Origin of the sequence: Flavobacterium sp. (assembly GCF_046296355.1) — a bacterium.
GTDB lineage: Bacteria > Bacteroidota > Bacteroidia > Flavobacteriales > Flavobacteriaceae > Flavobacterium.
Map to the genome: position 1 here is coordinate 1 of NZ_JBKBLM010000008.1, position 57,671 is coordinate 57,671.

Here is a 57,671-nt window from a genome sequence, read left to right on the forward strand (position 1 = left end):
ACGTGTCTTCGGGATTGCTAATCCAATCACGAATCGCTTCGTTTGTAGCGTCTTTCAAGGTTTTTGAGCCTGAAGTTGCCGGACGAACTTCGGCACCGAGCATTTTCATTCGCGCCACATTGGGCTCTTGGCGTTCGATATCCACTTCACCCATATACACAATACACTGCAAACCCATTAAGGCACAAACGGTTGCGGTCGCTACACCATGCTGACCTGCGCCTGTTTCGGCTATGATTCTGGTTTTGCCTAATCGTTTGGCCAAAAGGATTTGTCCGATGGTATTATTAATTTTATGTGCGCCGGTATGACACAAGTCTTCGCGTTTGAGGTAGATTTTAGCGCCAAATTGCTCTGATAAACGCTTGGCGAAGTATAGAGGCGTCGGGCGCCCGACATAATCCTTTAAAAGCGCTTTAAATTCGTCTTGAAAAGAAGGTTCGGTACTGATGGACAAATACTGTTGGCGTAAAGCTTCTACATTCGGGTATAGCATTTCGGGGATGAATGCTCCGCCAAAGTCGCCGTAGAAGCCGTTTTCGTTGATGTTGTAGGTTGGATTCATAACGTATGTTTTAAATTTTGTATAAATGTTTTTAGGGTTTCCGGGTTTTTTAATCCGGGTTCAATTTCAAATTGGCTGTTGCCGTCAATAGCGATGCATTTCTTTGCATAGTCTTTTTGGAAGAATGATTTCAAATCGGTTAAGTTTTCTAAGCCAATGCCACCACTGAGGAAGTAAGGCTTGTTGAGGTAATACCGTTCTAAAATGCGCCAATCGAAAGCGATTCCGTTACCACCGTAATTAGCGCCTTTGGTGTCAAAAAGAAAGTAGTCGCAATTATAAAAATATTTACTTAAACTATTAAAATTAAATGCATTATCAATACTAAACGATTTGATTACTTTAAGCTTATTTTGTTGAAGTGAAAGACACAACTCAGGTGATTCGTCACCGTGTAGTTGCACCAAATCTAATTTGTGTGTAGTTGCTTTTTCCTGAATCTCTTCAAAAGTAGCATTGACAAAAACACCAACTTTTTGAATCGATTTGGCTAATTGAGGAATGATGTCCTCAAAGTTTCTTGGTGATTTATCATAGAAAATAAAGCCCAAATAATCCGGCTGCAAAGCCGCTATTTCCATGATGTTTTCCGGATGTTTCATGCCGCAGATTTTGATTTTCGTTTCCATTACACTTTCAATTGATTGATGTATTGTTCCAATGCTACTCCGGGATTATCCGTTTTCATAAAGTTTTCTCCGATTAGAAAGCCTTGAAATCCGTGACTTTTTAGTAATTTCAAATCGTCTACAGTACTTAATCCACTTTCAGATATTTTGACAAAGTCATTCGGAATTTGGGTAACCAAATCCATACTGTATTGCAAACTCACTTCAAAAGTCTTGAGATTTCTATTGTTCACACCAATGATATCAAGGCTTGGCATGATGCTTTTCTCTAATTCTTCTAAATTATGCACTTCTAATAAGACTTCCAAAGCTATAGAATGGGCAAATTCTGAAAGCGATTTGATTTCGGCTCGGGTTAAAACCGCTGCTATCAAGAGTATGGCGTCGGCTCCGTTGGCTTTGGCTTCCAAAATTTGATATTCATCAATGATGAATTCTTTGCGTAACAAGGGCGTGTTTACTGCCGCTTTCGCCAAAAGCAAATCGTCTAACGAACCCCCAAAATACTGACTGTCCGTTAAAACAGATATTCCGCTCGCACCGACGTTTTCGTAGCCGCTAACGACTTCTTCCACGGACAGACTGTGATTGATAGTGCCTTTGGAAGGCGAACGGCGTTTGTGTTCGGCAATGATTCCGAAAGGGGAATTGATAATGGATTTGCTTAACGAATTGGTTTTGGCGTTGAATAAAGCAGTATTCTCCAATTGGCTAATGGAAATCACGCGTTTCTTCAAAGTAACTTCTCGTTTTTTACTCGCTATAATTTGATCTAAAATAGTCATGACAATTGGCTGATTTGTTGGAGTTTCTGTAATTTTTCTAACGCTTTTCCGGATTGCAGGCTTTCTTTGGCTTTGGCGAAAGCGTTGAGAATACTTGAGCTTTCCACGGTGGCTATCGCCATAGCAGCATTGGCACAAACTACATTTTGCTGCGCTTCGGTACCATTTCCGGAGATGATTTGCATAAAAATATGGGCCGATTCTTCGATGGTCGTGCCGCCTTTGATGTCTTCGAATGCTAGTTTGGTTAAGTTGAAATCAGTAGCATTCACCATACTTTCCGAAGATTTGGTAATAATCTTGACATCAGCGGTTAGCGAAATCTCATCATAGCCGTCTAAAGCGTGAAGAATCGAATAGTTAACCGTGGTGTTTTGGTACAAATAAGCATACATCCGCGACAATTCCAAACTAAAAACGCCCACTAATTGGTTCTTGGGAAACGATGGATTAACTATGGGTCCAAGCATGTTGAAGAAGGTTTTGACGCCTAATTCTTTTCGAATCGGCCCAACGTTTTTCATTGCGGGATGGAATAATGGAGCGTGTAGTATGGCGATATTGGCTTCTTCGAGGCATTTGGTCAAAAACCCTTTGTCATTGCTGAATTTTACCCCCAAAGTTTCCATCACATTACTCGAGCCTGAAATAGAAGAAACGCCGTAGTTTCCGTGTTTGGCGACCTGAATTCCCGCACCGGCTGTTACAAATGAGGCTAAAGTTGAAATATTGAACGTGTCTTTGCCATCGCCACCGGTTCCGCACAAATCGATGGTGTTATAGGCAGAAAAATCTATGGCAATGCAAAGTTCTAAAAGTGCTTCGCGAAAGCCCGAAAGTTCTTCGATAGTGATGTTTCGCATCATATAAACCGTGAGGAATGAGGCAATTTGACTCGGATTGTATTGCCCTGAAGAGATATTGACCAAAACCGCTTTGGCTTCTTCTTTGGTTAGGGTTTCGTGATTGATTAATCGATTTAAAATAGTTTTCATGATACTTAGTTTTAGTGAACTGCCGAGAATCGACAGCTTAAAGGTTTACCGTCGACATGTGGCAGACAGTAAACTAAGCGTTAAGCCAGTTTTTTAAAATGGTTTTTCCGTGAGGCGTGAGCACGCTTTCAGGGTGGAATTGAACGCCTTTGACATCGAAGGTTTTGTGTCGGAGTGACATGATTTCGCCGTTTTCGTCGGTAGAAGTGACTTCTAAGGTTTCGGGAAAATCATTGGCATTGACTACCCAAGAATGGTAGCGCCCGACTTCAAATTCGGCAGGCAAATCATTGAAAAGAGATTCGTCAGTAACGGTTTGATTTACTTTGGTAGCCACGCCGTGGTAAACTTTGTCTAAGTTAGTCAGGCTTCCGCCAAAAACTTCTCCGATGGCTTGTTGGCCTAAGCAAACGCCCAAGATGCTTTTGGTTGCGGCATATTTGGCAATGATTAATTTCAACAAACCGGCTTCGTCGGGAATTCCCGGACCTGGCGACAGAAGAATTTTATCGAAAGATTCAAGTTCTTCTAATTCCAATTCGTCGTTGCGAAAAACAGTCACCTTTCCGTCCAAATCTTCGAGATAATGAACGAGATTATAAGTAAAACTGTCGTAGTTGTCGATAACGGCTATCTTCATGATGGTGTAAAGTTAAATGGTTTCTGCTAATTCTAATGCATTATTCAATGCTCTTAGTTTGTTGTACACTTCCTGCATTTCGTTTTCTTCGCTCGAACTTTCTACAATTCCGGCGCCGGCTTGGTAATGCAGTTGGTGGTTTTTGCTTAAAAATGTCCGAATCATAATGGCGTGATTAAAGTTGCCTTCAAAGTCCATAAAACCTATCGCACCGCCATAGAACGTTCGGTTAGTGTTCTCAATACTTTCAATTAATTGCATCGCTTTGTGTTTTGGAGCACCGCTTAAAGTACCGGCAGGAAACGTATTCGCTACCAATTGCATCGCGCTTCCGGTTAACTTTCCGGTGACTTTGGAAACGAGGTGAATTACGTGTGAAAAGAATTGAACTTCTTTGTATTTCTCGACTTTCACTTCGGTACAATTCCGGCTTAAATCATTTCGGGCTAAATCGACCAACATCACGTGCTCGCTGTTTTCTTTAGCGTCTTCGGATAGTTTTTTGGCCAAATCGGCATCTTGTTCGTCGTTCCCGGTTCGTTTAAAAGTTCCGGCAATAGGATGGATTTCGGCGTGGTTGTTATTAATAACGAGTTGTGCTTCGGGCGAAGACCCAAAAATTTTAAAATTCCCGTAGTCAAAAAAGAACAAATAGGGTGAAGGATTGATGTTGCGTAACGCTCGGTAAACATTGAACTCATCGCCTTTAAACGCTTGCGAAAATCTTCGGGACAACACCAATTGGAATACATCGCCGCGATGACAGTGTTTTTTAGCTAAAGTCACATTGGCTTTAAATTCTTCGTCGGTTAAGTTGGAAATGGCTTCGCCTTCTTTGGTAAAACTATAACTGGCGAAGGTTTTGGTTTGCAATAATTGCTCAATTTCCTTGATGTTATTGGTATTGTCGATACTGTGGCAAAAAATATACGCTTCATTTTTGAAATGATTGATGGCAATGATATTTTGGTAAACGGCATAGAATAGTTCGGGAATCGCTAAATCATTTTCCTTTTTGGCAATTTCAATTTTCTCGAAATATTGTACGGCATCGTAACTGATATAACCAATCAAACCATTATTGATGAATTTGAAATGGTTCTTTTCAGGTTGGAATTGCGCAGCGAATGTTTCGATTGCTTTGGGCACATTCGTATCAATTGAAATAGCTATTGTCTCTGAAGTTCCATCGGGAAACGACTTTACAATGCAATTGTTTTCCAGTTTGATGGAAGCAATGGGATTACAACAGATATACGAAAAACTGTTGTCAGCCGTGTGATAGTCGCTGCTTTCGAGCAAAATACTGTTTGGGAATTTGTCTCTGATTTTCAAATAAACACTCACAGGCGTTATGGTATCGGCCAGGATTTGTTTGAAGTTGGTATGGAGTTGATAGGTTTTCATAGTTCAATTTTTAGCACAAAAAAAAGGCTTGTCGTGAATGACAAGCCTTTTCGGATATTTAGATTTTAAAATATACTTATAGCAGACTATTTCACGACGTTTGACGTAAACTATTCCACCACCAGGTATTGTTTAAAATGTTGTTCATTTTCTTTTTGTATAAAGCAAATGTAAGTAAGTGTTTTTAAATTTCAAGCAAAAAAATAAAAAAACCTCGAAAAAATTTTTCGAGGTTTTAATTTCATAACAATAATTCCCTTCTTAGAACTGTAAGTTTACAGTCAATTCGAAATCATCATAGATAGCTTTGTCTCCAATGCTTTCAAAGAAGCTTTTAGAGTTGTATTTGATGCCATATTTGGTTCTGTCTACTTTGAAAGCGGTAGTAGCAGTGTTTCCTTTTACAGTCAAATCAAAAGATACAGGATTAGTGATTCCTTTGATGGTTAAATCAGCAGTTACTCCAAAAACACCATTTCCTTTATCGGCAATTTTTGTGAATTTTAAAGTAGCGGTTTTGAATTTTTCAGTACCAAAGAAGTCATCTGCTTTTAAGTGACCGTCTAATTTTTGTTTCCATTCTCCAGTCAAATCTGTAGCAGTTAATGAAGTCATATCTACGGTAAAGTTACCACCGGTTACTTTTTTTCCTTTGAATACTAAAGCACCATCTTTAAAGTTTACAGTTCCGCTGTGTTCTCCGGTTACTTTTTTACCAACCCAATTGATACCGCTTTTTGAAGCGTCAATTTTTTTGGTTTGAGCAGTAGCTACGGTTGTTCCTAGCGCTACGAATAAGGCAATTGCAATTGTTTTTAAATTTTTCATTGTAAATTAATTTTAGTTATAGATTATAAATTGATAAATAATTCTTCGTTTGATTTACGCACTTTAGCGTAGTTTTGAGTGTCATCTTCAGCATGACGGTAGCCAATGGTAGCAACTAATGAAGCGTTTAATCCTAGGGCTTCCAATCCTAAAATTTCATTGAACTTATCGGCCTCGAACCCTTCCATGGGTGTAACATCGATACCTAATTCAGCTGCGGCATTCAATAAGTTTGTTAAAGCAATGTAAGTTTGTTTAGAAGTCCACACATCTCTTTTTTCTGCAGGAAGTGATGAAATTTTTGATTTCATAAAATCGCTGTAGCCTTTTAAAGCATCGGTAGGCAAACCTCTTGTAACAGCAATATTGTTGATGTGTGCGTCAATTTGGGCATCGCCAAAATCAGTAATGTTAGCAAAAACCAATAAATGGGAAGCGTCTACAATTTGAGATTGTCCCCAAGCCACTGGCTGTAATTGTGCTCTTACTTCAGGGTTTTCTACAAAAATTACTTTGTAGGGTTGCAATCCGTATGATGAAGCGCTCAAACGAACGGCTTCTTTCAGGATTTCTAAATCTTCGTTTGATACTTTCTTGGTAGCATCAAATTTTTTGGTGGCGTAACGCCAATTGGCATTTTTTATAAAGTTACTCATAGCAGTTATTTAATTTATTTTTCTGTATTTTTCTAGTAAAGCATTCAATTGTTCTAATTCGTTTTGGCTCAAATTGGCTGCAAAAATTTGCTCGTGTTCTTTGACTTTCGGATCTAACTCTGTTAACACGTCTAATCCTTTTTGGGTAATCAAAACTTCTATTTTTCTGCGATTGTCAGGACAAACTTCACGAGTAACAAAGTCTTTAAGTAATAGTTTGTCAATCAATCGGGTAGTGTTGCTGTTTTTGGCGATCATGCGCTCTTGTATAATACACATGTTGGCAGGATTGCCTTTTTGTCCACGCAAAATCCTTAAAACATTATATTGCTCTCCCGATAAATCATAAGGTTTCATTATTTCGTTAAACTTATCGTTAATCACATTTTGAGTATACATAATGTTTAGGATAACTTTCTTGGCGTCATCCATCGCTACTGTTGATTTTATGATTTCTTCGATTTTCATAATTACAATTACAATATTTGTAGGTACAAATTTAAATTGTTTTTTATTTGTATATACAAATGTTTAGTTATTTTTTTGTTAAATTTATATTTGGTCCAAGCGTTAATTAAATGTTGTAATTTAGAATTTACCCTTTGGAATTTATTATTTTTGAAAAAAATAACAATATGGATTTATCACAACAAGACTGGAAATCGCAATTAGACAGAGATCCTAATGCTGTAATTTTAGACGTGAGAACGGCTGATGAATGTAGTGAAGGTTTTATCCCAAGGGCAATTAACATTGACATATACAAAGGACAAGGTTTTATTTATGCTGTGGATGAATTGGACAAAGCCAAAAACTATTATGTGTATTGTAAAGCCGGTTCGAGAAGTGCGCAAGCCTGTCAGATTATGAAACAAATGGGTTTTGAAAAAACTTATAACCTTGAAGGCGGCTTTATGAATTGGAAAGGCGATGTAGCTTTTTCTACAGAAGGGTAATTATGAATATTCCAACTTCAAACAAACCCCGAGTAGTCATTATTGGTGGCGGTTTTGCCGGCATCGCATTGGCAAAGAAACTCCGAAACAAGAATGTGCAAGTCGTATTATTAGACAAACACAATTATCATACATTCCAACCTTTATTATACCAAGTCGCTACAGGCGGACTAGAAGCAGGATCGATTGCTTATCCAATACGTAAAGTGATTCAAGAGTATGATGATTTTTACTTTCGCCTAACTTCTGTAAAAGAAATAGATACCAAAGAACAAAAAGTTATATCAGAAATAGGCGATTTACATTATGATTATTTAGTGATTGCTACCGGTTCTAAAACCAATTATTTTGGGAACAAAGAAATCGAACGCAATTCGATGTCAATGAAAACCATTCCGCAATCGTTAAATATTCGAAGTTTGATTTTGGAGAATTTTGAACAAGCCGTTTTGTTAAAAGACGAAACCGAAAGAAACCTATTAATCAATTTTGTCTTAGTCGGCGCCGGACCAACAGGAGTAGAGCTCGCCGGAGCTTTGGCCGAAATGAAGAAAGCCATTCTTCAAAAAGATTATCCCGATTTAGACATTTCCAAAATGGAAATCAACCTAATACAAAGTGGCGACCGTGTTTTGAACACGATGAGTGAAAAATCTTCGGCTGAGGCCGAAAAGTTCCTGACTGATTTGGGCGTGAAAGTTTGGAAAAACATTCGCGTGACGAATTACGACGGAAGAACCATCACTACCAACACCGATTTAACCTTTGAAACAGCAACTGTAATTTGGACAGCCGGTGTGCAAGGTGCAGCAGTTCGTGGTTTGGATGCCAAATCTTTGGTGGAAAAAGTAGAACGCATTCGTGTAAACGAATTCAATCAAGTGAAAGGTTACGACAATATTTTTGCCATAGGCGATATCGCTTCGATGGAAAGCCCGCAATTCCCGCAAGGCCATCCGATGATGGCGCAACCGGCAATGCAACAAGGAAAGTTGTTGGGTGATAATTTGATACAATTAATCAGTGGCAGAATTATGACGCCGTTTGAATACAACGATAAAGGTTCGATGGCGACTATTGGCCGAAACTTGGCTGTAGTAGATTTGCCAAGCTACCATTTCAGCGGTGTATTTGCTTGGTTTGTTTGGATGTTTGTGCATTTGTTTTCCTTAATCGGTTTCAAAAACAAAGCGGTGGTTTTTACCAATTGGGTTTACAATTACATTCGCTTTGATAGGGAAGGAAGGCTGATTGTTCGTCCGTATAAGAAAAGAAGTTTTACCACCTTTACTAGTGATGAAATATAACCAATGAAAAAAATCTCCCTTTTGTTGCTGGTTTTCCTTGTGGTTTCTTGTAAGTCCACTTATCTCGATGCCAAGAAATCTCCGGTTTTATTAGACATTAGTAAAGAAACCGACGACAATGCATTTGTCAATCTGAAGAACTACAGCAACGATTTTGTTTTTGATATGAAATATGCCACGCCGGATAATTTTTTAAATGAAAAGGTTTATCCGTGTGGAGAATGTTTTTTGCGGGTTAAGACTGTAAAATCTTTATTGGAAGCCAACAAAGCGTTTTTGGACAAAGGTTATAAGATTAAATTATACGATTGTTACCGTCCGATTGCGATTCAAAAGCAAATGTGGAAAATCGTACCGAATCCGACTTATGTTGCCAATCCGAAAAAAGGGTCGATTCACAACAAAGGCGGCGCGGTTGATATCACTTTAATTGATTCTGCCGGAAATGAATTAAACATGGGAACAAAGTTTGATTTTTTTGGCGAAGAAGCGAGTCACAATTACCTTAATCTTACCCCGGAAATCCTAGCCAATCGAAAGTTTTTAAAAGAAATTATGCTGCAACACAACTTCAAATCCTTCGATTCCGAGTGGTGGCATTACAATTTGAACAACAGCTCTGCCGATAAAGTTTCGAATCAAATATGGCGCTGTAATGACTAATTTTCAATACACTTCAAATAGTCGATAAAGTAAGTTTCGGGTTCGTAAACTTTCTTGTCCAATTCCGAGACAAAAGCGGTTCTAAAAGGATAATCTATCACTTCTCCTGCAAATTTGATTCTCATAAAAGTAACCGGAGATGTTTTTAAATCTTCAAAATTTTCTTTTAAGAAGACAAAAGTCGCTGTTGTAAGTCGGTTACTGCCATTGTTTTCATCGCGAAGTAAATTACCACAGTTATCAGTTCCGGTATAGTATAAAGTCACAATTTTACCATTGTTTAATTGCAAATAAATCTTAGAATTAGTATCATAGCAAAGTGCTTTAATAAAGTCTTGACTGCGTTGTAAAATTTGTGTCTCCAACCCTAAAACCCCATTGCTGCTTGACAAAGCGAAGAAAATATCAGTTGAATTTCCGGCAAAACTTCTTTCAAAAACGATGTATTGTTTGGTCGATTTATAAGTTCCCAAACTATCTTTAATATCATTGTCAATTTCACAAGGTTTTTGGGCAAAAGCAGTCAAATTAAGGAATAGAAATAAAGCAAAAAACGTATTCTTCATGGGTTTATGGTAATTTGCTGCAAAGTAAAACTATTTTATTATTATTTGCATCAGTTGTAAAAAAACAATATAAATTTCCGCCGTCTTTGATTTTCCACTTTTTGCGAATGCTTTCTACAGAATCAGGAAAGTTTCTTGTTGTTAGATTGGCCTTTTGGTTTTCGAGTAATGGTTTCATCTCGTTTTTGTTGTAACCAATGTGGTACTGAATTTCGAAACGACGTCCGGGAAAGTCAATCAACGTGTCCGAAGTATACAAATGAGAATGTTGGTGTAGCTTGTTTAACCCAAACCGACTCGAAACCACGTCAAATCCGCCCGATTTCATGATGGCAGCGTTGGGTTCATACAAATATTTTTGAGGCAAGCCAAAGCTTGCATGATGCTCAGCATTGAGTTCAAAACTGAATTCCTCTGTTTGGGTTTTTAAAAGATTGGCTGTGACTATTTTGGTCGAACCGGTATAACCTTTCTCCAAAATCCAGAGCAGTTCTTTGACTTCGTTTTCCAAAGCGACGATGTGAATGGCTTTTACATTTTTGAGTTCCGATAAACCGGCGGTTATATCCAAAAGCGGCGCAGTTTTTATCATGATATTAGACGCAAAGCCAAAATAAAAATCGAGGTTTTCAGGTACATTTGGCAAACAATCTTTGAGCATGAATACTTTGCCTTTGGCTTCATTTCTTCTTGAGGGATCGATATAAATCCAATCGAGTTGTGGTTTTTGGGTGTTTAAAATGTCATAACTATCACCTGAAAAGCATTGAATATTAGCTACTTTGAGTTGTTCAAAATTATGCTGTACAATTGCTGAAAGCTCGTCGTTGATTTCACAATGAATGACTTGACTTACGCTTTTGGCAAAGTAAAAATCATCTACGCCAAAACCACCGCTCAAATCTATCAAACCTTTGTCGGAAACGAGCTGAGATTTATATTCCGCAGTTCTTTCGGAAGAAGTTTGCTCCACAGAAATTTTGGAAGGATAAATGATGTTTTCGGTGTTAAACCAAGTCGGTAATTTGGTTTTTGCTTTCTGTTTGGCCGCAATTTGATTGAGAATAGCTGAGTAATCGATATTAGTAAATTTATTCTTTTGCAATGCCAATTGATTGACATCAGCTTCAATATTGTTGCGAATGAATTCCTGAATTGCTTCAGCCAATATGGATTTATCCATACTACAGATTTTTGGTTAACAGCTTGATGATTTTATTTTCGGGGAAGAATTCTTTACCAAAAACTTTGAGAATAGTGTAAAAGGGAATGGCAATAATCATCCCAACTATGCCAAAAAGAAAGCCTGTAATCAATACGACCAGAAAAATTTCCAACGGATGCGAACTCACACTTTTGGAGAAAATTAAAGGAGAAGAAATATTGTTGTCTATTAATTGTACAATCCAAAAACCAATCATTACATAGAGTGTTAAAGGTAATATTTGCGTTTGGAAATCTCCACCTAAATTGCCTAACATGGTTAGAATAGCAGCTACAACTGAGGCAATCAGCGGTCCTATGTAAGGAACAATATTTAACACGGCACATAAAAAAGCGATAAGGATGGCATTTTCTACTCCGAAAATAAGCAATACTATCAGATACAAAATGAACACAATAAACAATTGGAGCAATAAGCCAATAAAATAGCGAGACAACAGATGATTGATTTGGTGCAATGAGTTTAAGATTTTGTCTTCCTGGGCATCGGGCATCAAATGTTTGGCACTAATAATGAATGACAATCGGTCTTTAAGAAAGAAGAAAGTAATGAATAGAACAGAAGCCAAACCGATTCCGAAACTGCTTATGGTTAGGATAATGCTGTTGAACAGTTCCGGGATAAAACTGAAGTTTATTTTAGAACTAATATTGGCTTCTTTAAAAAGGCGAGAGGAATCTATGCCATGATTGTCTAAAAATCCGGCTATTTTATTTATTAATTCCAGTGTGCTTTTCTCAATCTCTGTTGTATTTAACAGGGACAAGTTTTCACCTTGTGCCATGATTAAGGGAATAAACATTGATATTAAGCCAAAAATAAGTAGCATAAAAAGAGTCAACGTAGCGATGGTAGCAGCAATATGGTTGAACTTGAGTTTTCGTTTAAAAAAATCAACAATTGGATTTCCGATTAAGGTCAAAATAAAAGCAACAACTAAATAGATTAGCACCGCTTGTATTTGGTATAAAAAATATAAAGCTAAGGCTGTTAATACAATAATTCCAACTCCTTTGACTATTCCGAGAGCAATTGTTTTTGAAGTAACCATGGTTTTAATTTTGACTAAAAGTAAAAAAAAACTCGTCTAGTTAGTTATAACCAGACGAGTTTTTCCAAATTTATATTCAATAATTATTATGGCTGTGCGAAAGAGAATCTTGGTCCACCAGAAAGGAAGATGGCATCCATTCTTGATTTTTGTCCTAAGGTAAACATGTACATTCCTCTGTCATCAGTATAATCCATGTAATTCATGGTCATTTCAACCGGAGTTCCTGAACATGTGCTGTAGTGAGGGTAAGCAGGTACACCATAATTAGCAGTATTATGAGTTGGTGTATCAGCAACTAAGTCGCTTCCACAAGTAGTGTCACCCCAAATGTGACGTAAATTCATCCAGTGACCTACTTCGTGAGTAGCTGTTCTTCCTAAGTTGTATGGGTAAGCAGCGCCTGAATTGCTGGTTACACCTACATATTTAGAATCACAAACTACACCATCAGTTGCAGATGAACCACCAGGGAATTGCGCATATCCTAAAATTCCACCACCAATAGTACAAACCCAGAAGTTCAATTTAGTAGTTGGTGAAGTTGGATTGATTCCACCGCTCTTAGATTTTTTCATAGCATCTCTTGTTCCCCAAGAGGTTTTGGTTGTAGATTTTCTGATTACTTGGTCTAGTACAAATGTGATTCCCACATTGGCTTTAACACCTGAAAATAAAGCAGGAACTTGGTTATAGTCAGAGTTTTGAGCATTAAAATCAGCATTTAATACAGCTAACTGTGATTGTAATTGAGCATCAGAAATGTTTTCTGCGGCAGTTCTGTACAATACATTGAAAACAACAGGAATTTCAATTCTTCCATTTACCAAACGACCATTCGCCATAGCATTTTCAGTAAACGCTTCAATTTGATTCATTCTGGTGGCTAACTCAGGATTCTCCTGTAATTGTCTTTCGAAAACTTCATGTGATGCACATGATCTTTGAGATACTCTTGCTTCAGAGTTAGTTGTTTTATCATCCTCTTGACAAGAAAACAATAGTAGCATAGCTGCTAACGATAAACAGATTTTTTTCATTATTATTTAAAATTTAGGTTAATTAGTTACTGCAATTTTAAAGAATAAGAATTTAATATAAAAAAAAAGCAATGTAAGTTTTCAACAAATCGATGAACAACACGAATTTTTTAGTTTTGACGATGCTGAATCAATTTTCAGAAAGAAATAAGCTACTTTTTAATAATTAAAAATGTAGTTCAAAATGTTGGCACCCATTTTTAAGGCTTTTTCACGAACCTCTTTTGGGTTGTTGTGTACCTCTTGGTCTTCCCAACCGTCGCCTAAGTCGCATTCGTAAGTGTAAAGAAGTACTAATCGATTGTCTATGAAAATACCAAAGGCTTGCGGTCTTTTGTTATCGTGCTCATGAATTTTAGGCAAACCGGAAGCGAAAACATTCGGTTTTTGAAAAATAGGGTGATTGGCCGGAATTTCAACCAAATCATTGTTAGGAAACAATCTCTTGATTTCTCTTCGAATATATTGGTCCATACCATAATTGTCATCGGCATGTAAAAAACCTCCGGATAAAAGATAATTTCTGAGGTTTACAATTTCAGCATCGCTAAAAACTACGTTGCCATGACCGGTCATGTGTACAAAAGGATAGCCGAAAATATCAGGACTTCCCGGTTCTACTGTCGCCGGTTTGGCTTTGATATTGGTATTAATAGTTTGATTGGAATATTTAATCAAATTGGGCAACGAAGTAGGATTAGCGTACCAATCGCCACCGCCATTGTATTTTAACAAGGCAATTTCTTGGGAAAAACCAATTGAAGTTATCAATAGAAAAAGAAAAAGAAGTCTTTTCATAAAACAAAAACCATTATTTATCAATTATTTTCATTCCTAAACACTACACTATGACAAGCCACTATCGCAGCAGTCTCTGTTCGCAAACGAGTTTGACCCAAAGATACAGGAATATAGTTTTGCTCAAGTGCCAATTGGATTTCTTTAACAGAAAAATCACCTTCAGGACCAATCAGAATGGTTACATCTTCATTAGTTTTTATTTCGTTTTTCAATGATTTTTTATCGGTTTCTTCGCAATGGGCGATGAATTTTTGGTCTTTGTTTTCCTTTTTGATAAAGTCTTTGAAAGAGATTGGTTCGTTTAATTGGGGCAAATAATAATGCAATGATTGCTTCATTGCGCTTTCCAAAATCTTCTGAAATCTATCGGTTTTAATCACTTTTCGTTCCGAGTGTTCGCAGATAATTGGCGTTATTTCTTGTATGCCGATTTCAGTGGCTTTTTCTAAGAACCATTCGTAGCGTTCATTCATTTTGGTAGGAGCTACGGCCAAATGCAAATGAAATTTCGGTTTTTTTTGTTGCTCAAAAGAATTAATTTTGACGGTACATTTATTATCGGAAGCAATCGAAATTTCTGTTTTGAATAAAAATCCCAATCCGTTAGTAACGAATAAAATATCACCTTCTTTTTTGCGCAATACTTTAATGATATGTTTGCTCTCTTCTTTGTCAAAAACAAAAGAAGTAGCCGTTTCACTAATCGATGGATTGTAGAATAATTGCATGGTTTAGAATTCGATTCGGGCTTTAGAAACGACAGTTGAATCGGTGAATTTGTCGTGTAAATATTTTTGGTAACCCACAATGCCAATCATCGCAGCATTATCGGTGGTGTATTCAAATTTAGGAATAAAAGTTTTCCAACCGTATTTTCCTTCTGCTGCTTTTAAAGTCGTTCTGATGCCCGAATTTGCCGAAACGCCACCGCCAATAGCGATTTGCTTGATTCCGGTTTCGGCTACAGCCAATTTCAGTTTGTCCATTAAAATTTCTATAATCACATTTTGCACTGAAGCACAAATATCATGTTTGTTTTCTTCAATAAAATTCGGATTGGACAAAACATTTTTCTGAACAAAATACAGAATTTGTGTTTTCAATCCCGAAAAACTGAAATCTAATCCATCAACTTTGGGTTTAGTAAATGGAAACTTTTTTGGATTGCCTTCTTTCGCAAATTGGTCAATTAATGGTCCGCCCGGATAAGGCAAGCCCAATATTTTTGCTGTTTTATCAAAAGCTTCTCCAACAGCATCATCGGTAGTTTCGCCAATGATTTGCATGTTGAAAAAGTCGTTTACTTTTACAATCTGTGTATGTCCGCCTGAAATGGTCAAAGCCAAAAAAGGAAAGGTAGGTTTGTCAAAGCCTTCCTCGTCTATAAAATGGGCCAAAATATGGGCGTGCATGTGATTCACTGCAATCAAAGGAATGTTAAGCGCCATCGATAGTGATTTGGCAAAAGAAGAACCCACTAAAAGCGAACCCATCAATCCAGGACCTTGAGTAAAAGCGATGGCTGAGAGTTGTTCTTTGGTGATTCCGGCTTTTTTCAACGCAACATCAATTACGGGAACGATGTTTTGTTGGTGCGCACGCGAAGCCAATTCAGGAATTACACCACCATATTCTTCGTGGATACTTTGTCGGGCCACAATATTTGAAAGTACCTTATCATAACGCAAAACAGCCGCTGCTGTATCGTCACATGAACTTTCAATAGCCAGAATAAAAACTTCTTCAGTATGCATAAAGGGCACAAATTTTGATTTATATTTGACAAGCCTACGAAAAAATCAAAAATAACAATTTTTTTGCAAAGGTAATTTTCTTTCCTAAGTCAAACACCATTTGGAAAAAAATAAAAAAAATAGCAAATTAAAAAGAGTCAGAAAGATTATTTTTCGCACCATCGCTGTGCTATTACTACTATTGCTATTAACTGTTATAGGATTGTCTTTGCCTTATGTGCAAACCAAAATTGCCCGCTACGCCACCAATACGCTTAATGAAGATTACGGAACCAACATCAATATAGACCAAGTAGCGATTACTTTTTTTGGCGGCGTAAAGTTAAAAACGGTACTCGTTTTAGACCACCACAAGGATACTTTAATTTATGCTAAGCGAATAAAAACCAGTATTCTCGATTTGAATAAGTTGATTAATGGAAAATTGCTTTTTGGTGATTTAGAGTTCGACAAATTTTATCTTCAGATTAAAACTTATAAAAAAGAGAAAGAAACCAGTTTGGATAAATTTATTGCCGCTTTTGATGACGGGAAAAAGAGCAGTGGCAAGTTTCTCATGACTTCAGATAATATTTATTTGAAAGACAGTCGATTTTTGATGATTGATGAAAATCGCGCTAACCCGAAAGATGTAGATTTCACCGAGTTAAATGCGCATTTGAAAGGTTTTAAAATTAAAGGACCTGATGTGACTGCCAATATCGCTAAGATGAATTTTCATGACCATCGCGGTGCAACAATAGATAATTTATTGGCCAATTTTACATATACTAAAAAAAATATCAAGTTAGAAAAGCTTGAAGTAAGAACACCTGAGTCTTATTTGAATGGACAAGTAATTTTGAAATACAATAGAGACAATCACGATTTTAGTGATTTTAACAACAAAGTCAAGTTTGAAGTCGCCATTGACAGCGCAACTTTATCAACCAATGATATTCGTTATTTTTACAAAGAATTGGATAAAAATCAAAAGTTCTACTTGAATGCGAAAATCAACGGAACAATGAATGATTTTTACGCCACTAATATGTACTTACGTGACCGTAAAAACTCCATTATTAAAGGTGATGTAAATTTTAAAAACCTTTTTCCTCGTGCTCCGGGATCTTTTTACATGAAGGGAGATTTTGATAAAATCACTTCCAATTATACTGATTTGACAAAGCTTTTACCAAATATACTTGGAAAAAAATTGCCAACATCACTCGAAAAATTAGGCCAGTTTTACTTTGTGGGTAAAGCCGAAGTAACCCAAAAATACATCAATGCCGATTTTGTGATGAATACCGCCTTAGGCTTAGTCGAATCTGATTTGCACATGACAGATATTGACAACATTGACAATGCCAAATATAACGGTTACGTTATTCTGGACAACTTTGATGTTGGTAGCATGATTAATGACAATTCTATAGGCAAAGTGAGTCTTGATTTGGATGTGGATGGAAAAGGATTTACCCAAAAATACCTGAATACTTCTTTTGTAGGGGATATTTTCCAAGTGCATTACAATGGTTATAACTACAGCAAAATTATTGTTGACGGTTCTTTTAAGCAACCCATTTTCAAAGGGAAAGTTATTGCTAATGACCCTAATTTGTTTATGGATTTTAATGGCACTGTTGATTTATCCAAGGCTGAAAATGTGTATGATTTTCATTCCAAAATTGACTATGCCAATTTAGTGAAACTGAATTTTATCAATGATTCCATTTCGGTTTTCAAAGGCGATATTGTGGTCAAAGCCACCGGAAATTCGATGGATAATCTCAAAGGAAATTTGGTCTTGACCAACTCGTCTTACCAAAACAAAAAAGACATATATTTCTTGGATTACCTTGAAATGAACTCCAGTTTTGACAACACAGGAGAAAGAACTATTACGATCAATTCTCCCGACGCGATTGAAGGTTCGGTTGTGGGCAAATACAAGTTCAATCAAGTTCAGAAAATGGCAGAAAATGCCTTGGGTACTTTTTATTCTAATTACAAGTCTAACAAAGTATTACCCAATCAATACATGAAATTTAATTTTGCCATTAATAGTAAAATTATTGAAATTTTCAATCCTGATATTACTTTGGCATCCAACACTCTTTTGAAAGGGAATATAGGTTCTGATACTAAGAAGTTTGCCTTGAATTTCAATTCGCCTAAAATTACGGCTTACGACAATACTTTTGACAATGTTTTGGTACAAGTGGATAACCAAAACCCTTTGTACAATGCCTATGTGCAAATGGATTCCATCAAAACAAAACATTACAAAATAAGGGATTTCAGTATGATTAATACTTTCTCTAAAGACACACTTCGTTTCAGAACTGAGTTTAGAGGAGGTAAAAAAGGGCTAGATTTTTACAATTTGAACCTTTACCACACTATCAACAAAGACAACAACAACGTGGTTGGTTTTGACAAATCTGAATTACAATTTAAAGATTATTTGTGGTATTTGAATGAAAAAGAAAATCCCGAAAGCAATAAGATTGTCTTCGATAAAAAACTCAAAAATTTCTCCTTTGAAGAATTAGTACTTTCTCATGAAAACCAGAGCATTAATTTTATCGGACTCATAAAAGACAGTCAATCCAAGGATTTGGAACTTACTTTTGACAATGTCAATTTGAATAAAGTCACACCCGATGTAGAGAAGTTCAGTTTTAACGGAAATTTGAACGGAAAAATAAACTTCAAGCAAAGCAGTACGGTTTTCCAACCTACATCGAGATTGAAAATCGACAGTTTGTCCGTAAACGCTATTCCTTTGGGCAACCTAAATCTAGATATTGAAGGTGATGAAACCTTGAGAAAATTCCATATAGCTTCAAATTTAGAAAACGAAAATTTTGATTCCTTCAACGCCGACGGTGATATTGAGATTGTAGACAATCAAACTTTTTTGGATGTAGATTTGAGTTTTGACAAATTCAATTTGGGTATTTTGAGTAAAATTGGAGGTGATGTCATTACTAATATTCGTGGTTTTGCTACCGGAAATGCCCGAATTGACGGTAATATTAACAGTTTAGATTACAATGGTCGATTATACATTAATGAAGCCGGATTGCGGATTCCGTATCTCAATACCGATTATCAATTTGTAAATAATTCGATAGTAGATGTTACTGAAAACAAATTTATCATCAGAGAGACAACAATAAAAGATACTGAATTTAAGACCGAAGGCACTTTGAGTGGTTTTATCAAGCACAAACAATTTAGCGACTGGCAATTGGACTTAGCCATCAGCTCCAATAGGCTTTTGGCTTTGAATACCAAAGATTCTGAAGATGCGGCATACTACGGTAAAGCTTTTATGGATGGTTCTGCTACTATAAAAGGACCAACAGAAGGTTTGATGATTAGTGTTAATGCCGAATCAGCTAAAGAAACAGATATTAAAATCCCAATCAACGAAGCTGAATCGGTAGAAGAAAATAGTTTTATCCACTTTTTAACCCTTGCAGAAAAAAATATAAATGGAAAAGACAAACTCGCTCAAAACAAAAAGTACAACGGACTCGAATTGGACTTCAATTTTGAAATCAATAAAAATGCCGATATTGAAGTAATTCTCGACAGAGATTCAGGTCACGGAATGAAGGGGAAAGGTTATGGTACGCTGCTTTTCAGAATCAATACTTTAGGAAAGTTTGAAATGTTTGGTGATTTCATCGCATTAGAAGGAACTTATAACTTTAAATACGGTGGATTGATTGACAAAAAGTTTGATGTAAAAAAAGGAGGTTCTATCAATTGGCAAGGTGATCCAATGACCGCAACACTCAATTTAGAAGCGGTTTATAATACTTCAGCCAATCCTGCAGTACTGATTGATAATCCATCGTTTAATAAAAAAGTAGATGTTGAAGTAATTATAGGGGTAAAAGGTAGTTTGTCCAATCCTGATCCTGATTTCAACATCAATTTTCCAACAGTAGGCAGTTCGCTTAAATCAGAGATTCAATACCAATTGGATGATAAAGACAAACGCCAGACTCAAGCATTATATTTGCTGTCTACCGGTAGCTTTTTAAGCCAAGATGGCGTAAGTCAGAATCAATTGTCTAATAATCTTTTTGAAAAAGCCAGTAGCTTATTTAATGATATTTTCAAAGGCGAAAACGATAAATTACAGCTTGGAATAGACTATGTAACAGCCGATAGAACACCCGAATTGCAAACAGACGGTAGATTTGGAGTTACAGTTTCTTCTAAAATTAATGAGCGTATCACAGTGAATGGAAAAGTTGGAGTGCCAGTGGGTGGTATTTCGGAAACAGCCATCGTGGGTGACGTAGAAGTTCAATACCGTGTTAATGATGACGGTACCTTGAATTTGAGAGTATTTAATAAAGAAAATGACATTACTTATATAGGTCAAGGAATCGGTTATACACAAGGCATTGGTATGTCTTATGAGGTTGATTTTGACACTATGAAAGAGTTAATCAATAAGATTTTTAAAAATGCCAAAATTGATAGGTTAAAAACCCAAAACCATGCCGATCAAGACTCTGATATGCTTCCGGATGGAATTCGAATGAAGTCAGAAAAGGAGAAGAAAAAAACATTACCCGACCAAAACAAAGACGCTATTCCAACCGAGGATTAGTGACTTCTTCAAAACACACCCAAAAACTTATCAACGAAAACGATTGAATTTCACTTATTTTATTAATATCTTAATAATATGGGTGAAAAACTACTTCATCTTTGCTAATTTTACATTTTAATACAACAAAAATGTCTAAAAGCATAAAAAAGATTGGAGTATTGACTTCAGGTGGTGATTCTCCCGGAATGAATGCAGCCATCCGTTCTGTTGTCAGAACATGTGCCTATCACAATATAGAGTGTATAGGGATTTACAGAGGTTATCAAGGAATGATAGAAGGCGATTTTAAAGAAATGGGTCCGCGTAGTGTAAACAACATTGTAAACAAAGGCGGTACTATCTTAAAATCAGCTCGTTCCAAAGAATTCATGACGGTTGAAGGCCGACAAAAAGCCCATCAAAATTTAACAAACGCAGGCGTTGATGCTCTTGTAGTAATTGGCGGTGACGGTTCTTTTACAGGTGCAGAGGTGTTTAACAACGAGTACAACTTTCCGGTAATGGGAATTCCAGGAACGATTGACAACGATATTTTTGGCACCAGCCATACTTTAGGTTACGACACTGCTTTGAATACTGTAGTTGAATGCATAGATAAAATCAGAGATACCGCCAGTTCACACAATAGATTATTCTTTGTGGAAGTGATGGGAAGAGATGCCGGACACATAGCTTTGAATGCCGGAATCGGAGCAGGAGCAGAAGAAATTTTGATTCCGGAAGAAGATTTAGGATTAGACAGACTATTAGAATCTTTACAAAAAAGTAAAGCTTCCGGAAAATCTTCCAGTATAGTGGTGGTAGCTGAAGGCGAAAAAATGGGTAAAAATGTTTTCCAACTCAAAGACTATATCGAAGAACATTTACCGGAATATGACATCAGGGTTTCAGTTTTGGGTCACATGCAACGAGGTGGCGCGCCTTCTTGTTATGACAGAGTATTAGCCTCGAGATTGGGCGTAAAAGCGGTAGAATCTTTACTGGATGGAAAAACAAATTTTATGGTAGGTGTATTAGCCGATAAAATTGAACTGACACCACTAGAACAAGCCATTAAAGGAAGTTCAGAGATTGATAGAGAATTATTAAGAGTTTCTGAAATTATGTCCACATAAATAACAAATCACAAATAAAATTATAAATAGAAAATAAATAAAATGTCAAAAGTAAAATTAGGAATTAACGGTTTCGGAAGAATTGGAAGAATAGTTTTTAGAGAAACCTTTAACAGAGATAATGTAGAAGTAGTAGCCATCAACGATTTATTAGATGTAGATCATTTGGCTTATTTATTAAAATATGACTCAGTTCACGGGCGTTTTGCCGGAAAAGTAGAAGTAAAAGACGGTCAATTGTACGTAAACGACAAATTCATCAGAGTTACGGCAGAAAGAGATCCAAAACTAATCAAATGGGATGACAAAGACGTTGACGTTGATGTTGTAGCAGAATGTACCGGTTTCTTCACTACAATCGAAACTGCTAAAGCACACATTGATGGTGGTGCCAAAAAAGTAATCATTTCTGCGCCTTCAGCCGATGCTCCAATGTTTGTAATGGGTGTTAATCACCTGGAAGCTAAAGCTACCGATACTGTAGTTTCTAATGCTTCATGTACCACAAACTGTTTAGCGCCATTGGCTAAAGTAATCAACGACAATTTCGGAATTGTAGAAGGTTTGATGACTACAGTTCACGCTTCAACCTCTACTCAAATGGTGGCTGACGGACCATCAAGAAAAGACTGGAGAGGCGGACGTGCTGCCAGCGTAAATATTATTCCTTCTTCTACAGGTGCGGCTAAAGCAGTTGGAAAAGTAATTCCGGCCTTGAACGGAAAATTAACCGGGATGTCTTTCCGTGTGCCTACGGTTGACGTTTCTGTAGTAGACTTAACTGTAAAAGTAGCTAAAGAAACTTCGTATGAAGAAATTATGGCAGTATTGAAAAAAGCTTCTGAAAATGAACTAAAAGGGATTTTAGGGTATACAGAAGATGATGTAGTTTCTCAAGACTTTGTTTCCGATTCAAGAACTTCTATTGTTGATGCTAAAGCCGGAATTGGTTTGAACTCAACTTTCTTCAAACTAGTTTCTTGGTACGATAACGAATATGGTTATTCAAGTAAATTAATTGATTTATCAGTTCACATCGCAGGTTTAAAATAATAAATAGAAAAAATCCCGTTATCTTTGTCGGTAACGGGATTTTTTATACCTAACAAACAACCAAACCGAAATAATAAAGAGGATTAAGTTTTATCATTTGGACTCCCGTTCAAATTCGTAATTCCTAATTCGTAATTCCTAATTAATTATGAAATTATTAGTTGATAGTGGCTCTACCAAAGCCGATTGGATTGCAATTGATGACAATGGAAAAGTGCTTTTCACCACACAAACTTTAGGTCTCAATCCTGAAGTATTAGATAAAGATGCAGTTCTTGAAAGACTTAACGACAAATTTGATATCGAACACAACAAAGATAAAGCAACACATCTGTTCTTTTACGGCGCCGGTTGCGGTACCGACAGAATGAAAATTTTCTTGACCAAAGTGTTTGAAGAATATTTCAGAAATGCTGTGGTTTCAGTTCATGAAGATACCTATGCGGCCGTTTATGCCACAACACCAAAAGACGAGAAAGCTATTGTTTGTATCTTAGGAACCGGTTCTAATTGCAGTTATTTTGATGGTAAAGTTTTACACCAAAAAGTACAGTCATTAGGCTATATCGTTATGGATGACGGTTCAGGAAATCGTTTTGGAAGACATTTAATTCGCGGACATTACTTCAATAATATGCCTGAAGATTTGGCCAAAGAATTCGAAGAGGAATACAACCTAGACGCCGATTATATCAAAGCTAATTTGTACAAGGAAGACAATCCGAATGCTTACTTAGCGACTTTTGCCAAGTTTATTATTAAGCACAAAGACAATCCGTTTTGCAAAAAAATCATTAAAAAAGAATTGAAATCTTTTGCCAAAAACTATATCATGCAATTTGACAATTGTAGAGAAGTTCCGGTACATTTCGTAGGTTCTATTGCGTTTTATTTGAAAGACGAATTAGAACAAACTTTAGCCAAATACGATATCAAAATAGGCAACGTACTCCGAAGACCAATTGATGGCTTGATTGCTTATCACATTTTGAATAAATAATAAATAAAAAACCTAACAGCGATGTTAGGTTTTTTTATGCTTTGTGTTGAATTGATTTTGGTCGTGGTTGCACACTGCTGTTAGCGGTAGGCGCTTACTTTTTTAAGTATTCTTTGGCCGTCATAATTGGAAGTTTCGAATTTTTAAAGTCTTTTTTATTTCGTGTAATTATGATGTCAATTCCATTTTCTAACGCGGTATGATACTGTATTGCATCTTCAAAATCTTTAAAGTCTGAAACTAAAGCCAGTTCAACAACTTTATCATCCAATGGAGCAACGTTTACTAAAACTTTAAACTTGATTAAAGTCTTTCGAGCATCATTAAGTTTTTGATATTTGCTAAGCAAATAATGAGTGTTGGCAAAAGTTAAAGCGGAAACAAAAAGTTCGACTTTTTTATTATCAGCGAGCGTAAATAATTCTTGTGCTTCTTGAAAAAACTCTTCACGTTTAGAAAGTAAATCTATTACGATATTTGTATCAACTAATAATTTCTCCATTACAAATATTTTTCAGAAAGATAATCTTTGTAATCTTTTCGGTCATCATAGTTTTCGCTTGGAATAACTCCGGTTAAGCTTTCTACTAAAGGACTGATTTTGGATTTTTTCTCTGATCTTTTTGTTAGAGAATCAAGATAGTTTTCTATAAGTTTAGAAAGGCTTACTCGATTATCTTTCGCATAGCTTTTTGCTTGGTCGATTACGCCTTTGTCAAGATTTAAGGTGAGTTTAGTATTCATGATAAATTTTTTTACGTACAAAAATAATAATTTATTACGTAAATGTCTAATTTATTGCAATTTTTTTGGAGCTTACAGCTGACGTGCCGCGGCTTGTGATAGTTGCGATGATTTATTACAGATGATTCCAAATATAAAACTCTTTTTGAATTTTCGAAGAAAATTCGGGACAACAAGCTTAGCAATTGTTATAAACTGCTGTCATGGGCTGGGCTTATTTACACTTTTTAGCCAAGAGATAAATTGAATTTCTCCACAAGGCTTATCATATTCAAAAATGCCCTTCTCATAAGCTTGTCTGTAAATAGATGGGATTTTATCAAATATCTTCTTTCTCATCTTATCATTTTTTTTGAGTGTTGCAAAGCAATCACCTCCAGAATAGAGCATCACAATTTCCAGTTTTTTACATTCAGAATCAAATACTATTGGAGTTTGTTCGAGTCCAGCAAACATAAAAGTTACTTTTTTGACTTCTCTATCAAGTTCAATTTTAAATTCTCCATTTAAATTTGTAGTTGCAATAATTGAATCACCAACTCTCAACTCTACACCAGGCAAAGTATTCAAATCTTGGTCAATCACTTTTCCAGTGATTGATGTAGACTTTTGTCCAAAGCAAACTTGTATTAAACAAATACACAGTACTATAAATACAATTTTTTTCATTCCAGTGAGTTTAGCCTTGCACATAACGTTCCGCCGCTTCTCGTCAGTTGCGAACTTCGGAACTTTTAATTTTCCGTTAAAGATAAAAATTCTTGCGAAACGTGAACGTGAACTTACTTCAAAATTCGCAATTGCGAGAAACGGCTGTTAGCGGCTGCCATTCATTGATAAATTTCAATAGTTAAACTTTTTTGTCCATTTTCGACTATTCTGCTTTTAGTTTTAAAATAAGTATTGGTAACATTAATCAACTTATTTACGAACATTGAATCTCCGTTAAAAGAATGGCTTTCAAAAATTATTTTGCCTGAGCGAATAGGAATTTCATTTCCATGTTCCGTTAATAAATTCTGATACTTATTAATATAAACTTCTTTTGTTAACGATTGACATTTTCCTGAACTTGAAATTCTAAACATATTTTCGCCAGATAACATATACATCATATAAAAATTGCAATTTTCATCAATTGGAATGTCAATCGCTTTCCATGATTCTTGTTCGTGATCACAATCGATTGTGTTTTTTCGACAACCAACAACAACGAGAATTATAGAAAGTATGAATGTAATCCTCTTTATCATGCTGATATTTTTAGTCCAAAAGTTGTTTAGGTTGCCGCTAACTCATCGATACATACTATGATCAAACAAGTTTCTAACAAATATAAAAAAATTCCTTATCAAATCGTTCCGTTATTCTTTTTCGGGAGTCAGATATTCAGAGGTAACGGTCAGAAGATCAAAAAAGGAACTCCGAAGTGTGTTTGTGGTGTTTAGAAATCCCTTTGCTGTTGTCCGAAGCATTTTTGCAAGAGTCCGAAGCTCGTTTGCGGGAGTCCGAAGCTCGTTTGACGGTTGCGAAGGCTTGGAAATGCTGTAAAGTTGGTTTTTGGGTTAGACCTGACAGGTTTTTGAAACCTGTCAGGTCTAAGTGAAGTCATTCGCAGCCTCTTTTTAATTCTCCGAAGGACTTTCCTAATCCTCCGAAGCTCATTTCTAACTGTCCGAAAAGTAGTTTAAAGCGTCCGTTAAACGGTTTTAATTGTCCGAAGTAGGAGTAAAGCAGTCCGAAGTTAAACATATGCTTCCGAAGCTTAATTATGAGAGTCCGAAGCTCGTTCTTAGGTTGCGAAGGCTTGGAAATGCTGTAAAGTTCGTTTTTTGCATAAAAAAATCCTTTACAGTTTTCACCATAAAGGATTGGTATATTTTTAAAACGGTATGCTGATCACTCAAAACTGAACACTGAACACTATTTTATAGCTACCATGGAAATCTCGACATTCACGCCTTTAGGCAAACCTGCCACTTGAACCGTTTCTCTTGCCGGAGCTGTAGCTTCATCAAAGTAACTTCCGTAAATGGTATTGATTCGAGCAAAGTCGCCCATATCCATTATGAAAATAGTTGTTTTTACTACGTTGTCAAAAGTCATATCAGCCGCTTCCAGAACCGCTTTCATGTTTTCCATCACTTGTTTGGTTTCGGTTTCAATGTTGTCTAAAACCAACTCCATCGTACTCGGATTTAAAGCAATTTGTCCCGAAATATATAAAGTGTTGCCCACTAAAACCGCTTGGTTATAAGGTCCAATCGGTGCCGGCGCTTTGTCTGTAAAGATTATTTTTTTCATGATATATATTTTAAACTTCGTACTTCAAACTTCGTAAATCGTACTTATCTCAAAGTTCTATCCGGAAGCGAACGTTTATCCCATTTGATATCGCTCAACACACCCGATTTGATTCCGATAAAGAAACCCCAATAAGCGTTGTCGCCAAAAGGTACCCAATTGAAATCCATACGCCAGCTCAACAAATCGCGTTCAAAACGGAATTGGGTAAACGTAACGCCTTTTTGTACAAAGTCATAACCAGTCGAAACCCCAATTTTCCATTTGGGCGTCAAATCGGTATTCATTGAAATCATGACCGAATTTCCGGTAATTTCCTGCTCTCTTTTGGCATTAGAGTAGGTGAGTGAGTAGGCCAAAGTCATGTCCCAAGGCAATTCGTATTTAAAGAATTCCGTCGCCGGTTTTTCTTCGTCATCGTCTTGGTCAAACTGACTCTGTCGTCGGTCACTCAAATCGGTATTGGTACCAAATAAATCATCTTCCCGACCACCATTTCGCTTGCCTTGTTCGTTTTTCTTATCTTCACCATCACCGTCTTTGCTCGAGAAAGAATAGTTGAGCGTCATATTGGCGCTGGTCATTCTAAACAAACTTCCGCCATTGTCAATGTTCCAAGTATTGATTCTTTGTCCCGAATTATTAATCGCATAAGGATCAAGTGTCGCAGCAAAATTGATGTTCATCTTCTGCTTTAACAACTGAGTTCCGCCACTCATACGCATTGGTGCCCATCGCAAGGAATCGGCTGTAATATCGTAGCTGGTAGAAAAATTCAAGTTATTTAAGAGCATGACTTTCTTAGGTTCGGTCTTGGTCGAATCTTTTTCAGTTACTTTGGCTTCAAAAGTATTACTCAAACTGAATCCAACGTTATTGGACATGTTTTTGCCCGGTGCGCCAAAAATTCCGCCTTCGAAACGCGTGTAATCTTTGAGCATGGTGCCACTGCCGTCGGGGTCATAAGTGTCGTAGTATTTTTCAAAACTCGGCGTGTAACTGTAAGTAACGTTAGGTCGCATCACATGACGAATGGCCTGTATTTTTTTCTTTTCCCCAAAATTAAAAGTACCGTAAATTGTAGTTCCTAAACCTGCGGAGAACGAATAAGTTCTAAAGGCATCAAATCCGGCCACTTCATTGTCAACAATTTCATTCGTTGTGGCTTGGTATTCTTTTTTGATGGTTTTAAAATACCAAACTTCATTATAATTCACCGAAGTAGAAGCACTAAAGTATTTGAAAACCTTAAAGTTAGTACTTAGCGGAATAGTGTGCTGGAAACCCAATTTGGCATCGCGGAACATTTCCGATTTAAAGAATAACGAATCGGTTGTCTCAATTCTGTTTTCGCCTCTTAGGTTGTATTGTAAATTGATATTTTTAAAGAAGCCTTTTTTGATGCCTTCTTTGGGCGCAAAAGGAAAGATTCTATCCACGCTCAATTGTAGCGTTGGCAAAGTCATATTAATTTGTTCCGTATTGGTGTTCTGCGAATGGGTTGCGGTCAATGATAAATTCACTTGCGGAACCGAATTAAACGTCTTCGAATAAGAAATGGAAGAGCTTAACGTGTTGTTCAATGTCGAGCCCACATTCACCTGATTCAAAGACTGTCTGAAGAATTTACTACTTCCCAAGTTGACCGAAGCCGAGAATCTTGAATTCGGGTTGGATTTCCCGTCTTTAGAGTGCGTCCATTGGATGTTGTAATTGTTGGCTTTGCTGTAATCGGGATAACCTCTTTCACTTTGAATCAAATTCTCAAAACGGATGTTTACATTCCCCAAAAACTTATACCGCTTGGCATAAGAAGATTCAAATCGGATTCCGTAACTTCCATTAGTGTAATAATCACCCAAAACGGCCAAGTCATAATTGTCGCTCAAGGCAAAATAATAACCGCCGTTTTGCAAAGAAAACCCACGGGTATTGCTGTCGTTGTAAGTTGGCATAATCAAACCCGAACGCGCTTTGTCACTCATAGGAAAGAAAGCAAACGGCAACGCGATAGGCGTAGGCACATCGGCAATAACCATATTGGTTAAACCTACCACTACTTTTTTGCCGGGAACCAATTTCACCCGGTTGGTTTGAAAATAATATTCCGGATTGTCAATGTCTTTAGAAGTGGTAAAACGTGCGCCTTTCATAAAATAAACAGAGTCATTTTCCTTTTTGGTAATGGCCGCTTTAATGTTCATTTCCCCTTGTTGGCTTCTCGAATTCCAAACCAAAGCTTTTTTGGTTTTAAAATTAAAGCGAATAGAATCAGGTTCTACCACATTGGCACCTTGTTTGAAAACCGGTCTTTGGGAATATTTTCTGGTGGAATCCTTAATTCTTCCGGCGTAAACTTCGTCTTTTTGGTAATCAATTACGATAATGCCCGATTTTAATTCGATATCCTGATAGTAAACTTCGGCTTGATTGTAGAGCGTGATGAGTTTTTTCTTTTGGTCTAATCTTTCGTAGTCAACCGCTTTTCTTTTGATTTTGCCATCCAGCATTGATTTCTTAGGCTTAAGGCTGTCTTTTTTGGTAGAGTCGATAACTTTGGTTAAATCGGTTAGCTCTATTTTAGTGCTATCTACTTGGTTTTTAGCAGGTATAGGATTGCTTTTTGGAGGCAAGTCTTGTGAATATGTTTTCGCGATTCCTAATGTTAGGAAAATTGTTAAAAAAACGATATTAAATAAGTTTCTTTGCAAAGGTTTAATGCTATTTTTGTAGAAATATGGCTTGGTTTTTGACGTGGCAAACTTAAACAATATTTTCGGTCAAAAATAGGTAAATATTACATTTATGACCGCTGTGTTTTAATTAAAATTAACTTTTGAAGTCGATGGGTTTTCAAAAAAATATAAAAGGGTATTTTTCAATACTGATGTTGTTGAGTGTTTTGACTGTTTTCGGGCAAGGCAAAAACAATAAGTTCGTTGTGGTTTTAGATGCCGGTCACGGCGGAAAAGATCCGGGTAATTCCTATCACGGTTTTGTTGAGAAAGAAATTGCCTTGAAAACAACTTTAATAGTTGGTGAAATTCTTGAAAAAGAAAAGGATTTTGAAGTGGTTTACACCCGCAAAAACGATACGTTTATTGAATTGGTTAACCGCCCTAAAGTGGCTAATAAAATCAATGCCCATTTATTTGTTTCTATTCATTGTAATTCGGTTTCCAATCAAACGCCTTCAGGAACAGAGACTTTTGTAATGGGATTGTCGCGAAGCGATATGAATTTGGAAGTGGCCAAAAGTGAGAACTCAGTAATTTTATTGGAAGACAATTACAAAACGACTTACCAAGGTTTTGATCCCAAAAAGCCGGAAACCTTGTTGGGTTTAGAAATGAAAAAAGAAGAGAATTTAAGCAGTAGTATTGAATTGGCCTCTGCTATTCAGGATAATTTCACCCACAATTTGAGTCGAAAATCACGAGGCATAAAGCAACAACCTTTATGGGTTTTAGATGCGGCCGTAATGCCCGGAGTCTTAATAGAATTAGGCTTTTTATCCAATAAAGAAGAGGGCGAATTTTTAAATTCAGAGGAAGGACAGCACAAAATGGCCAAGCAAATAGCCAAAGCGATTTTAAAATACAAAAGAGAATATTTTGACGGCGCCATCATTAAAGAAGAAACCGAGTTTCCTGAGGATTCTATCAGACCAGCTGATAAACCTTTGGCACAAACACCGGTAATCTCAAAGCCCGAAGAAATCCAAATGGCTCCGGCTGTTGAAGGTTCCTACAAAATACAATTATTTGCCAGTTCCAAAAAAAGAGAGTTGACTTCTCCCGATTTTAAAGGGTTAAAAATGATAAGCTATACTTTTGAGAATAATTTATACAAATATTTCTATGGCAATGCCACTGATTTAGAAGGTGCCAAAAGAATGAATGAAGAGGCCAAAAGACATGGGTTTAAAGACGCCTTTATTGTAACAACCTTAGGAGGAAAAACCTCTGCCGTAAAAATTTAAAAAGATTAAATGTATATTTTGAAATTGATAAAACAAATGAAAGGAATCACGTTCGTAGGTACGATTTTATTATTTATTTCTAATTTAACCTTTGCCCAATCTGGTCAAAAGTTTAAAGTAGCACTCGATGCCGGTCACGGAGACCATGATTATGGTGCTGTTTATAATGGACACATCGAAAAAAAAATAGCTTTGGCTGTGGTGCTTAAAGTAGGTAAGATTTTAGAAAGCAAACCCGGAGTAGAAGTAATTTACACCAGAAAGAATGACACTTTTGTAGATTTAATAGAACGCGCTAACATAGCCAACAGAGCCGATGCGAGTATATTTGTTTCTATTCACTGTAACGCCAATAAAAATTCGGCAGCTTGTGGTTCGGAGACTTATGTAATGGGTATGTCAAAAAATGCTTCCAATTTAGAAGCAGCCAAAAAAGAGAATGAGGTAATTACGATGGAGAAAGATTACCAACAAAAATACAAAGGCTACGATCCAAAATCGCCAGAGAGTATTATTGGTTTAACCATGATGCAAGAAGAGTATTTGGATAGTAGCATTGCCTTGGCCGGTAAAATTCAGAATCATTTTATTGATGATTTAAAAGTAAAAAGTCGTGGCGTGAAACAAGCACCTTTTATGGTTTTGCATAAAGCTTACATGCCGAGAGTTTTGATAGAAATGGGTTTTATTTCCAATCCGGAAGAAGGCGCAAGACTTGATTCTGAAGCAGGACAACAAGGCGCAGCAGAAGCCATTGCAGAAGCTATTCTCAGTTACAAAAAAGAATTTTACGGAACCGGAGAAGCCGATGATGTTAAACCTTCACAAAGAGTTGAAACGATAAAAGTGATTGATTCACAAGCCACAAAACCAGTCGTTAAAAGTTCTGAAGTGAAAAAGACTGAGCCTAAAACAACACCAAAACCGGAAGCAGTTGTAAGTACTGGAGTGGCTACATTCAAAGTACAGCTTTCGGCCAGTGGCAAGAAATTAGAGCTTACACCAAGTAATTTCAAAGGATTAAACAATATTTCCATGTCGAGCGAAGGCACACTTTACAAATACATGTATGGTGAAACCTCGAGCTATGACGAAGCCAAAAGATTATTAGCCGAAGCTAAAGCCAAAGGATTTTCATCTGCCTTTGTCATTGCCTTTAAAAACGGTAAAAAAGTTTCGGTACAAGAAGCATTAAAGCAATAATTACAAGGAGTTTTAGTATTTTATTTTAACTTTGCCAAAAAACAATCAGCATTGAAAATTACCAGAGAAATTAAGACTGCAATTTTAGTAATTGCCTCTATTTTATTGTTCATTTGGGGCTATAGCTTCTTAAAAGGAAGAGACTTATTGTCAAGCTACAATAAATACTACGTCAAATACAGCAATGTAGACGGATTAACTTCGTCTTCGCCGGTGGTCATCAACGGTTTGGTGGTAGGAAAAGTAAATTCTATTGAATTGCAAAAAGACTGGACTTCATTAGTAGAATTGCAAATCAACGGAGATTTTAAAATCCCAAAAAACAGTGTGGCCGAATTGTATTCTCCCGGACCAATCGGCGGAAAGCAAATCGCTATTTTACCCAATGCAGAAACCCAAGAAATAGCCGTTTCAGGTGATTTTTTCAAGTCTTCTAACAAACTGGGTTTAACAGAAGAAGTTTCCAATCAAATAAAACCTATCAAAGAAAAATTAGATAAAGTTTTGCAAAACGCCAACACGATGTTGGTCAATGTGAATCAGGTTTTGGATGAAAAGACCAAGCAAAATTTAAGAAGCAGTTTAGAGAACTTAAACGCCACCTTGGCCGAATTTAAAGAAGCTTCTACCAGCGTAAATCAAATGTTGGCAGAGAACAAAGGGAAAATTTCTTCAACGATGTCAAATTTCGATAAGGCATCGGGTAATTTAAAGACCATGTCTGATTCTTTGGCCAAAGCCAATATCGGACAAACCGTTAAAAATCTTGAGAAGACACTAGCCAGCGTTGATAAAATCATGGCCGACATGGAAGCCGGTAAAGGTACTTTAGGCAAATTAGCCAAAGACGATGCGCTTTATACTAATTTTGCCAAAAGCTCCAAAGAATTGGAACTACTATTACAAGATTTGCGTTTGAACCCAACAAGATATGTAAATGTTTCGTTGTTCGGAAAGAAAAACAAACCGTATAAAGCTCCCGCAAACGACACCATCAATAAAAAGTAAAAATCTAAGCCATGATGTATATTGACAACATACTTTTTGCCATCATTATCCTTGCGGGTATTGGTTTTTTTGCCAAAAACGTAAAGAAGCTCACGCGCAATATCAATTTGGGACAAGAGGTTAATCGTTCAGACAATCCTTCAGCACGCTGGAAAAATATGGCAATGATTGCTTTAGGTCAATCTAAAATGGTGAAAAGACCAATCGCCGGATTTTTGCATATCATAGTTTACGTTGGTTTCGTAATCATCAACTTAGAAGTTTTAGAAATCATCATTGACGGATTATTCGGAACACACCGAATCTTCTCGTTTTTAGGCGGATTCTATGGTATTTTAATCGGTTCGTTTGAAGTTTTAGCGGTATTGGTTTTAGTAGCGGTTGTCGCATTTTGGATTCGCAGAAACGTAATCAAACTCAAAAGATTCGCGAGTTCCGATTTAAAAGGCGCACCCAAGAAAGATGCCGATACCATTTTGTATTTCGAAATCGTATTGATGTCGTTGTTCTTAATCATGAATGCCTTCGATTTGAAGTTTCAGGATATGAATTCCGGAAATATCATTTCGCAATTTTTAGTGCCTTCGCCGGATACTTTTTCGTTAGAAGCGGTTATCATTATTGAAAGAGCAGCTTGGTGGTTTCACATCATAGGGATTTTAATTTTCTTGAACTATCTATATTATTCTAAACATTTGCATATTTTATTAGCATTCCCAAATACGTATTTCGCCGATTTGAATGCCAAAGGTAAATTTGACAATTTAGAAAGTGTTACCAATGAAGTAAAACTGATGATGGATCCGAATGCCGATCCGTTTGCGGCCCAACCGGTAGATGAGAATGCGGTGCCGATCAAATTCGGTGCTTCGGATGTGCAGGATTTGAATTGGGTGCAATTGCTCAATGCTTATACTTGTACAGAATGTGGTCGTTGTACCTCTTCTTGTCCAGCCAACCAAACCGGAAAGAAATTATCCCCACGTAAAATCATGATGGATACACGTGATAGAATGGAAGAAGTGGGCAAAAATATCGATGCCAATAAAGGAGTTTTTGTTCCGGATAATAAGTCGTTGTTAAATGATTATATCACACCCGAAGAACTTTGGGCCTGTACTTCTTGTAACGCTTGTGTGGAAGAATGTCCGGTAAACATCAGTCCATTATCAATCATCATGGACATGAGAAGGTATTTGGTAATGGAACAAAGTGCGGCACCACAATCGTTAAATGCTATGATGACCAATATTGAAAATAATGGTGCGCCATGGCAATACAACCAACAAGACCGATTAAACTGGAAAGACGAAAATTAATTATAACCTGATAAATTCTCATAATTGTGAGGCTTGAGGATTTGTCGAATGAATTTGAAACACTATAAAAAGTAAAAAAATGAAAGCGGAAGACATTGAAAAAAAACTGCAAAGCATCACAGAAAACGGGCAACATTTAAGTCCGATTTTACCGGAAGGAATCAAAAATTATTTAATCGACATTGACGGAACAATTTGTGATGATATTCCAAATGAAGAGCCTGAAAGAATGTTAACTGCAGAGGTTTATCCGGATGCATTAATTACCTTAAATAAATGGTATGATGAAGGGCATATTATATTCTTTTTCACTTCAAGAACCGAAGCACACAGAGAATATACCGAACGTTGGTTAAAACAACACGGATTTAAATACCACGGAATGGTAATGGGAAAACCACGTGGCGGCAATTACCACTGGATTGATAATCACTTGGTGAAAGCTACGCGTTACAGAGGAAAGTTCACCGATTTGGTAGACAAAGAAGTAACCATTCAAGTGTTCGACGACGAGCACCATGAGTAATATCAAATATTAGATTTTAGATATTAAATTTTAAATATTTAATATCTAATATCATAAATTTAAAATTTATATGTCAGAAGTATTAAACGTGCCAACTATGGCAGAAATGATGGCTCAAGGCAAACAACCCGAAGTATTATTTTGGGTTGGCTGCGCCGGTAGTTTTGATGACAGAGCAAAGAAAATTACCAAAGCATTTGTGCGTATTTTAAATCGTGCCAATGTCGAGTTTGCCGTTTTGGGAACCGAAGAAAGCTGTACAGGTGATCCGGCGAAACGTGCCGGGAATGAGTTTTTGTTCCAAATGCAAGCCATGATGAACATCGAGGTTTTGAATGCTTATGAAGCTAAAAAAATCGTAACGGCTTGTCCTCATTGTTTTAATACTTTAAAAAATGAATACCCTGAATTGGGCGGAACTTACGAAGTAGTTCACCATACAGAGTTTTTAAAATCACTTTTAGATTCAGGTCGATTAACTATTGAAGGCGGACAGTTTAAAGGCAAAAGAATCACTTTCCATGACCCATGTTATTTGGGTCGTGCCAATAATATTTACGAAGCGCCAAGAAATTTAATCCAAAAATTAGATGCCGAATTGGTCGAAATGAAACGTTCTCGTGCCAATGGTTTGTGTTGCGGTGCCGGTGGTGCGCAAATGTTCAAAGATGCCGAACCGGGAAACAAAGAGGTAAACATTGAAAGAACCGAAGACGCATTAGAAACCCAACCCGAAATCATAGCAGCCGGTTGTCCGTTCTGTAACACGATGATGACTGATGGTGTTAAAGCCAAAGAACAAGAAGCCAATGTTAAAGTAATGGACGTAGCCGAATTAATCGCCAATGCCCAAGATTTATAATTCATAATTTATAATTCATAATTTATAATTCGTAATTCCTATGTACGTTCCTTTTGAAAATTTACCCGAAGATTCCAAAATTTGGATTTACCCATCCAATCGCAAATTTTCAGACGACGAAATGATCGAAATCGAAAATGACTTAAAAGCGTTTATCGAAAATTGGTCGGCTCACGGAACCGGTCTGGAGGCTTCTTATCTTTTAAAGTACAACCGATTTATAATTTTGGCCGTCAATCAGGAAGTGCAACAAGCAACGGGTTGTTCTATTGATTCCTCGGTATCTTTTATCCAAAGTTTGGAACAAAAATACGGAGTCGATTTGCTCGATAAAATGAATGTTACGTTCAAAAACGGCGAACACATCGCCCACAAAACCTTAATCGATTTCAAACGAATGGCCAAAGAAAAAGCAGTTACTGCCAATACCATAGTTTTTAATAATTTGGTTAATTCTATCGAAGAGTTCAACGATAATTGGGAAGTTCCTGCAGGTGAGAGCTGGCACAGTCGTTTCTTTTAATCTCCATTTTTGATGAAGCAGTTTTTGTTCAGAATAGGTTTATTCATAGCACTCTTATTCTTGGTAGCGAATTGTTCGAGTACCAAGAATAAAAAGAGCGTCGTAAACTTGAGCAAAGTCGGCATTGAAGACGAAGAAATCTATATTCCGCACATCAAATCCGAACGAAAAAACTTTTTCCCCGAGACGGAAGCAGAAACCCTTTGGGTAGATAGCATTTACAACCAAATGACTTTTAACGAAAAAGTAGGCCAACTATTTATGGTGGCAGCTTATTCCAACAAAGATGCGGCTCATGTAGCTGAAATAGAAAAGTTGGTCAGTGAATACAAAATCGGTGGTTTGATTTTCTTTCAAGGCGGACCCAAAAGACAATCGCGTTTGACCAATAAATACCAAGCTTTATCCAAAGTACCATTGTTCATCGGAATTGATGCCGAATGGGGAATGAGCATGCGTTTGGATTCTACTTTTCGCTATCCTTTTAACATGACGCTTGGCGCTATTCGCGATTTGAAATTGGTGGAGAAAGTGGGTGTGGCTATGGCCAATGAAAGCAAAAGAATGGGTGTGCACTTCAATTTTGCACCCGTTTTAGATATCAATACCAATCCTAAAAATCCCATTATCGGATATCGTTCTTTTGGGGAAAATAAAGTCAATGTAACTGAACACGCCATTGCTTTTATGAAAGGTGTACAAAGGCAAGGCATTTTCTCTACCGGAAAACACTTTCCGGGTCATGGCGATACTTCAACCGATTCTCATCACGCTTTGCCGGTGGTTAACGCTTCATTGGAACATATAGAAAAAGTAGAATTGTATCCCTACAAAAGAATGTTTGACGAAGGTTTGGTGTCTGTAATGGTAGCGCATTTGAATGTGCCGAGTTTGGAACCGAGAGAAGGTTATCCTACGTCTATTTCGCAACCGGTTGTAACCAATTTATTGAAAAACGATCTCGGTTTTGACGGTTTGATTTTTACTGATGCTTTAAATATGAAAGGCGCGAGTAATTTCAAAAAGCCCGGCGATATCGACTTAGAAGCGTTTTTAGCCGGAAATGATATTTTGCTTTTTGCCGAAAATGTACCGTTAGCCGTAGAAAAAATCTGTGTGGCTTATCAGGAAGGACAAATTTCAGAAAGCCGTTTGGCCGAATCAGTAAAGAAGATTTTGCGTTACAAATTCAAAGCCGGTTTGAATAAATACGAACCTGTTGAAGAAATTAATTTGTTTCATGATTTGAATCCGAAATCCAATCTGAGTTTGCAATATGAGCTGTATGAAAATGCGATTACAGTGGTTAAAAATCAGGACGCTATTTTACCGATTAAAAATCTGAACCAAAAAATTGCTTATATAAAACTGGGTGACGACAGCAATAGTTCTTTCGTTAGTACCCTAAAAAAATATACTGAAGTCAACGAAGTTTTTGACGCCAATTTAGATTCGTTACTAACTAAATTAACCGATTATGAAACGGTTATCATTGGTTACCACAAATCAGATAAAACATGGTGGAAATCACCAGAATTGACTGCTTCAGAACTACAATTGATTGATTCGATTGCGGTTAAAAAGAAAGTCATCATCGATTGTTTTGCCAAACCGTATTCTTTGTCTAAGATTGCGAATTTTGAAGCTATTGAGGGCGTGATAGTCTCTTATCAAAATGGCGATGTGGCTCAGGAAGTTTCAGCCGAATTGATTTTTGGTGCTGTTGTTTCCAAAGGAAAGCTTCCCGTTTCTATCAATGGCTCTTTTAGTGCCGGTGATGGTTTGTTTACCGAAAAATTGAATCGTTTGGGTTTTACCACACCCGAAAACGTAGGCATGAGTTCGGAAAAATTGAACCAAATTGAAAAGTTAGCCTATAAAGCCATTGATGGTAAAATGGCACCGGGCATGCAGGTTTTGGTCGCTCGAAAAGGCAAAGTGATTTACCAGAAATCTTTTGGTCACCAAACCTATGACAACCAAATTAAAATAAAGAATTCCGATTTGTATGACGTGGCTTCTTTGACCAAAATGGTAGCCACTTTGCCCAACGTGATGCAATTATATGACACTCAAAAAGTGACTTTGGAAACTAATTTGGGTGAAATGTTGCCCCTGTTTATAGGTTCCAATAAACAACCGATTACTTTCAAAGAGCTGTTGTCACACTATGGCAGAATGCAAGCATGGATTCCGTTTTACAAAGCCACTGTTGATTCGACTAAACAACCCATGGAGAAATATTATCGAAAAGTGTTTACTGAAGGTTTTACCAAAAGAGTTTCCGATAGTTTGTACCTGCGCGATGATTACCATGATACTATCATGAAGCAAATCATCAACAGTCCGCTCATTGACAAAAAAGAATACAAGTACAGCGATTTTACGTTTATTATCCTCAAAAAATATTTGGAAAAAGTTACCGGAAAATCATTGGACCAACTCACTTATGACAATTTCTACAAAACGCTAGGGATGAACAATACGTTGTACAATCCTCTTTCAAAGTTTGACAAAAGTGTTATTGTACCGACTGAAATCGATACCTATTTCCGTCATGACACCATTCAAGGATATGTACACGATATGGAAGCTGCTATGGAAGGTGGCGTTGCCGGTCATGCAGGTATTTTTTCAAATGCTTTGGATGTGGCCAAAATGATGCAACTGTACCTTCAAAAAGGGAATTATGGCGGCGTACAGTATTTTTCACCAGAGACCTTTAATATTTTCAATACTTGCTGGTTTTGTCCACAGGGTAACCGTCGTGGTTTAGGCTTTGACAAACCGCAAATCAGTGGTGGCGGCCCAACTTGCGGTTGTGTATCAATGTCGAGTTTTGGGCATACCGGTTTTACGGGAACCATTGCTTGGGCTGATCCTGAGACCGAGATTGTTTATGTGTTTTTATCCAATAGAACTTTCCCGGATTCTAATTTGCCCAACACCTTATCGAAAGAAAACATCCGCGAAGACATTCAGAAAGCGGTTCAGGAAGCGATTCTTGAGAAGTAATCTTTAACTCTTTTTTACCATATAGCGTTTGTATTTTCCTTAATTTCGTGATACGAAAAATACAATATGAAAATTGCAATTGTTTGTTATCCTACTTTTGGAGGTTCCGGTGTAGTAGCCACAGAACTCGGACTCGAATTGGCCCATCGCGGTCACGAAATCCATTTTATTACCTACCGACAACCGGTGCGTTTGGCACTTTTGAATCCCAATGTACATTACCACGAAGTAAACGTTCCCGAATATCCGTTGTTTCATTACCAACCATATGAATTGGCTTTATCGAGTAAGTTGGTAGACATGGTGAAGCTTTATAAAATTGAATTGTTGCATGTGCATTATGCTATTCCGCATGCTTATGCCGGTTACATGGCCAAGCAAATGTTGAAAGATGAAGGCATTATTATTCCGATGGTCACGACACTACATGGAACGGACATTACTTTGGTGGGAAATCATCCGTTTTATAAACCGGCGGTGAGTTTTAGTATCAACAAATCAGATGTTGTGACTTCAGTTTCACAAAGCTTAAAAGACGATACTTATAACTTGTTCAATATCAAGAAAGAAATTCATGTGATTCCGAATTTTATTGAACTGGACAAACACAGAAATGAGAATTTAATTTCGTGTCAGCGCTCGGTAATGGCTCAAAAAGAAGAACGTATCGTGACCCACATTAGTAATTTCAGAAGGGTAAAACGCATTCCGGATATTATCAAAATTTTCTATAAAATCCAGCAGAAAATCCCTGCCAAGTTAATGATGGTAGGTGATGGTCCCGAAAAGGCGAGAGCGGAGCAATTGTGTAACGAATTGGGCATACAAGACAAAGTGATTTTCTTTGGCAACAGCAATGAGATTGACCAAATTTTATCTTTTTCTGATTTGTTTTTATTGCCTTCAGAAACCGAAAGTTTCGGGTTGGCCGCTTTGGAAGCCATGGCCTGGAGTGTTCCTGTAATCTCAAGTAATTCAGGTGGTTTACCTGAAGTAAATTTTGACGGTATTTCGGGATATTTAAGCGATGTGGGTGATGTTGACAGTATGGCTGAAAATGCTTTGAAAATACTTGCCAATGATGAAACACTCCAAGAATTCAGAGAAAACGCCTTGAATGTAGCCAAACAATTTGACATCAAAAACATCCTTCCGCTTTATGAAAATTTGTATATTCAAGCCATAAACAATACCAAATGAGAAAAGCAATCCCGCTACTTTTAGTTTTATTTTTAGCTTCTTGTTCGTCTAAAAAAGATGTGGCTGTCAAACCATTATATGAAGTGCTAACAACCAATGATGATGGCGGTGCCAACATTAAGTTTTATGAAATATTAACCGAGCCAAAGGAAATCATGATGCTGCTTGGTGATGAAACGTTACGTAAAAAAATCAAAAAAGAAGACACTACAAATAGTAGCTTTATCATTTTAAATTCGGGACCTACAAAGGAAAGTTACAATCGTATTAAGGTGGAAAGAGTGGTGGAGACCGAAACCAACATTGAAGTCTATGTCAAAGACACTCAAAAAAGTACCGAACCTGATTTAGCCGATGATAGCATAATATTTCCATATACGATTATCAAAATCAATTCTAAGAAACCAATTTTGTTTAAATAAAAAATCCCACCGATTAAGGTGGGATTTTTTTATGTTATAGGTTATAAGATTACCATCTGTAACGGATACCTAAGGCGATGTCCGGACCAAAACTGTCTTCTCTGTAATCTTCAGAGTTTAAATAGAATTCAGGTCTGAAATCCAATGACAATTGAATAGGAGCTTCTTTAAAGTTATATTCTATACCTAAATCTGCAGCCGCAAGAATGATTGTTCCACTATCGCTAAAACCGCCTTGGTCATAACTCCAGCTTCCTACACCACCACCAAGACCGGCGTACCAGTTGAAACCACCGTCTATGTTCCAAACCCACTGGTACAAACCAACTAATTTGAATGCATCAACATTTTTGCTGTTTCTCCAACCTAAGTCTAATTCTAAACGGTTGTTTTTTGATAAACCTCTTTGGTAAGATACTTCACCACCAAAACCGTCATTGTCACCTAAACGCAGTCCTAATGCATTTTTCGAAATGTCTTGAGCTTGTGTGCTGAATGCTAATCCTACTAGCATAATGGCACTTAGAAATAATTTTTTCATAATTCTTGAATTAATTTTTGTTTTTGTTAAATAATAAAATCGAAATTGTAGTAACAATTCTACTAAAACAAAGGTAAAGCAATAATTTGTTAAGGGTTTACATAATATTTGTTAAAAGTTATAAAATTTCTATTCAGATAAAATTAAATAATCTTATGCCAAATTTCGATAAATAGTTGCAAAAAACTATATTTGTTTAAAACATAACCCTATGGCCGGAAACAGTTACGGAACACTTTTCAGACTGAGTACTTTTGGAGAATCTCACGGTGAAGCACTTGGCGGAATCATTGATGGTTGTCCTGCAGGATTAAACATTGATTTGGATGCCATTCAATTAGAAATGCAACGTAGAAAACCCGGTCAGTCCGCTATAGTGACCCAAAGAAAGGAAGAAGATGAAGTCCGATTTCTTTCAGGCATTTTTGAAGGTAAAACAACAGGAACTCCAATTGGGTTTATCATTCCCAATACCAATCAGAAGTCAGATGACTACTCTCATATTAAAGACAGTTACCGACCGAGTCATGCCGATTATGTGTATGAAAAAAAATACAGCATCCGCGATTATCGTGGTGGCGGAAGAAGTTCGGCGCGTGAAACGGCTTGCAGAGTAGTTGCCGGTGCGGTTGCCAAACAAGTTTTAAGCACTATCAAAATCAATGCTTTCGTTTCTTCGGTAGGGGCTATTTTTATAGACAAACCCTATCAGGATTTGGATTTCTCTTTCATAGAAACCAATGCGGTTCGTTGCCCCGATTTGGCTACAGCCGAAAAAATGGAAAACTATATCAAAGAAATTCGTAAAGAAGGCGACACCGTTGGCGGAACCATTACCTGTGTAATTCAAAATGTGCCGATAGGTTTAGGGGAACCCGTTTTTGATAAACTTCACGCCGAATTAGGCAAGGCCATGTTGTCAATTAATGCCGTGAAAGGATTTGAATTCGGTAGCGGATTTTGCGGTGCACAAATGAAAGGCAGTGAGCATAACGACTTATACAACGAAGACGGCACGACAAAAACCAATCTTTCCGGTGGAATACAAGGCGGGATTTCAAACGGCATGGATATTTATTTCAGAGTGGCTTTCAAACCGGTAGCCACTTTAATTCAGAAACAAGAAGTGTTAACCAATCAAAATACTATAGTGGAGCAGCAAGGCAAAGGCAGACATGATCCTTGTGTAGTACCAAGAGCGGTTCCGATTGTAGAGGCTATGGCAGCCTTAGTCTTAGCCGATTTTTATTTACTAAACAAAACTTATCAATAATAAATGGAGACAACTGAAACTACCAAAAAATCATTATTAGCCAATCTTACTTTTCAGATTCTAATCGCCGTGGTCCTTGGAGCGATTTTGGGCGTCTTTGTTTTCAAGAATTTTGATGAGAGTACGAGAGAAACGTTTAGCAAAAACATTAAATTATTAGCCACTATATTCATCCGTTTGGTTCAAATGATTATTGCGCCTTTGGTTTTTACTACTTTGGTTGTAGGTATAGCCAAATTGGGTGATATCAAATCGGTTGGGCGAATAGGCGGAAGAGCTTTAGGATGGTTTTTTACTGCTTCTTTTATTTCATTACTAATAGGAATGTTCTGGGTCAATGTTTTAGAACCGGGAAAAAACATAAAGTTACCTAATTTAGACACCGACAAAGCTTCAGAAATTGTTCAAAAAACAGAAGGCTTTTCAGCGCAGAACTTTGTAGAACACATCATTCCCAAAAGTGTCGTTGAAGCCATGGCTACCAATGAAATTTTACAAATTGTAATTTTCTCCATTTTTTTCGGATTGGCTGCCGCTTCAATAGGTTCTCATGCCAAGCCGGTTATCAATGCTTTGGATAAAACTTCGCACATCATTTTAAAGATGGTGAATTATGTGATGAAATTTGCTCCGTTTGGAGTATTCGGAGCCATAGCAAGTGTTTTGGCTATGATTGATTTTTGGGAATTAATTACGACTTACCTTTATTTTTTCGGTTCTTTTTTAATTGGAATAGGAACGCTTTGGATTGTTTTGTTGTTGGTGGGCTATTTGTTTTTAAAAGGGCACATGACTACATTGTTGAAGCGAATCATGAGTCCGTTAGTCATTGCTTTCGGTACAACGAGCAGTGAGGCGGTTTTCCCCAAATTGACCGAAGAATTAGAGCGATTTGGAGTAAAAGATAAGATTGTTTCTTTTATGTTGCCATTGGGTTATTCCTTTAATTTGGATGGCAGTATGATGTACATGACTTTTGCCAGTATTTTTATCGCGCAAGCTTATGGTGTTCACTTGGATACCGGAACCCAAATGACCATGCTGTTGGTCTTAATGCTTACCAGTAAAGGTATCGCTGGTGTCCCGAGAGCGAGTTTGGTAGTGGTGGCAGCCACTTGTGGAATGTTTAAGATTCCCGAAGTTGGCATAGCTTTGATTTTACCAATAGACCACTTTTGTGACATGTTCAGAAGTGCAACCAATGTGTTGGGAAATGCCATTGCAACTTCAGTTGTAGGCAAATGGGAAAAAGATAGTTAAAAAACTATGATATTTGAAATACTTTACTAAATTTGTTTTCTTGAAACTTAATAAAATTATATTTATGAAAAAACTTTTACTTTTATTCTTTACGGTTGCCGGTTTTGTGAGTGCGAATGCTCAAACTTCATGTGCAACTGCAGTTGCCGTTACAGACGGTTCAACTACTACAGTTCCCGCTTTGACAGGAACTTATCAATTAGCTTGTAACAATGTTAACGGTGAGTTGGCTACAGGTCCTTTAGGAATGTGGTATTCTTTTACTGCTACAGGAAACGGACAAGTGACTATCAGTTCTGACTTAGCTCAGAATGTTGCTCCAACATTTAGTGATGATACCAGACTTTCTGTTTATACAGGTACTTGTGGTACATTAACATGTGTTGATGGTAGTGATGACATCGATGCTACAAACTACTTAACACTTTTAACATTTGATGTATCTACAGGAACAACTTATTACATTCAATGGGATAACAGATGGTCTGCAGCAGGTTTTGATTTTACAGTTGCTTTTACAGGAGTGTCTTGTTTTCCTGTGAATACTGTTAATGCTCCAACAAACATTGCAACAAATTCAGTTACTCTTAATTGGACAGCTGCTTCAGGTACACCACAAGGTTATGAAGTTGAATATGGACCATTAGGATTTGCTCAAGGAGCAGGTACTGTATTAACTACAGCTACTAACTCTATCACTATCCCTGGATTAGCAGCTTCTACTCCTTACTCTTATTTTATCCGTACTAATTGTGGATTAGGTGGTTTCAGTACTTGGAATACTACATCTGCTTTTACAACTGCCAAAGTTTGTCCACAAGTAGTTGGTTTTGAAACTACTCCTGAGTTAGTGGGTATGACTACTTTTGGTAATGGTTCTTATGGATTAAGTGCTAACGCTCCGGCTAATGCTCAATCAGGTAATTTCTATTGGATATTTAACACCAATGCTACAGCAGCTTCTAACAACTGGTTATTTACAGCTCCTTTTTCATTACAAGCAAATGAAGCAGTAACGATCACTTTTTGGATTAGATGTGCTACAGTAAGAAGTTTGAGACTTACAGTAGGTAACGATGCACTTCAAGCCGCACAAACTACACAACTTTGGGCTAATGCAGCTTTGAATAATCCAACATACACGCAATTTACAGCTACTTACACAGCGCCAGCTACAGGTATTTATTATTTTGGATTTAACGATATCTCTACTGCTCAAGCTGTAGCTACTATGCGTTTAGATTCTATTAACTTCTCTTCTGTTCTTGGAACTAATGATTATTTAACTTCTAAATTCTCTGTTCATCCAAATCCGTCAAACAACGTTATTAATTTTACTAATGAAGCTAATGCTGTAGTTAGTACAATTGAGATGGCTGACTTAAACGGAAGAGTGGTTAAAACAGCAAACGTGAATGCTACTGAAGGTCAAGTTTCTGTTAGCGATTTAGCTGCAGGAATTTACATGATGACAATCACTACAGATCAAGGTGTTGCCGTAAAGAAAGTTGTAAAACAATAATCTTACACTTCAATATAACAAAAAACGACTAAGGAAACTTAGTCGTTTTTTTTATTCTTACTGTTCATCATCAGCAAAACGGTGGCTACGAGCGCTACTATTACGAGGGCAAAAATACCTATCATAATAAATGCACCATTGTCCCAAGAATACAAAGGAATGTTTAGAGAAATCATGATTTATCAATTAGAGTTTATCAAAACTACAATGATAAATTCGGATGTAGTATGATAATTGTCATACTAAGAATTTGGCTTTAAGTTCAGGTGTCGGAATCATACAAGCTTCCTGTTTGCCATACCATTTGTAACGATTCTTGGCCACAAAGTCATAAACAAAATCAGCGATGAATTTTGGGAATATCGTAAAGATTCTAAGCAACGTGTAAATTCCGCCAAACTCGTTTATAATTTCTAAAGCGGCTACCGATTTGTAATAGTAAGCTTTTGTAGGTTCATACAAAACAATGCTGTCTGTATTTTTAATATCAATGCCAATGTGCTTAATGATTTTTAGGCCCAATTCAGATTGAAGCGCAACAAATCGGAAAACATCTTTTTTATCATGCTTAATCACAAACTGAACCGAGGCATTGCAAAGATTGCAAACACCGTCAAACAGGATTATCTTTTTGTCATTGGGCAAGTCGGCTATTTCCATATTACTTGTTTTGTACAAATTCTAATTGTTCCAAACTCACTTTAGAAGTAAAGACGCCATAATTTACAACAGCTTTGTTCTTTTCAATCTTGTCAATGGTGCCAATAGCTTTTCCGTCAACCATTCGAACGCGGTCGCCAATTTTCAATGTTACTTTGGGTTTTTCAGCTTCTAGTTTTTGGGCTTTGATTTTCTTCTCTTTCTTTTCTTTTCGAATTTCTTCTACTTTGACTTTGACTTCCTCAACTACTTTTTTCTGAATGATTTCAATCTCTTTTTTCTCTTTAACCGAAGCTTTTTTGCGTTTGGAGTTTTCGATTTCCACAATTTTTAAGAATTCTCCAATCAAGACTTTTTTATCTTTATTATTGAAGTACTTCTCCGAAATATCATCTACTTTTTGCCCCATATAAATCAAGCGCTGGTTGGCATCGTATAATTCCTGATAACGCTCCAACTTGTCCTGAATCTTGGCATTGATGCTTTCCATCTTTTTGCTTTCTTCACGCGCTTTAGTTTCTTCTTCTTTGAGGTTTAAAGACGTTTTTTCAAGCTTTGAACGTTCTTTTTGCAAAGTGGCAATGGTTTTGTCAAAGCGCACTTTTCCGCTTTCAATTTTCTTCTTAGCGCGATTAATCAAGCCATAAGGAATACCGTTTTTCTGTGCAACTTCAAAAGTGAAAGAACTTCCGGCTTGTCCCAAAATCAATTTGTACATCGGTTCCAATGATTTTTCGTCAAAAAGCATGTTGGCATTGGAAGCAAAAGGCAATTCATTGGCCAAAATCTTTAAATTGGAATAATGCGTCGTTATAATTCCGAATGCTTCTCGATGATAGAATTCTTCCAAGAAAATCTCCGCCAAAGCGCCACCCAATTCAGGGTCAGAACCCGTTCCGAATTCATCAATCAAGAACAAAGTTTTAGCATTACATTTTTTCAAAAAGTAATTCATATTCTTCAATCGATAACTATAGGTGCTCAAATGGTTTTCTATCGATTGGTTGTCGCCAATATCCGTTAGGATTCTGTCAAATAAAAACGTCTCGCTTCGTTCGTGTACCGGAATCAAAATCCCACATTGCAACATTAACTGAAGCAATCCAACAGTTTTCAGCGAAATGGTTTTTCCACCGGCATTCGGACCGGAAATTACTATAATCCGACTTTGATCATTCAATTCAATGGTCTGTGGAAATGTTTTTTCCTTTTTTTCCAAATTGTTCAAAAACAAAATAGGATGGAAGGCATCTCGAAAGAACAATCGTTTTTCTTCGATGATATGGGGCAAAATCGCATTGATTTTACGAGCATATTTGGCTTTAGCCGAAACCACATCAATGTCACTCAGAAAGTCTTGGTATTGTTTTAATAAATCAATAAATGGCCGAATATCATTCGATAACTTCTTCAGAATCTTAGTGATTTCTTCGCGTTCTTCATACTCCAAATTACTCAATTCTCTCGAATAACGCAAAGTCGCTTCAGGTTCGATATAGGCAATACTTCCGGTTTTGGAGCTGCCCAAAATGGAACCTTTCACTTTGCGGCGATACATCGCTAAAACAGCTAAAACGCGTCGGTTTTCCACGAAACTTTCTTTGATTTCATCCAAATAACCCAAACCGTTGTATTGACTCATCGCCTGACCAAAACTTTGGTTGACTTTGCCTCGAACTAAACTCATGTCTCGGCGGATATTGATTAAATCCGGTGAAGCATTGTCTTTGATTTCACCATATTTATCAACGACTTCGTCAATTTTTTGGATGATGTATTTGGTGTATTCTATCTGAGTAGCCTTTTCATTAAGCTTTGGATAATAATCGTTGAACTTTTTCAAAAACAACAATAAGACATTTACTGTTTCTGACAACGTAGCCATTTTTCTGAAACTGCCTACTTCCAGGAAACTGTCTTCAATGGCTAAGAATTTAATGTCATGCGAAATATTTTCAAATCCGTGATTCGGAATGGCGTTGTTATTGGTAAAAGAGGATAAGTATTCCGATGTTTGCAACAACGCATCCATCAAAGTTTCTTTGTTTTTAAAAGGAACGATTTCCAAAGCTTTTTGTTTCCCGATTTCAGTGTTACATCGATCTGAAATGGTTTGCAAAATGGTGTTAAATTCTAAATCCTTTAGTGTTTTATCTGTAATCGATATCATTCAATCAGTGTCTTTGGTTCAAAGTTACAAAGGATAAAATCCATATTGCAACAGAAAATAGTATTTTTGGTAAAATTTTATGAGATGTTAATCAAAATGCATTCTTCTTGGCATGACCAACTTTCCGATGAGTTTGAAAAACCTTATTTTGAGAAACTCACCACTTTTGTCAAAAGCGAATATGCCACTCATAAATGTTTTCCTATTGGTACTCAAATCTTCTCTGCTTTCGACCACTGTCCGTTTGATAAAGTCAAAGTCGTTATCATAGGTCAAGACCCGTATCATGGTTTTGGGCAAGCCAATGGTTTGTGTTTTTCTGTGAATGATGGAATAGCTTTTCCGCCATCGTTGATTAATATTTTTAAAGAAATTCAAACCGATTTAGAGTTGCCTATTCCTATTTCGGGAAATTTAGAACGCTGGGCTGACCAAGGTGTTTTATTGCTCAACGCCACGCTAACTGTTAGAGAAAGTGAAGCTGGAAGCCATCAAAATCAGGGTTGGGAGACTTTTACCGACGCGGTGATTAAAAAAATATCCGACGCAAAAGAGAACACAGTGTTTTTACTTTGGGGCGGATTTGCCAAAAAGAAAGGTGCCAAAATCGACCGCAACAAGCATCATGTTCTGGAAACCGGTCATCCCTCACCGCTGAGCGCCAATCGCGGATTGTGGTTCGGCAACAAACATTTCAGTAAAACCAATGCTTATTTGCAAAGTATTGGCAAAGCCGAAATCCAATGGTAGTTTAGTTTACATTGAAATAAAAAAAGCCATTACCATCAAGGTTTGAAACAGCCGCATTGATATTGACAATGAGGTTTTTAGTCGAACTTTGTGAAATCAATTCAACGCTATTGTTTGATGCACTGTTGTAGCCAAAGGACAATCGGTAGTTTCCGGCAGTTAGTAAAGGGAAACCAACATCATAACGGTAATATTCATCAACCGAATTGTATTCGCAAATACCATAAACATAAGCACCATTTTGAGCTTCTCCCGCATCAATGTCCAGTTGGCTATCGTTAACGGTTACTACTTCCCAATCGGTAGCATTTATTTTTCTTTCGATTACATAAGAAAAGGCAAAAGCGGTTGCATTTCCGGAGGTTTTGTATATGTCTAATAAATCAGTTTGTCCGGGTTCAGGCATGTATCTTGGAATATCAGCTTGAACATACAGATAATCACCAACATTGTATAATGTAGCGGCAGGAAATGTTACGATGTTATTGCCGGCTTCGACATAAATGGTTTTATAGAAAGTATCGTCATTGGTATCGCAACGGGTAAATAAGGTTGCAAAAAATAACAAAGCGAGGTATGATAGTTTTTTCATGTTTTTACGAATTAAAATCGGTAACCTAAATTAAATCCTACTCTGGAAATCACATCTGGGCTTTTATCGCGGTTGGTTAAGTTAGAACCGAATCCGGCTAAAAACTCTATAACAAAAGCATCTTTAATATACATTTTGTAACCCAAACCGCCACCCAAACCAAAATCACTGTATTTTGATTTTTCGGTGGTGTAATAACCGTTGCCACTTCCATCCGTCATTCGAACAATTTCTTTGAAATCGCCACTGTTATAGGAACCAAAAACCTCGGCAAAGTAAAAACTTCTTTTCCCTTTTGACAATTGGTATCTTACATAAGGATTGAACTCAAATTTAGGGACATTATTTCGGTAGCCATTGTCAAAATCTTCATTCAACCTGTTGCTGTCTGAAAAATTGACATTGAAACCGGTCGAAAAATTACCACCGAAAAAGCGTTCGTAACTCAAACTGGCTTTTTGCCAAACCAAAGCTGACAACAAATCAACTCTGAATTCATTTTTCTTGTTGTCCAAAGGGGAAGTTTCCTGGGCTTGTGAGGCCATAGAAACCAATAGTAACAGACTAAGTAACTTTTTCATTAGGGTCATTTTAGTTGAAACGAATATAGTAAATAAAATTTTTAGTAATTATAAATTCAAAAAAGAATTAATCTAAAGTCAAAGCACCCAAAATTTCTTCATTCATAAACGGTCCGCCCGGATATTTAGCCGTATAATCAAGATTTAACCAAATGTTTCCGCGTTCGTCAATGTGGTAATTGATTGGTTTGTTTTTACTTTCTAAAGGGAAAAGGATTTTTTTGATGGCATAATTAATTTTTTCCAAATCCTTTTTGGTGCCAATGTAAATCTCGGGATAAATATGGCCTTTGGTATGGATCAAACGGGTAGTGCCACCGATAGATTTGATGCAGGCCACCATAAATATAGAATGGTCATCACAATCACCCGACAAATATTGCAGCGACTCGGTAGCATTGGCAATGTAGTCATGTCCTTTAGGGTCACTTACATAATACCAACGGGTATTGATTTCTTTAAAAACAGCAAAAGATTGAATTAGGGTAAAGTACTCATGGTAACCTTTTACATTTTTAAAATGCTTAGAAGTTGCCATGATGGCAAAGTTTCTGATTTTTGGATTTTGGTATTCAATGGCATCCAGGATTTTAGTTTTGTTGGGAAACGGCAGCAGTTTTGAAACGATAATATCCTGCGGATAAGGATCTTCATTCATAGTATAAATCATAGAACGATAGTCTTCATACACGCGTTCAAACCCATATTTTCCCGAAAGTGTTCCATACAATAGCACTATAAAATAGAGCATGACTGAAATCAAAGTAACCCTTCTCATGGCTCTTAAAATCAATTGAATTATCAGGAGAATAAAGATAAAGAGTACAACCCTGTCAATGTGAAAAAACCAATCTAGTGTGGCTAAGTTGTGGTGTAGAATGATAAAAATAGGGATGGTTATCAGGATATTCAAGATAAAAATGATTATCATGTCCCACGGACTTTTTATCCTGAATTTTTCTTTCAGTTGCTGATAAGTAAGATTTCCTATTTTTATCATATTGCCAAAGGCAAAAGCTAGACGGCTTTCACGATTTCAGCAAAAGTACCTTTTTTATCTATAATTTTGAGGTCAAACAACTGATTTTGAATTTTGTTTAACACATTTTCTGTTAAAGATTTTTGCGACCATTTGGTAAGCGATAGCCATTCTTGAATATCTTCTGATTTTTGGTGGTATTTCAAAGCCAAAGTTCGGTCAATGCTTGGAATATCTTTAAAATCGGCGGTAGTATTATTGATAATGTCTAAAATCAAATCAACCGTTTGAAAGTTGTTTTCTAAGAATTCGTTTCGCACCGCAATTACAAAACAAGGCCAAGGTGTTGGGCAATCGGCAACGCGGCGAAAAATACCTTTGTCTACTAAGGGTTTGGTCATAAAACGCTCCCACATGAAATAATCGGCTGAGCCGTTGGTTAACGCTTCGACTGCGCCGTCAATGGTGTTGACAATTTCGAATTGCAGTTTTTCCGTGTCCCAATTTTGATTTTGGGCATTGACATACGACATCAAATGCGAACCGGAACCATAGCGCGAAATAGCGGCTTTGGTGTTTTCTAAATCGGTTAAAGTTTGGTAAGAAGAACCGGCACCAACGTGTATTCCCCAAATCAGCGGACTTTCCACATAAACCTGTACAATGGAACTTGGATTGCCACTAACGATATCTTTTACGATGCCTTCAGTCAAAATCACGGCAATATCGGTTTCGCCATCGCGTAGCATTTGACACATTTTACCTGTGCCTTCCGGAACGTCGGTCCATTGTAGGTCGATACCGGCTTGGTCAAATTCGCCATTGTCGATACACAAATGCCAAGGCAAGTTGAAATGTTCGGGAACGCCTGCTATTTTTACGGTTTTCATTTAGATTGTTGGATTATATGTTATAGACAGATAGATAATAGATGTTAGATTTTAGTCTCTCATCTCTTCGTCTCTTATCTCTTTTCTTTTTTTAAAGGATTTTCCATCTGCCACCATTTCCAAATCACACCGTCTTTATCGGGATATTCTTCCATGAATTTGAGTCCGACTTTTTGTAAAATATGGTTTGAGGCACCGTTTTCTGAGTGCGTATAAGCGTTCATTTTGTCAATTTTCATTTGGTTAAAACCGTAGTCTAACCATGCTTTTGAAGCTTCGGTGGCGTAACCTTTGTTCCAAAATTTCTCGTTTAAGCGATAGCCGTAATCGTAGAAATTGGTATTGCCGTTTTCTACATGGTCGTCTACAAATTTGATGCCTGTCCAGCCAATGAATTCGCCGGTTTCTTTTACAATTGTGGCAAAACGCCCTATGTTGTTTCTTTCATATTGCCCGCGAACGTACTCGATGACTTTGATGACTTCGTCAATTTGTTGTACCGGAGTTTGCCAAAGGTATTTGTGTACTTCGGGATTTTTATCCATGTCAAACATCGCCTCGGCATCAGTTAATTCGAGCGGACGTAGTATAAGTCGGTTGGTTTCTAGTATTAAATTCATGTTTTTTTAATTAGCCCCGACCTGCCTGCCGGCAGGCAGGTTGCAGCGGGAAATAGCTCCTGAAATAAATTCAGGATGAATCCTAAAATTTATTCTGCCAATTTATCTAAAGCATACGCAATTAAAGCATCTACGGCTTTGTATGGATCTTCGCTAAAAGTTCCCGTAGCACGGTTGGCGATGATGGCGTTGAGTGACAAGCATTCGTGACCCAGCAGTTTCCCTAAGCCGTAAATGGCTGCGGTTTCCATTTCGAGATTGGTCATTTTGATGCCTTCGAATTCGAAACTGTCCATTTTACTGTTCAGCTCAGCATCTTGAATTTCGAGGCGCAACACGCGACCTTGCGGTCCGTAGAATCCGCCTGCCGTTCCGGTGAAGCCTTTATGAATTTGATTGCTTTCAATTTTTTTCTCCAAACTTTCCGAACAACTGATCACGTAAGGTCGGCCTTTTTTCAAATCCCAGTTGGTTTGCGAAATAAATGCCTCTTCCATAGCTTTTTCGGAAATATCATCAATCAAATAGGAGCGAAGCATATTGTCTAAGCCCAAACCGTATTTACTCATCACCATACTGTCACAAGGAATATCAGCTTGCAACGAACCCGAAGTTCCGATGCGAACAATGTTTAAAGAAACTAGGTTTTCTTTGGGTTTGCGGGTGTCCAAATCGATGTTGACCAAAGCATCCAATTCGTTCATGACAATGTCAATATTATCCGGACCGATTCCGGTGGACATTACCGTCATTTTTTTGCCTTTGTAGTAACCGGTTTGCGTTTTGAATTCACGTTTTTGGGTAGAATATTCAATGCTGTCAAAGAACTGCGTGATTTTTTCTACTCGGTTTTGGTCGCCTACAAAGATAATATTGTGCGCTATATGTTCTGGCTTTAGGTTTAAGTGATAAACGCTGCCGTCAGGGTTTAGGATTAATTCTGAGGATTGTATCATTATTGTTAATTTGGTTATTCGGTGATTTGTTTTATCCGCCGACGCGTTTGGTTTTAAAACCTTTTTCTTGAAGCATTTTCATTATTTTGTTGCGGTAATCGCCTTGAATAATGATAGCGCCATCTTTGAAAGTGCCACCAACGCTGAGTTTGGTTTTGATTTCTTTGGCTAGTACTTTAAAATCTTCCTCGCTGCCTTCGTAACCTTCGATGATGGTGGTGGCTTTGCCTTTTCGTTTTTCGTATTTGCAAATCATGGGCTCTTTTTGGATAAAAAGCTCGTGGTTTATTTCGGCTGTAGCTTCCGGTTCGTTCGAGGGTTCGTGGTCGGGGAAGAGTTTTTTTAGTTGTTCTTGTAAGTCCATTTTTTAAAGTTGCTGAGTTACTGAGTTGCTAAGTAGCTGAGTTCTTTTTCTTAGGCACTCAGTTACTCAGACACTCAGTTACTTAGTTTAAAAACCAAAAAAGACATCAAGTGTATAACCCAATGTCTTTAATGAAATTATTGAATTAACCTTTATTTTTTCTTTAATCCCAGTTCAACCAGTCTTTCGTCAAGGTATTCTCCTGCCGTGATGTCTTCGAATCCTTTTGGATTGTTGGCATCGATGCATTTCTCTAAACAATTCAGTGGCATATCGCTCACCGGGTGCATAAAGAACGGAATTGAAAAACGGGAGGTACCCCACAATTCTCTTGGCGGATTCACTACTTGGTGAATGGTTGATTTTAATTTGTTGTTGGTGTGACGGGCTAGCATATCGCCTACGTTAATCATCAATTCGTCCGGTTGTGCCATCGCATCAATCCAGTCGCCATTGTGATTTTGTACTTGTAATCCTTTGCCTTGCGCACCCATTAAAAGCGTAATCAAATTGATGTCACCGTGAGCAGCCGCACGAACAGCGCCGTCTTTTGGTTCGTCAGTGATTGGCGGGTAATGAATTGGTCTTAGGATACTGTTCCCGTCTTTGATGTAATTGTCAAAGTAAAACTCGTCTAAACCAATGTACAAAGCCAAAGCTCTTAATACATAAACACCCGTTTTTTCCAACATTTTGTAGGCTTCTTTTCCCACCTCATTAAAATGTGGCAATTCAGAAACCGTTACGTTATCAGGATATTCGATGGCGTATTTTGAACCTTCGCTAACGTATTGTCCGAAATGCCAAAATTCTTTTAAATCTCCGGCCGAACGACCTTTGGCATGTTCTTTTCCAAAAGAGACATACCCGCGTTGGCCACCTATTCCGGGAATTTCATAACCGGCTTTGGTTTCCAATGGTAAGTTGAAGAAATTGCGCACTTCGGCGTACAAATCACTTACCAGTTTGTCATCAAGAAAATGACCTTTTAGTGCCACGAAGCCAATGTCTTCGTAAGCTTTTCCGATTTCATTTACAAATTTTTGTTTACGTGCCGGATCGTCCGACAGGAAATCACGTAAGTCAACACTTGGAATTTGTTGCATACTACTAAAACTTTTTTGTTAATAACTTATGTTGGAAAAATTCCAACGATAGCTACAAATGTAACGATTTTTCGAATAAGAAAAGTCAAAGTTATTAACAATTGCTTTTGTGTTACCGACTCATTTATAGTAGGTTACTTACTGTTTTGGTTTTTAGAATTAATTAGGCTAAATTTGAATGACTATTAACTCCCTAAAAACCACTCGGATGAAAAAACTTTACCCTTTATTTTTATTTATAACTGTTGGGATGTATGCCCAAACCGGTACTTTGTGTACAGATCCAATAGTGATAGCCACTTTGCCTTACAGCACAAGCGACAATACTGCCAATTATGCGGATAATTATGATCCGCCAACGGCAACACCCATCTCTTGTGGAGCCGGAACTGCAGGGAATTACTATCTCGGTGGAAATGATGTCATTTATACCTATACACCAACAGTTAGTGGTACCATTACTTTACAACTGCCTTCTGCTGTAGGTTGGAGCGGTCTTTTTGTGTTTACCAGTTGTGCCGGTATAGGTTCAGCACCTTATGCCTGCAGTTGTAGTTCTGCTGCCGGAAATCGTACTATCAGTGACTTGGTAGTTACAGCAGGGGAAACATACTTTATCGTAATTTCTTCATGGCCTTCACCTCAAACCATCGCATACACTTTGAATGTAACTCAAACAAGCCTCGGAAGCAATGAAATTGTCCAACCCCAATCAGTGGCTTTATATCCAAATCCGGTGCGACAAGAGCTATTTTTGGAAACCAATACGCCCATCAAAAACGTAAGCATTATTGCGGTCAACGGTCAAAGATTGACTGCCCAATTATTGGACAACCACAGTATCAATGTAGAAGGTTTAGCCGCAGGGTTTTATATCTTGGAGATGACCACTGAGGAAGGTTTCACTTTGCACAAAAATTTTGTAAAGGCTGCGAATTAAAAGATACCCTATTATTAAACAAACCCCAAGTGATGATTCGCTTGGGGTTTTTCTTTTGGTAAAATTGTGGCTAACTTTCGCCTAAAAACTACAACGATTGAAATCTGTTTTTATACTTTTGCAACACCAAAACAAACCCAATGAATTTCGACAGAAAAGAGTTATCCAATATCCAATTATTGGATTTATATAAAAAACTGCTCAAGCCCAGATTAATAGAAGAAAAAATGCTCATTCTATTGCGTCAGGGAAAAGTATCCAAATGGTTTTCAGGTATCGGACAAGAAGCTATTTCGGTAGGAATAACTGCTGCTTTAGACCAAGACGAATACATTTTACCGATGCACCGAAACTTAGGCGTATTTACCGGAAGAGACATTCCCTTGCACCGTTTGTTTTCGCAATGGCAAGGTAAGAAAACCGGTTTCACCAAAGGCCGAGACAGAAGTTTTCACTTCGGAACCCAAGAATTCAACATCATCGGAATGATCTCGCATTTGGGTCCGCAAATGGGTGTGGCCGATGGGATTGCTTTGGCCAATAAATTAAAAATGAACGGCAAAGTAACCGCAGTTTTTACCGGAGAAGGCGCTACTTCGGAAGGCGATTTTCACGAAGCGTTGAATATTGCAGCCGTTTGGGAATTACCTGTTTTGTTTGTGATTGAAAATAATGGTTACGGACTTTCAACCCCAACCAATGAGCAATACCGTTGCGAGAACTTAGCCGATAAAGGCGTGGGTTACGGAATGGAAAGTCATATCATTGACGGGAATAATATCTTAGACGTTTATACCAAAATAGCAGAACTAAAAGCTTCGATGATTGATAATCCTCGTCCGGTTTTATTAGAGTTCAAAACCTTCAGAATGCGTGGGCACGAAGAAGCGAGCGGCACCAAATATGTCCCTCAGGAATTAATGGACATGTGGGCGATTAAAGACCCGATTTCAAATTATAGAGATTATTTACTTCAAGTAAGTGTGCTTTCGGAAGCGGAAGATGATAAGATAAAGAAAGCCATCAAAGCCGAAATTGACGAACATTGGGCAACTACACAAGCGGAGCCTGAATGTGAAGCCGATTTAGCCGAAGAGCTTAATGACATGTATGAATCGTATGAATTCGAAGCCGTGAATCATGGCGATTCGGTGGAGAATATTCGTGTGGTGGATGCTATTTCGAATGCTTTACGCCAATCGATGGAGCGTCATGATAATTTGGTGATCATGGGGCAAGACATAGCCGAATATGGTGGTGCTTTTAAAATCACGGATGGTTTTGTAGCGCAATTTGGCAAAGAACGTGTTCGCAACACACCAATTTGTGAAAGTGCCGTAGTTTCTGCAGCGAATGGTTTGTCTATCAATGGTTACAAAGCGATTGTAGAAATGCAGTTTGCCGATTTTGTATCTACAGGATTCAATCCGATTGTCAATCTTTTGGCCAAACAACATTACCGTTGGAACGAGAAAGCCGATGTAGTAGTGCGCATGCCTTGTGGCGGTGGCACTCAGGCCGGACCTTTTCACTCGCAAACCAATGAAGCTTGGTTTACCAAAACACCTGGGTTAAAAGTCGTTTATCCTGCGTTTCCTTATGATGCCAAAGGGTTATTAAATACCGCCATCAACGACCCTAATCCGGTGATGTTTTTTGAGCACAAACAGTTGTACCGTTCGGTTTACCAAGACGTCCC

Annotated in this window: 57 protein-coding genes (1 of these 57 running past the window's edge); 23 read left to right on the forward strand and 34 right to left on the reverse strand. The window is 37.4% G+C overall.

Annotated elements, in window-relative coordinates:
* The 9 genes from ACK4HO_RS05365 to ACK4HO_RS05405 all read right to left on the reverse strand — a co-directional run.
* Positions 1–565, reverse strand: a 565-nt coding sequence (locus tag ACK4HO_RS05365; RefSeq protein ID WP_409663618.1) for a pyridoxal-phosphate dependent enzyme, incomplete at its 3' end; no start/stop codon positions are given.
* The gene (locus ACK4HO_RS05370) at positions 562–1,194 is read right to left on the reverse strand and encodes a phosphoribosylanthranilate isomerase (protein WP_409663620.1); all 633 of its coding nucleotides are present in this window, start codon (positions 1,192–1,194) and stop codon (positions 562–564) included. The genes ACK4HO_RS05365 and ACK4HO_RS05370, both read right to left, overlap by 4 nt.
* A complete protein-coding gene (gene trpC / locus ACK4HO_RS05375; protein ID WP_409663623.1) occupies positions 1,194–1,979 on the reverse strand; it encodes an indole-3-glycerol phosphate synthase TrpC in 786 nt (261 codons plus the stop codon). The genes ACK4HO_RS05370 and trpC overlap by 1 nt, the downstream gene beginning before the upstream one ends.
* The gene (gene trpD / locus ACK4HO_RS05380; protein ID WP_409663626.1) at positions 1,976–2,974 is read right to left on the reverse strand and encodes an anthranilate phosphoribosyltransferase; all 999 of its coding nucleotides are present in this window, start codon (positions 2,972–2,974) and stop codon (positions 1,976–1,978) included. Before trpD ends, trpC begins: the two co-directional genes overlap by 4 nt.
* A gap of 73 nt (positions 2,975–3,047) precedes the next feature.
* The gene (locus tag ACK4HO_RS05385; RefSeq protein WP_409663629.1) at positions 3,048–3,614 is read right to left on the reverse strand and encodes an anthranilate synthase component II; all 567 of its coding nucleotides are present in this window, start codon (positions 3,612–3,614) and stop codon (positions 3,048–3,050) included.
* A 12-nt stretch (positions 3,615–3,626) separates the two neighbouring features.
* On the reverse strand, positions 3,627–5,021 hold the full coding sequence (locus ACK4HO_RS05390; RefSeq protein ID WP_409663632.1) for an anthranilate synthase component I family protein: 1,395 nt from the start codon (positions 5,019–5,021) through the stop codon (positions 3,627–3,629).
* Between the two features lie 261 nt (positions 5,022–5,282).
* The gene (locus tag ACK4HO_RS05395) at positions 5,283–5,849 is read right to left on the reverse strand and encodes a YceI family protein (RefSeq protein ID WP_409663634.1); all 567 of its coding nucleotides are present in this window, start codon (positions 5,847–5,849) and stop codon (positions 5,283–5,285) included.
* A gap of 23 nt (positions 5,850–5,872) precedes the next feature.
* Positions 5,873–6,505, reverse strand: a complete 633-nt coding sequence (locus tag ACK4HO_RS05400; protein ID WP_409663637.1) for an NAD(P)H-dependent oxidoreductase — start codon at positions 6,503–6,505, stop codon at positions 5,873–5,875.
* Between the two features lie 9 nt (positions 6,506–6,514).
* Entirely contained in the window at positions 6,515–6,973 is a 459-nt protein-coding gene (locus ACK4HO_RS05405) for a MarR family winged helix-turn-helix transcriptional regulator (RefSeq protein ID WP_409663639.1), read from the reverse strand.
* Positions 6,974–7,140: 167 nt separating this feature from the next.
* On the opposite strand from ACK4HO_RS05405, the gene ACK4HO_RS05410 reads away from it, so the two are divergent.
* From ACK4HO_RS05410 to ACK4HO_RS05420, 3 genes are read left to right on the forward strand one after another with little or no spacing between them, the layout of a single operon-like run.
* Positions 7,141–7,461 carry a rhodanese-like domain-containing protein gene (locus ACK4HO_RS05410; RefSeq protein ID WP_409663642.1) on the forward strand — a complete coding sequence of 107 codons (321 nt, stop codon included), beginning with the start codon at positions 7,141–7,143 and terminating at the stop codon, positions 7,459–7,461.
* Between the two features lie 2 nt (positions 7,462–7,463).
* Complete coding sequence (locus ACK4HO_RS05415) at positions 7,464–8,768, forward strand: NAD(P)/FAD-dependent oxidoreductase (RefSeq protein ID WP_409663645.1); 1,305 nt, start codon at positions 7,464–7,466, stop codon at positions 8,766–8,768.
* A 3-nt stretch (positions 8,769–8,771) separates the two neighbouring features.
* Entirely contained in the window at positions 8,772–9,431 is a 660-nt protein-coding gene (locus tag ACK4HO_RS05420; protein ID WP_409663648.1) for a M15 family metallopeptidase, read from the forward strand.
* On the opposite strand, the gene ACK4HO_RS05425 is transcribed toward ACK4HO_RS05420, so the two are convergent.
* The 7 genes from ACK4HO_RS05425 to tsaD form a co-directional block, all read right to left on the reverse strand.
* Positions 9,428–9,997, reverse strand: coding sequence for a hypothetical protein (locus ACK4HO_RS05425; RefSeq protein WP_409663651.1), 570 nt, complete (start codon positions 9,995–9,997; stop codon positions 9,428–9,430). The genes ACK4HO_RS05420 and ACK4HO_RS05425 overlap by 4 nt on opposite strands.
* 4 nt (positions 9,998–10,001) lie before the next feature.
* Complete coding sequence (locus ACK4HO_RS05430; protein ID WP_409663653.1) at positions 10,002–11,180, reverse strand: THUMP-like domain-containing protein; 1,179 nt, start codon at positions 11,178–11,180, stop codon at positions 10,002–10,004.
* Position 11,181: 1 nt separating this feature from the next.
* Positions 11,182–12,273, reverse strand: coding sequence for an AI-2E family transporter (locus ACK4HO_RS05435; RefSeq protein WP_409663656.1), 1,092 nt, complete (start codon positions 12,271–12,273; stop codon positions 11,182–11,184).
* Positions 12,274–12,359: 86 nt separating this feature from the next.
* Positions 12,360–13,313 carry a zinc metalloprotease gene (locus ACK4HO_RS05440; protein WP_409663659.1) on the reverse strand — a complete coding sequence of 318 codons (954 nt, stop codon included), beginning with the start codon at positions 13,311–13,313 and terminating at the stop codon, positions 12,360–12,362.
* Between the two features lie 159 nt (positions 13,314–13,472).
* On the reverse strand, positions 13,473–14,111 hold the full coding sequence (locus ACK4HO_RS05445; RefSeq protein WP_409663662.1) for a DUF4159 domain-containing protein: 639 nt from the start codon (positions 14,109–14,111) through the stop codon (positions 13,473–13,475).
* A 20-nt stretch (positions 14,112–14,131) separates the two neighbouring features.
* Complete coding sequence (locus tag ACK4HO_RS05450; RefSeq protein WP_409663664.1) at positions 14,132–14,842, reverse strand: 16S rRNA (uracil(1498)-N(3))-methyltransferase; 711 nt, start codon at positions 14,840–14,842, stop codon at positions 14,132–14,134.
* Between the two features lie 3 nt (positions 14,843–14,845).
* Positions 14,846–15,868: a tRNA (adenosine(37)-N6)-threonylcarbamoyltransferase complex transferase subunit TsaD gene (gene tsaD / locus ACK4HO_RS05455; protein ID WP_409663667.1), complete on the reverse strand. Its 1,023-nt coding sequence runs from the start codon at positions 15,866–15,868 to the stop codon at positions 14,846–14,848.
* A gap of 100 nt (positions 15,869–15,968) precedes the next feature.
* Between tsaD and ACK4HO_RS05460 the strand changes: the two genes are divergently transcribed.
* From ACK4HO_RS05460 to ACK4HO_RS05475, 4 genes are all read left to right on the forward strand, one after another.
* Positions 15,969–20,489 carry a translocation/assembly module TamB domain-containing protein gene (locus ACK4HO_RS05460; protein WP_409663670.1) on the forward strand — a complete coding sequence of 1,507 codons (4,521 nt, stop codon included), beginning with the start codon at positions 15,969–15,971 and terminating at the stop codon, positions 20,487–20,489.
* Between the two features lie 131 nt (positions 20,490–20,620).
* Positions 20,621–21,607: a 6-phosphofructokinase gene (gene pfkA, locus ACK4HO_RS05465; RefSeq protein ID WP_409663673.1), complete on the forward strand. Its 987-nt coding sequence runs from the start codon at positions 20,621–20,623 to the stop codon at positions 21,605–21,607.
* A 42-nt stretch (positions 21,608–21,649) separates the two neighbouring features.
* Positions 21,650–22,660, forward strand: a complete 1,011-nt coding sequence (gap, locus tag ACK4HO_RS05470) for a type I glyceraldehyde-3-phosphate dehydrogenase (protein WP_409663675.1) — start codon at positions 21,650–21,652, stop codon at positions 22,658–22,660.
* 148 nt (positions 22,661–22,808) lie between these two features.
* Complete coding sequence (locus ACK4HO_RS05475) at positions 22,809–23,660, forward strand: BadF/BadG/BcrA/BcrD ATPase family protein (RefSeq protein ID WP_409663678.1); 852 nt, start codon at positions 22,809–22,811, stop codon at positions 23,658–23,660.
* 94 nt (positions 23,661–23,754) lie between these two features.
* Here the strand turns inward: ACK4HO_RS05475 and ACK4HO_RS05480 are convergent, their stop codons facing one another.
* The 6 genes from ACK4HO_RS05480 to ACK4HO_RS05505 form a co-directional block, all read right to left on the reverse strand.
* Positions 23,755–24,162: a type II toxin-antitoxin system VapC family toxin gene (locus ACK4HO_RS05480; RefSeq protein WP_409663681.1), complete on the reverse strand. Its 408-nt coding sequence runs from the start codon at positions 24,160–24,162 to the stop codon at positions 23,755–23,757.
* Positions 24,162–24,404 carry a DUF6364 family protein gene (locus tag ACK4HO_RS05485; protein WP_409663684.1) on the reverse strand — a complete coding sequence of 81 codons (243 nt, stop codon included), beginning with the start codon at positions 24,402–24,404 and terminating at the stop codon, positions 24,162–24,164. The genes ACK4HO_RS05480 and ACK4HO_RS05485 overlap by 1 nt, the downstream gene beginning before the upstream one ends.
* A gap of 201 nt (positions 24,405–24,605) precedes the next feature.
* Positions 24,606–25,073, reverse strand: a complete 468-nt coding sequence (locus ACK4HO_RS05490) for a hypothetical protein (RefSeq protein ID WP_409663687.1) — start codon at positions 25,071–25,073, stop codon at positions 24,606–24,608.
* 161 nt (positions 25,074–25,234) lie between these two features.
* Entirely contained in the window at positions 25,235–25,657 is a 423-nt protein-coding gene (locus tag ACK4HO_RS05495) for a hypothetical protein (RefSeq protein WP_409663690.1), read from the reverse strand.
* A 670-nt stretch (positions 25,658–26,327) separates the two neighbouring features.
* The gene (locus ACK4HO_RS05500) at positions 26,328–26,708 is read right to left on the reverse strand and encodes a RidA family protein (RefSeq protein WP_409663693.1); all 381 of its coding nucleotides are present in this window, start codon (positions 26,706–26,708) and stop codon (positions 26,328–26,330) included.
* A gap of 44 nt (positions 26,709–26,752) precedes the next feature.
* Positions 26,753–29,341 (reverse strand): putative LPS assembly protein LptD, encoded by a 2,589-nt coding sequence (locus ACK4HO_RS05505; protein WP_409663696.1) that lies wholly within the window; start codon positions 29,339–29,341, stop codon positions 26,753–26,755.
* A gap of 212 nt (positions 29,342–29,553) precedes the next feature.
* On the opposite strand from ACK4HO_RS05505, the gene ACK4HO_RS05510 reads away from it, so the two are divergent.
* The 10 genes from ACK4HO_RS05510 to ACK4HO_RS05555 all read left to right on the forward strand — a co-directional run bounded on the left by ACK4HO_RS05510 (position 29,554) and on the right by ACK4HO_RS05555 (position 40,768).
* Positions 29,554–30,690, forward strand: coding sequence for an N-acetylmuramoyl-L-alanine amidase (locus ACK4HO_RS05510; protein WP_409663699.1), 1,137 nt, complete (start codon positions 29,554–29,556; stop codon positions 30,688–30,690).
* Between the two features lie 36 nt (positions 30,691–30,726).
* Positions 30,727–31,893: an N-acetylmuramoyl-L-alanine amidase gene (locus tag ACK4HO_RS05515; protein ID WP_409663702.1), complete on the forward strand. Its 1,167-nt coding sequence runs from the start codon at positions 30,727–30,729 to the stop codon at positions 31,891–31,893.
* A 51-nt stretch (positions 31,894–31,944) separates the two neighbouring features.
* Positions 31,945–32,901, forward strand: coding sequence for an MlaD family protein (locus ACK4HO_RS05520; protein WP_409663705.1), 957 nt, complete (start codon positions 31,945–31,947; stop codon positions 32,899–32,901).
* Between the two features lie 11 nt (positions 32,902–32,912).
* Positions 32,913–34,220, forward strand: coding sequence for a 4Fe-4S dicluster domain-containing protein (locus ACK4HO_RS05525; RefSeq protein WP_409663708.1), 1,308 nt, complete (start codon positions 32,913–32,915; stop codon positions 34,218–34,220).
* Between the two features lie 79 nt (positions 34,221–34,299).
* Positions 34,300–34,746, forward strand: coding sequence for a phosphoheptose isomerase (locus ACK4HO_RS05530; RefSeq protein ID WP_171222504.1), 447 nt, complete (start codon positions 34,300–34,302; stop codon positions 34,744–34,746).
* Between the two features lie 70 nt (positions 34,747–34,816).
* Positions 34,817–35,608 (forward strand): (Fe-S)-binding protein, encoded by a 792-nt coding sequence (locus tag ACK4HO_RS05535; protein WP_409663711.1) that lies wholly within the window; start codon positions 34,817–34,819, stop codon positions 35,606–35,608.
* Positions 35,609–35,648: 40 nt separating this feature from the next.
* The gene (locus ACK4HO_RS05540; RefSeq protein WP_409663714.1) at positions 35,649–36,131 is read left to right on the forward strand and encodes an ABC transporter ATPase; all 483 of its coding nucleotides are present in this window, start codon (positions 35,649–35,651) and stop codon (positions 36,129–36,131) included.
* A 12-nt stretch (positions 36,132–36,143) separates the two neighbouring features.
* A complete protein-coding gene (locus ACK4HO_RS05545) occupies positions 36,144–39,146 on the forward strand; it encodes a glycoside hydrolase family 3 N-terminal domain-containing protein (protein ID WP_409663717.1) in 3,003 nt (1,000 codons plus the stop codon).
* A 66-nt stretch (positions 39,147–39,212) separates the two neighbouring features.
* On the forward strand, positions 39,213–40,346 hold the full coding sequence (gene bshA / locus ACK4HO_RS05550) for an N-acetyl-alpha-D-glucosaminyl L-malate synthase BshA (protein WP_409663720.1): 1,134 nt from the start codon (positions 39,213–39,215) through the stop codon (positions 40,344–40,346).
* Positions 40,343–40,768: a hypothetical protein gene (locus tag ACK4HO_RS05555; protein ID WP_409663723.1), complete on the forward strand. Its 426-nt coding sequence runs from the start codon at positions 40,343–40,345 to the stop codon at positions 40,766–40,768. The genes bshA and ACK4HO_RS05555 overlap by 4 nt, the downstream gene beginning before the upstream one ends.
* A gap of 49 nt (positions 40,769–40,817) precedes the next feature.
* Here the strand turns inward: ACK4HO_RS05555 and ACK4HO_RS05560 are convergent, their stop codons facing one another.
* Entirely contained in the window at positions 40,818–41,309 is a 492-nt protein-coding gene (locus tag ACK4HO_RS05560; RefSeq protein WP_409663725.1) for a hypothetical protein, read from the reverse strand.
* Positions 41,310–41,520: 211 nt separating this feature from the next.
* Between ACK4HO_RS05560 and aroC the strand changes: the two genes are divergently transcribed.
* The 3 genes from aroC to ACK4HO_RS05575 all read left to right on the forward strand — a co-directional run bounded on the left by aroC (position 41,521) and on the right by ACK4HO_RS05575 (position 45,364).
* A complete protein-coding gene (gene aroC, locus ACK4HO_RS05565; protein ID WP_409663728.1) occupies positions 41,521–42,582 on the forward strand; it encodes a chorismate synthase in 1,062 nt (353 codons plus the stop codon).
* Positions 42,583–42,585: 3 nt separating this feature from the next.
* The gene (locus ACK4HO_RS05570; RefSeq protein WP_409663731.1) at positions 42,586–43,842 is read left to right on the forward strand and encodes a dicarboxylate/amino acid:cation symporter; all 1,257 of its coding nucleotides are present in this window, start codon (positions 42,586–42,588) and stop codon (positions 43,840–43,842) included.
* Positions 43,843–43,906: 64 nt separating this feature from the next.
* Entirely contained in the window at positions 43,907–45,364 is a 1,458-nt protein-coding gene (locus ACK4HO_RS05575; RefSeq protein WP_409663735.1) for a T9SS type A sorting domain-containing protein, read from the forward strand.
* A 38-nt stretch (positions 45,365–45,402) separates the two neighbouring features.
* Here the strand turns inward: ACK4HO_RS05575 and ACK4HO_RS05580 are convergent, their stop codons facing one another.
* The 3 genes from ACK4HO_RS05580 to ACK4HO_RS05590 form a co-directional block, all read right to left on the reverse strand.
* Complete coding sequence (locus ACK4HO_RS05580; RefSeq protein ID WP_409663738.1) at positions 45,403–45,540, reverse strand: hypothetical protein; 138 nt, start codon at positions 45,538–45,540, stop codon at positions 45,403–45,405.
* A gap of 61 nt (positions 45,541–45,601) precedes the next feature.
* Positions 45,602–46,024, reverse strand: coding sequence for a thiol-disulfide oxidoreductase DCC family protein (locus ACK4HO_RS05585; protein WP_409663741.1), 423 nt, complete (start codon positions 46,022–46,024; stop codon positions 45,602–45,604).
* Between the two features lies 1 nt (position 46,025).
* Entirely contained in the window at positions 46,026–48,194 is a 2,169-nt protein-coding gene (locus tag ACK4HO_RS05590) for an endonuclease MutS2 (protein ID WP_409663744.1), read from the reverse strand.
* A gap of 84 nt (positions 48,195–48,278) precedes the next feature.
* On the opposite strand from ACK4HO_RS05590, the gene ACK4HO_RS05595 reads away from it, so the two are divergent.
* Positions 48,279–48,944: a uracil-DNA glycosylase gene (locus ACK4HO_RS05595; protein ID WP_409663747.1), complete on the forward strand. Its 666-nt coding sequence runs from the start codon at positions 48,279–48,281 to the stop codon at positions 48,942–48,944.
* Between the two features lies 1 nt (position 48,945).
* Here ACK4HO_RS05595 and ACK4HO_RS05600 read toward each other — a convergent pair whose 3' ends face one another.
* From ACK4HO_RS05600 to ACK4HO_RS05635, 8 genes are all read right to left on the reverse strand, one after another.
* Complete coding sequence (locus ACK4HO_RS05600; RefSeq protein WP_409663750.1) at positions 48,946–49,536, reverse strand: hypothetical protein; 591 nt, start codon at positions 49,534–49,536, stop codon at positions 48,946–48,948.
* Between the two features lie 11 nt (positions 49,537–49,547).
* Complete coding sequence (locus tag ACK4HO_RS05605) at positions 49,548–50,117, reverse strand: hypothetical protein (RefSeq protein ID WP_409663753.1); 570 nt, start codon at positions 50,115–50,117, stop codon at positions 49,548–49,550.
* A 67-nt stretch (positions 50,118–50,184) separates the two neighbouring features.
* On the reverse strand, positions 50,185–51,048 hold the full coding sequence (locus ACK4HO_RS05610) for a transglutaminase (protein WP_409663756.1): 864 nt from the start codon (positions 51,046–51,048) through the stop codon (positions 50,185–50,187).
* 86 nt (positions 51,049–51,134) lie between these two features.
* Complete coding sequence (locus ACK4HO_RS05615) at positions 51,135–51,986, reverse strand: substrate-binding domain-containing protein (protein ID WP_409663759.1); 852 nt, start codon at positions 51,984–51,986, stop codon at positions 51,135–51,137.
* 74 nt (positions 51,987–52,060) lie between these two features.
* The gene (locus tag ACK4HO_RS05620) at positions 52,061–52,606 is read right to left on the reverse strand and encodes a GNAT family N-acetyltransferase (protein WP_409663762.1); all 546 of its coding nucleotides are present in this window, start codon (positions 52,604–52,606) and stop codon (positions 52,061–52,063) included.
* 89 nt (positions 52,607–52,695) lie between these two features.
* Positions 52,696–53,562 (reverse strand): nucleoside phosphorylase, encoded by an 867-nt coding sequence (locus ACK4HO_RS05625; RefSeq protein ID WP_409663765.1) that lies wholly within the window; start codon positions 53,560–53,562, stop codon positions 52,696–52,698.
* Between the two features lie 31 nt (positions 53,563–53,593).
* Positions 53,594–53,926, reverse strand: coding sequence for a translation initiation factor (locus tag ACK4HO_RS05630; RefSeq protein ID WP_409663768.1), 333 nt, complete (start codon positions 53,924–53,926; stop codon positions 53,594–53,596).
* A gap of 152 nt (positions 53,927–54,078) precedes the next feature.
* Positions 54,079–55,032 (reverse strand): isopenicillin N synthase family dioxygenase, encoded by a 954-nt coding sequence (locus ACK4HO_RS05635; protein WP_409663771.1) that lies wholly within the window; start codon positions 55,030–55,032, stop codon positions 54,079–54,081.
* A 208-nt stretch (positions 55,033–55,240) separates the two neighbouring features.
* Here ACK4HO_RS05635 and ACK4HO_RS05640 point away from each other — a divergent pair, with 208 nt between their 5' ends.
* The gene (locus ACK4HO_RS05640; RefSeq protein WP_409663774.1) at positions 55,241–55,972 is read left to right on the forward strand and encodes a T9SS type A sorting domain-containing protein; all 732 of its coding nucleotides are present in this window, start codon (positions 55,241–55,243) and stop codon (positions 55,970–55,972) included.
* Positions 55,973–56,112: 140 nt separating this feature from the next.
* Positions 56,113–57,671, forward strand: partial view of a thiamine pyrophosphate-dependent enzyme gene (locus ACK4HO_RS05645; RefSeq protein ID WP_409663777.1) — the 5' portion only. Its footprint extends 418 nt past the window's final position; the window shows 1,559 of its 1,977 coding nt (coding positions 1–1,559); the start codon lies at positions 56,113–56,115; its stop codon lies beyond the right edge, outside the window.

What these genes read in the sequence shown, in the direction of transcription:
- trpC (WP_409663623.1), bottom strand. Translation starts at nt 1,979, where the DNA reads ATGACTATTTTAGATCAAATTATAGCGAGTAAAAAACGAGAAGTTACT.
- pfkA (WP_409663673.1), top strand. Translation starts at nt 20,621, where the DNA reads ATGTCTAAAAGCATAAAAAAGATTGGAGTATTGACTTCAGGTGGTGAT.
- ACK4HO_RS05390 (WP_409663632.1), bottom strand. Translation starts at nt 5,021, where the DNA reads ATGAAAACCTATCAACTCCATACCAACTTCAAACAAATCCTGGCCGAT.
- ACK4HO_RS05415 (WP_409663645.1), top strand. Translation starts at nt 7,464, where the DNA reads ATGAATATTCCAACTTCAAACAAACCCCGAGTAGTCATTATTGGTGGC.
- ACK4HO_RS05395 (WP_409663634.1), bottom strand. Translation starts at nt 5,849, where the DNA reads ATGAAAAATTTAAAAACAATTGCAATTGCCTTATTCGTAGCGCTAGGA.
- ACK4HO_RS05450 (WP_409663664.1), bottom strand. Translation starts at nt 14,842, where the DNA reads ATGCAATTATTCTACAATCCATCGATTAGTGAAACGGCTACTTCTTTT.
- ACK4HO_RS05410 (WP_409663642.1), top strand. Translation starts at nt 7,141, where the DNA reads ATGGATTTATCACAACAAGACTGGAAATCGCAATTAGACAGAGATCCT.
- ACK4HO_RS05580 (WP_409663738.1), bottom strand. Translation starts at nt 45,540, where the DNA reads ATGATTTCTCTAAACATTCCTTTGTATTCTTGGGACAATGGTGCATTT.
- ACK4HO_RS05620 (WP_409663762.1), bottom strand. Translation starts at nt 52,606, where the DNA reads ATGAATTTAATACTAGAAACCAACCGACTTATACTACGTCCGCTCGAA.
- ACK4HO_RS05590 (WP_409663744.1), bottom strand. Translation starts at nt 48,194, where the DNA reads ATGATATCGATTACAGATAAAACACTAAAGGATTTAGAATTTAACACC.
- ACK4HO_RS05625 (WP_409663765.1), bottom strand. Translation starts at nt 53,562, where the DNA reads ATGATACAATCCTCAGAATTAATCCTAAACCCTGACGGCAGCGTTTAT.
- ACK4HO_RS05560 (WP_409663725.1), bottom strand. Translation starts at nt 41,309, where the DNA reads ATGAAAAAATTATTTCTAAGTGCCATTATGCTAGTAGGATTAGCATTC.
- ACK4HO_RS05615 (WP_409663759.1), bottom strand. Translation starts at nt 51,986, where the DNA reads ATGAAAACCGTAAAAATAGCAGGCGTTCCCGAACATTTCAACTTGCCT.
- ACK4HO_RS05480 (WP_409663681.1), bottom strand. Translation starts at nt 24,162, where the DNA reads ATGGAGAAATTATTAGTTGATACAAATATCGTAATAGATTTACTTTCT.
- ACK4HO_RS05640 (WP_409663774.1), top strand. Translation starts at nt 55,241, where the DNA reads ATGAAAAAACTTTACCCTTTATTTTTATTTATAACTGTTGGGATGTAT.
- ACK4HO_RS05435 (WP_409663656.1), bottom strand. Translation starts at nt 12,273, where the DNA reads ATGGTTACTTCAAAAACAATTGCTCTCGGAATAGTCAAAGGAGTTGGA.
- aroC (WP_409663728.1), top strand. Translation starts at nt 41,521, where the DNA reads ATGGCCGGAAACAGTTACGGAACACTTTTCAGACTGAGTACTTTTGGA.
- ACK4HO_RS05385 (WP_409663629.1), bottom strand. Translation starts at nt 3,614, where the DNA reads ATGAAGATAGCCGTTATCGACAACTACGACAGTTTTACTTATAATCTC.
- ACK4HO_RS05475 (WP_409663678.1), top strand. Translation starts at nt 22,809, where the DNA reads ATGAAATTATTAGTTGATAGTGGCTCTACCAAAGCCGATTGGATTGCA.
- ACK4HO_RS05610 (WP_409663756.1), bottom strand. Translation starts at nt 51,048, where the DNA reads ATGATAATCATTTTTATCTTGAATATCCTGATAACCATCCCTATTTTT.
- ACK4HO_RS05495 (WP_409663690.1), bottom strand. Translation starts at nt 25,657, where the DNA reads ATGATAAAGAGGATTACATTCATACTTTCTATAATTCTCGTTGTTGTT.
- ACK4HO_RS05635 (WP_409663771.1), bottom strand. Translation starts at nt 55,032, where the DNA reads ATGCAACAAATTCCAAGTGTTGACTTACGTGATTTCCTGTCGGACGAT.
- ACK4HO_RS05585 (WP_409663741.1), bottom strand. Translation starts at nt 46,024, where the DNA reads ATGGAAATAGCCGACTTGCCCAATGACAAAAAGATAATCCTGTTTGAC.
- ACK4HO_RS05555 (WP_409663723.1), top strand. Translation starts at nt 40,343, where the DNA reads ATGAGAAAAGCAATCCCGCTACTTTTAGTTTTATTTTTAGCTTCTTGT.
- ACK4HO_RS05445 (WP_409663662.1), bottom strand. Translation starts at nt 14,111, where the DNA reads ATGAAAAGACTTCTTTTTCTTTTTCTATTGATAACTTCAATTGGTTTT.
- ACK4HO_RS05525 (WP_409663708.1), top strand. Translation starts at nt 32,913, where the DNA reads ATGATGTATATTGACAACATACTTTTTGCCATCATTATCCTTGCGGGT.
- tsaD (WP_409663667.1), bottom strand. Translation starts at nt 15,868, where the DNA reads ATGCATACTGAAGAAGTTTTTATTCTGGCTATTGAAAGTTCATGTGAC.
- ACK4HO_RS05430 (WP_409663653.1), bottom strand. Translation starts at nt 11,180, where the DNA reads ATGGATAAATCCATATTGGCTGAAGCAATTCAGGAATTCATTCGCAAC.
- ACK4HO_RS05485 (WP_409663684.1), bottom strand. Translation starts at nt 24,404, where the DNA reads ATGAATACTAAACTCACCTTAAATCTTGACAAAGGCGTAATCGACCAA.
- ACK4HO_RS05405 (WP_409663639.1), bottom strand. Translation starts at nt 6,973, where the DNA reads ATGAAAATCGAAGAAATCATAAAATCAACAGTAGCGATGGATGACGCC.
- ACK4HO_RS05490 (WP_409663687.1), bottom strand. Translation starts at nt 25,073, where the DNA reads ATGAAAAAAATTGTATTTATAGTACTGTGTATTTGTTTAATACAAGTT.
- ACK4HO_RS05630 (WP_409663768.1), bottom strand. Translation starts at nt 53,926, where the DNA reads ATGGACTTACAAGAACAACTAAAAAAACTCTTCCCCGACCACGAACCC.
- bshA (WP_409663720.1), top strand. Translation starts at nt 39,213, where the DNA reads ATGAAAATTGCAATTGTTTGTTATCCTACTTTTGGAGGTTCCGGTGTA.
- ACK4HO_RS05425 (WP_409663651.1), bottom strand. Translation starts at nt 9,997, where the DNA reads ATGAAGAATACGTTTTTTGCTTTATTTCTATTCCTTAATTTGACTGCT.
- ACK4HO_RS05420 (WP_409663648.1), top strand. Translation starts at nt 8,772, where the DNA reads ATGAAAAAAATCTCCCTTTTGTTGCTGGTTTTCCTTGTGGTTTCTTGT.
- ACK4HO_RS05530 (WP_171222504.1), top strand. Translation starts at nt 34,300, where the DNA reads ATGAAAGCGGAAGACATTGAAAAAAAACTGCAAAGCATCACAGAAAAC.
- ACK4HO_RS05595 (WP_409663747.1), top strand. Translation starts at nt 48,279, where the DNA reads ATGTTAATCAAAATGCATTCTTCTTGGCATGACCAACTTTCCGATGAG.
- ACK4HO_RS05510 (WP_409663699.1), top strand. Translation starts at nt 29,554, where the DNA reads ATGGGTTTTCAAAAAAATATAAAAGGGTATTTTTCAATACTGATGTTG.
- ACK4HO_RS05575 (WP_409663735.1), top strand. Translation starts at nt 43,907, where the DNA reads ATGAAAAAACTTTTACTTTTATTCTTTACGGTTGCCGGTTTTGTGAGT.
- ACK4HO_RS05370 (WP_409663620.1), bottom strand. Translation starts at nt 1,194, where the DNA reads ATGGAAACGAAAATCAAAATCTGCGGCATGAAACATCCGGAAAACATC.
- ACK4HO_RS05515 (WP_409663702.1), top strand. Translation starts at nt 30,727, where the DNA reads ATGAAAGGAATCACGTTCGTAGGTACGATTTTATTATTTATTTCTAAT.
- ACK4HO_RS05540 (WP_409663714.1), top strand. Translation starts at nt 35,649, where the DNA reads ATGTACGTTCCTTTTGAAAATTTACCCGAAGATTCCAAAATTTGGATT.
- ACK4HO_RS05500 (WP_409663693.1), bottom strand. Translation starts at nt 26,708, where the DNA reads ATGAAAAAAATAATCTTTACAGACAAAGCGCCGGCACCGATTGGACCT.
- ACK4HO_RS05570 (WP_409663731.1), top strand. Translation starts at nt 42,586, where the DNA reads ATGGAGACAACTGAAACTACCAAAAAATCATTATTAGCCAATCTTACT.
- ACK4HO_RS05535 (WP_409663711.1), top strand. Translation starts at nt 34,817, where the DNA reads ATGTCAGAAGTATTAAACGTGCCAACTATGGCAGAAATGATGGCTCAA.
- ACK4HO_RS05600 (WP_409663750.1), bottom strand. Translation starts at nt 49,536, where the DNA reads ATGAAAAAACTATCATACCTCGCTTTGTTATTTTTTGCAACCTTATTT.
- ACK4HO_RS05440 (WP_409663659.1), bottom strand. Translation starts at nt 13,313, where the DNA reads ATGAAAAAAATCTGTTTATCGTTAGCAGCTATGCTACTATTGTTTTCT.
- ACK4HO_RS05545 (WP_409663717.1), top strand. Translation starts at nt 36,144, where the DNA reads ATGAAGCAGTTTTTGTTCAGAATAGGTTTATTCATAGCACTCTTATTC.
- ACK4HO_RS05400 (WP_409663637.1), bottom strand. Translation starts at nt 6,505, where the DNA reads ATGAGTAACTTTATAAAAAATGCCAATTGGCGTTACGCCACCAAAAAA.
- gap (WP_409663675.1), top strand. Translation starts at nt 21,650, where the DNA reads ATGTCAAAAGTAAAATTAGGAATTAACGGTTTCGGAAGAATTGGAAGA.
- trpD (WP_409663626.1), bottom strand. Translation starts at nt 2,974, where the DNA reads ATGAAAACTATTTTAAATCGATTAATCAATCACGAAACCCTAACCAAA.
- ACK4HO_RS05605 (WP_409663753.1), bottom strand. Translation starts at nt 50,117, where the DNA reads ATGAAAAAGTTACTTAGTCTGTTACTATTGGTTTCTATGGCCTCACAA.